General features: G+C 67.2%; 52 protein-coding genes (1 of these 52 cut by a window edge). 25 read left to right on the forward strand and 27 right to left on the reverse strand.

What is annotated here, in order from left to right; genetic code table 11:
• Window positions 1–291: 291 nt before the first annotated feature.
• Complete coding sequence (locus EPO41_RS07555) at window positions 292–1,923, forward strand: ABC transporter ATP-binding protein (protein WP_296322714.1); 1,632 nt, start codon at window positions 292–294, stop codon at window positions 1,921–1,923.
• A gap of 1 nt (window position 1,924) precedes the next feature.
• On the opposite strand, the gene EPO41_RS07560 is transcribed toward EPO41_RS07555, so the two are convergent.
• The 5 genes from EPO41_RS07560 to EPO41_RS07580 are packed head-to-tail and all read right to left on the reverse strand — an operon-like array spanning window position 1,925 to window position 6,684.
• The gene (locus tag EPO41_RS07560) at window positions 1,925–2,692 is read right to left on the reverse strand and encodes an ABC transporter permease subunit (protein ID WP_296322717.1); all 768 of its coding nucleotides are present in this window, start codon (window positions 2,690–2,692) and stop codon (window positions 1,925–1,927) included.
• Window positions 2,692–3,441 (reverse strand): ABC transporter permease subunit, encoded by a 750-nt coding sequence (locus tag EPO41_RS07565; protein ID WP_296322721.1) that lies wholly within the window; start codon window positions 3,439–3,441, stop codon window positions 2,692–2,694. Before EPO41_RS07565 ends, EPO41_RS07560 begins: the two co-directional genes overlap by 1 nt.
• Window positions 3,438–4,265, reverse strand: coding sequence for an ABC transporter ATP-binding protein (locus EPO41_RS07570; protein ID WP_296322724.1), 828 nt, complete (start codon window positions 4,263–4,265; stop codon window positions 3,438–3,440). The genes EPO41_RS07565 and EPO41_RS07570 overlap by 4 nt, the downstream gene beginning before the upstream one ends.
• A 5-nt stretch (window positions 4,266–4,270) precedes the next feature.
• The gene (locus tag EPO41_RS07575) at window positions 4,271–5,659 is read right to left on the reverse strand and encodes an amidohydrolase (protein ID WP_296322727.1); all 1,389 of its coding nucleotides are present in this window, start codon (window positions 5,657–5,659) and stop codon (window positions 4,271–4,273) included.
• Window positions 5,660–5,661: 2 nt separating this feature from the next.
• Window positions 5,662–6,684, reverse strand: a complete 1,023-nt coding sequence (locus tag EPO41_RS07580) for an ABC transporter substrate-binding protein (RefSeq protein ID WP_296322729.1) — start codon at window positions 6,682–6,684, stop codon at window positions 5,662–5,664.
• A gap of 199 nt (window positions 6,685–6,883) precedes the next feature.
• Here EPO41_RS07580 and EPO41_RS07585 point away from each other — a divergent pair, with 199 nt between their 5' ends.
• The gene (locus EPO41_RS07585; RefSeq protein WP_296322732.1) at window positions 6,884–7,597 is read left to right on the forward strand and encodes an alpha/beta fold hydrolase; all 714 of its coding nucleotides are present in this window, start codon (window positions 6,884–6,886) and stop codon (window positions 7,595–7,597) included.
• Between the two features lie 69 nt (window positions 7,598–7,666).
• Here the strand turns inward: EPO41_RS07585 and purB are convergent, their stop codons facing one another.
• On the reverse strand, window positions 7,667–9,076 hold the full coding sequence (purB, locus tag EPO41_RS07590) for an adenylosuccinate lyase (RefSeq protein WP_296322735.1): 1,410 nt from the start codon (window positions 9,074–9,076) through the stop codon (window positions 7,667–7,669).
• A gap of 69 nt (window positions 9,077–9,145) precedes the next feature.
• Between purB and EPO41_RS07595 the strand changes: the two genes are divergently transcribed.
• Window positions 9,146–10,771 (forward strand): acyl-CoA dehydrogenase family protein, encoded by a 1,626-nt coding sequence (locus tag EPO41_RS07595; RefSeq protein ID WP_296322738.1) that lies wholly within the window; start codon window positions 9,146–9,148, stop codon window positions 10,769–10,771.
• Here the strand turns inward: EPO41_RS07595 and EPO41_RS07600 are convergent.
• Window positions 10,768–12,045, reverse strand: a complete 1,278-nt coding sequence (locus tag EPO41_RS07600) for an MATE family efflux transporter (protein WP_296322741.1) — start codon at window positions 12,043–12,045, stop codon at window positions 10,768–10,770. The two genes, EPO41_RS07595 and EPO41_RS07600, sit on opposite strands and share 4 nt — an antisense overlap.
• A gap of 298 nt (window positions 12,046–12,343) precedes the next feature.
• On the opposite strand from EPO41_RS07600, the gene EPO41_RS07605 reads away from it, so the two are divergent.
• The 5 genes from EPO41_RS07605 to ychF all read left to right on the forward strand — a co-directional run bounded on the left by EPO41_RS07605 (window position 12,344) and on the right by ychF (window position 17,468).
• A complete protein-coding gene (locus tag EPO41_RS07605) occupies window positions 12,344–13,813 on the forward strand; it encodes a M81 family metallopeptidase (protein WP_296322744.1) in 1,470 nt (489 codons plus the stop codon).
• Between the two features lie 176 nt (window positions 13,814–13,989).
• Entirely contained in the window at window positions 13,990–14,922 is a 933-nt protein-coding gene (locus tag EPO41_RS07610) for a ribose-phosphate pyrophosphokinase (protein WP_296322747.1), read from the forward strand.
• A gap of 83 nt (window positions 14,923–15,005) precedes the next feature.
• Window positions 15,006–15,698 (forward strand): 50S ribosomal protein L25/general stress protein Ctc, encoded by a 693-nt coding sequence (locus tag EPO41_RS07615; protein ID WP_296322749.1) that lies wholly within the window; start codon window positions 15,006–15,008, stop codon window positions 15,696–15,698.
• Window positions 15,699–15,725: 27 nt separating this feature from the next.
• On the forward strand, window positions 15,726–16,367 hold the full coding sequence (pth, locus tag EPO41_RS07620; protein ID WP_296322752.1) for an aminoacyl-tRNA hydrolase: 642 nt from the start codon (window positions 15,726–15,728) through the stop codon (window positions 16,365–16,367).
• Between the two features lie 3 nt (window positions 16,368–16,370).
• Entirely contained in the window at window positions 16,371–17,468 is a 1,098-nt protein-coding gene (ychF, locus tag EPO41_RS07625) for a redox-regulated ATPase YchF (protein WP_296322756.1), read from the forward strand.
• A gap of 131 nt (window positions 17,469–17,599) precedes the next feature.
• Here ychF and EPO41_RS07630 read toward each other — a convergent pair whose 3' ends face one another.
• Entirely contained in the window at window positions 17,600–19,534 is a 1,935-nt protein-coding gene (locus tag EPO41_RS07630) for a PhoX family phosphatase (protein ID WP_296322757.1), read from the reverse strand.
• Window positions 19,535–19,690: 156 nt separating this feature from the next.
• Here EPO41_RS07630 and EPO41_RS07635 point away from each other — a divergent pair, with 156 nt between their 5' ends.
• Window positions 19,691–21,061 carry an esterase-like activity of phytase family protein gene (locus EPO41_RS07635; RefSeq protein WP_296322761.1) on the forward strand — a complete coding sequence of 457 codons (1,371 nt, stop codon included), beginning with the start codon at window positions 19,691–19,693 and terminating at the stop codon, window positions 21,059–21,061.
• Between the two features lie 125 nt (window positions 21,062–21,186).
• On the opposite strand, the gene EPO41_RS07640 is transcribed toward EPO41_RS07635, so the two are convergent.
• The 5 genes from EPO41_RS07640 to EPO41_RS07660 all read right to left on the reverse strand — a co-directional run bounded on the left by EPO41_RS07640 (window position 21,187) and on the right by EPO41_RS07660 (window position 25,897).
• Window positions 21,187–22,695 (reverse strand): tripartite tricarboxylate transporter permease, encoded by a 1,509-nt coding sequence (locus EPO41_RS07640; protein ID WP_296322763.1) that lies wholly within the window; start codon window positions 22,693–22,695, stop codon window positions 21,187–21,189.
• Window positions 22,696–22,699: 4 nt separating this feature from the next.
• Entirely contained in the window at window positions 22,700–23,185 is a 486-nt protein-coding gene (locus tag EPO41_RS07645; protein WP_296322766.1) for a tripartite tricarboxylate transporter TctB family protein, read from the reverse strand.
• A gap of 2 nt (window positions 23,186–23,187) precedes the next feature.
• A complete protein-coding gene (locus tag EPO41_RS07650) occupies window positions 23,188–24,168 on the reverse strand; it encodes a tripartite tricarboxylate transporter substrate binding protein (protein ID WP_296322768.1) in 981 nt (326 codons plus the stop codon).
• A gap of 38 nt (window positions 24,169–24,206) precedes the next feature.
• Complete coding sequence (locus EPO41_RS07655) at window positions 24,207–25,133, reverse strand: tripartite tricarboxylate transporter substrate binding protein (RefSeq protein ID WP_296323120.1); 927 nt, start codon at window positions 25,131–25,133, stop codon at window positions 24,207–24,209.
• A 140-nt stretch (window positions 25,134–25,273) separates the two neighbouring features.
• Window positions 25,274–25,897: an FMN-binding negative transcriptional regulator gene (locus EPO41_RS07660; RefSeq protein WP_296322770.1), complete on the reverse strand. Its 624-nt coding sequence runs from the start codon at window positions 25,895–25,897 to the stop codon at window positions 25,274–25,276.
• Between the two features lie 67 nt (window positions 25,898–25,964).
• On the opposite strand from EPO41_RS07660, the gene EPO41_RS07665 reads away from it, so the two are divergent.
• From EPO41_RS07665 to EPO41_RS07675, 3 genes are read left to right on the forward strand one after another with little or no spacing between them, the layout of a single operon-like run.
• Window positions 25,965–26,636 (forward strand): dienelactone hydrolase family protein, encoded by a 672-nt coding sequence (locus tag EPO41_RS07665; RefSeq protein WP_296322772.1) that lies wholly within the window; start codon window positions 25,965–25,967, stop codon window positions 26,634–26,636.
• Window positions 26,637–26,642: 6 nt separating this feature from the next.
• Window positions 26,643–27,893, forward strand: a complete 1,251-nt coding sequence (locus EPO41_RS07670; protein ID WP_363246953.1) for a CoA transferase — start codon at window positions 26,643–26,645, stop codon at window positions 27,891–27,893.
• Window positions 27,890–28,783, forward strand: coding sequence for a CoA ester lyase (locus tag EPO41_RS07675; RefSeq protein WP_296322774.1), 894 nt, complete (start codon window positions 27,890–27,892; stop codon window positions 28,781–28,783). Before EPO41_RS07670 ends, EPO41_RS07675 begins: the two co-directional genes overlap by 4 nt.
• Window positions 28,784–28,808: 25 nt before the next feature.
• On the opposite strand, the gene EPO41_RS07680 is transcribed toward EPO41_RS07675, so the two are convergent.
• From EPO41_RS07680 to petA, 3 genes are read right to left on the reverse strand one after another with little or no spacing between them, the layout of a single operon-like run.
• Window positions 28,809–29,606 (reverse strand): cytochrome c1, encoded by a 798-nt coding sequence (locus EPO41_RS07680; protein ID WP_296322776.1) that lies wholly within the window; start codon window positions 29,604–29,606, stop codon window positions 28,809–28,811.
• A 5-nt stretch (window positions 29,607–29,611) separates the two neighbouring features.
• Window positions 29,612–30,847 carry a cytochrome b N-terminal domain-containing protein gene (locus EPO41_RS07685; protein ID WP_296322778.1) on the reverse strand — a complete coding sequence of 412 codons (1,236 nt, stop codon included), beginning with the start codon at window positions 30,845–30,847 and terminating at the stop codon, window positions 29,612–29,614.
• A gap of 42 nt (window positions 30,848–30,889) precedes the next feature.
• Complete coding sequence (gene petA, locus EPO41_RS07690) at window positions 30,890–31,456, reverse strand: ubiquinol-cytochrome c reductase iron-sulfur subunit (protein WP_296322779.1); 567 nt, start codon at window positions 31,454–31,456, stop codon at window positions 30,890–30,892.
• Window positions 31,457–31,616: 160 nt separating this feature from the next.
• On the opposite strand from petA, the gene EPO41_RS07695 reads away from it, so the two are divergent.
• Window positions 31,617–32,075 carry a tRNA (cytidine(34)-2'-O)-methyltransferase gene (locus EPO41_RS07695; protein ID WP_296322781.1) on the forward strand — a complete coding sequence of 153 codons (459 nt, stop codon included), beginning with the start codon at window positions 31,617–31,619 and terminating at the stop codon, window positions 32,073–32,075.
• The gene (gene hemF, locus EPO41_RS07700) at window positions 32,072–32,998 is read left to right on the forward strand and encodes an oxygen-dependent coproporphyrinogen oxidase (RefSeq protein ID WP_296322783.1); all 927 of its coding nucleotides are present in this window, start codon (window positions 32,072–32,074) and stop codon (window positions 32,996–32,998) included. Before EPO41_RS07695 ends, hemF begins: the two co-directional genes overlap by 4 nt.
• A 34-nt stretch (window positions 32,999–33,032) precedes the next feature.
• Here hemF and EPO41_RS07705 read toward each other — a convergent pair whose 3' ends face one another.
• Genes EPO41_RS07705 through EPO41_RS07725 form a run of 5 tightly spaced genes read right to left on the reverse strand, consistent with a single transcriptional unit; the run spans window position 33,033 to window position 36,622 of the window.
• Entirely contained in the window at window positions 33,033–34,181 is a 1,149-nt protein-coding gene (locus EPO41_RS07705; protein ID WP_296323124.1) for an AAA family ATPase, read from the reverse strand.
• A gap of 13 nt (window positions 34,182–34,194) precedes the next feature.
• Window positions 34,195–34,602, reverse strand: a complete 408-nt coding sequence (locus EPO41_RS07710; protein ID WP_296322784.1) for a hypothetical protein — start codon at window positions 34,600–34,602, stop codon at window positions 34,195–34,197.
• Entirely contained in the window at window positions 34,599–35,813 is a 1,215-nt protein-coding gene (locus EPO41_RS07715) for a CCA tRNA nucleotidyltransferase (protein WP_296322787.1), read from the reverse strand. The genes EPO41_RS07710 and EPO41_RS07715 overlap by 4 nt, the downstream gene beginning before the upstream one ends.
• A complete protein-coding gene (locus EPO41_RS07720) occupies window positions 35,810–36,043 on the reverse strand; it encodes a hypothetical protein (protein ID WP_296322790.1) in 234 nt (77 codons plus the stop codon). The genes EPO41_RS07715 and EPO41_RS07720 overlap by 4 nt, the downstream gene beginning before the upstream one ends.
• Window positions 36,044–36,061: 18 nt before the next feature.
• Window positions 36,062–36,622: a CoA pyrophosphatase gene (locus tag EPO41_RS07725; RefSeq protein WP_296322793.1), complete on the reverse strand. Its 561-nt coding sequence runs from the start codon at window positions 36,620–36,622 to the stop codon at window positions 36,062–36,064.
• Between the two features lie 132 nt (window positions 36,623–36,754).
• Here EPO41_RS07725 and EPO41_RS07730 point away from each other — a divergent pair, with 132 nt between their 5' ends.
• From EPO41_RS07730 to EPO41_RS07745, 4 genes are read left to right on the forward strand one after another with little or no spacing between them, the layout of a single operon-like run.
• Window positions 36,755–37,768, forward strand: a complete 1,014-nt coding sequence (locus EPO41_RS07730) for a MoxR family ATPase (protein ID WP_296322796.1) — start codon at window positions 36,755–36,757, stop codon at window positions 37,766–37,768.
• Window positions 37,769–37,801: 33 nt separating this feature from the next.
• Window positions 37,802–38,698, forward strand: a complete 897-nt coding sequence (locus EPO41_RS07735) for a DUF58 domain-containing protein (protein ID WP_296322799.1) — start codon at window positions 37,802–37,804, stop codon at window positions 38,696–38,698.
• 4 nt (window positions 38,699–38,702) lie between these two features.
• Entirely contained in the window at window positions 38,703–41,495 is a 2,793-nt protein-coding gene (locus tag EPO41_RS07740) for a DUF4159 domain-containing protein (protein ID WP_296322802.1), read from the forward strand.
• Complete coding sequence (locus tag EPO41_RS07745; RefSeq protein ID WP_296322805.1) at window positions 41,492–43,576, forward strand: hypothetical protein; 2,085 nt, start codon at window positions 41,492–41,494, stop codon at window positions 43,574–43,576. Before EPO41_RS07740 ends, EPO41_RS07745 begins: the two co-directional genes overlap by 4 nt.
• 111 nt (window positions 43,577–43,687) lie before the next feature.
• On the opposite strand, the gene EPO41_RS07750 is transcribed toward EPO41_RS07745, so the two are convergent.
• From EPO41_RS07750 to EPO41_RS07760, 3 genes are read right to left on the reverse strand one after another with little or no spacing between them, the layout of a single operon-like run.
• Window positions 43,688–44,428 carry an SDR family NAD(P)-dependent oxidoreductase gene (locus EPO41_RS07750; protein ID WP_296322808.1) on the reverse strand — a complete coding sequence of 247 codons (741 nt, stop codon included), beginning with the start codon at window positions 44,426–44,428 and terminating at the stop codon, window positions 43,688–43,690.
• Complete coding sequence (locus EPO41_RS07755) at window positions 44,425–45,396, reverse strand: tripartite tricarboxylate transporter substrate-binding protein (RefSeq protein ID WP_296322811.1); 972 nt, start codon at window positions 45,394–45,396, stop codon at window positions 44,425–44,427. The genes EPO41_RS07750 and EPO41_RS07755 overlap by 4 nt, the downstream gene beginning before the upstream one ends.
• Window positions 45,397–45,420: 24 nt before the next feature.
• Window positions 45,421–46,422, reverse strand: a complete 1,002-nt coding sequence (locus EPO41_RS07760; protein WP_296322812.1) for a LacI family DNA-binding transcriptional regulator — start codon at window positions 46,420–46,422, stop codon at window positions 45,421–45,423.
• A gap of 117 nt (window positions 46,423–46,539) precedes the next feature.
• Here EPO41_RS07760 and EPO41_RS07765 point away from each other — a divergent pair, with 117 nt between their 5' ends.
• From EPO41_RS07765 to EPO41_RS07785, 5 genes are all read left to right on the forward strand, one after another.
• Complete coding sequence (locus tag EPO41_RS07765; RefSeq protein WP_296322815.1) at window positions 46,540–48,198, forward strand: NAD(P)/FAD-dependent oxidoreductase; 1,659 nt, start codon at window positions 46,540–46,542, stop codon at window positions 48,196–48,198.
• Window positions 48,195–48,734, forward strand: coding sequence for a VOC family protein (locus EPO41_RS07770; RefSeq protein ID WP_296322817.1), 540 nt, complete (start codon window positions 48,195–48,197; stop codon window positions 48,732–48,734). Before EPO41_RS07765 ends, EPO41_RS07770 begins: the two co-directional genes overlap by 4 nt.
• 154 nt (window positions 48,735–48,888) lie before the next feature.
• Entirely contained in the window at window positions 48,889–49,605 is a 717-nt protein-coding gene (locus EPO41_RS07775) for a pirin-like bicupin family protein (protein ID WP_296322819.1), read from the forward strand.
• A 70-nt stretch (window positions 49,606–49,675) separates the two neighbouring features.
• Entirely contained in the window at window positions 49,676–50,449 is a 774-nt protein-coding gene (locus tag EPO41_RS07780) for an SDR family NAD(P)-dependent oxidoreductase (protein ID WP_296322822.1), read from the forward strand.
• A 39-nt stretch (window positions 50,450–50,488) separates the two neighbouring features.
• Window positions 50,489–51,013 carry a hypothetical protein gene (locus EPO41_RS07785; RefSeq protein ID WP_296322825.1) on the forward strand — a complete coding sequence of 175 codons (525 nt, stop codon included), beginning with the start codon at window positions 50,489–50,491 and terminating at the stop codon, window positions 51,011–51,013.
• A 123-nt stretch (window positions 51,014–51,136) separates the two neighbouring features.
• Here the strand turns inward: EPO41_RS07785 and EPO41_RS07790 are convergent, their stop codons facing one another.
• Window positions 51,137–51,892, reverse strand: coding sequence for a glucose 1-dehydrogenase (locus EPO41_RS07790; protein ID WP_296322829.1), 756 nt, complete (start codon window positions 51,890–51,892; stop codon window positions 51,137–51,139).
• A gap of 72 nt (window positions 51,893–51,964) precedes the next feature.
• Between EPO41_RS07790 and EPO41_RS07795 the strand changes: the two genes are divergently transcribed.
• A complete protein-coding gene (locus tag EPO41_RS07795; protein WP_296322831.1) occupies window positions 51,965–52,561 on the forward strand; it encodes a 2-hydroxychromene-2-carboxylate isomerase in 597 nt (198 codons plus the stop codon).
• Entirely contained in the window at window positions 52,558–52,995 is a 438-nt protein-coding gene (locus EPO41_RS07800) for an OmpA family protein (protein WP_296322834.1), read from the forward strand. The genes EPO41_RS07795 and EPO41_RS07800 overlap by 4 nt, the downstream gene beginning before the upstream one ends.
• Window positions 52,996–53,073: 78 nt before the next feature.
• Here EPO41_RS07800 and EPO41_RS07805 read toward each other — a convergent pair whose 3' ends face one another.
• Window positions 53,074–54,066, reverse strand: coding sequence for an NADPH:quinone oxidoreductase family protein (locus EPO41_RS07805; RefSeq protein ID WP_296322837.1), 993 nt, complete (start codon window positions 54,064–54,066; stop codon window positions 53,074–53,076).
• Window positions 54,067–54,091: 25 nt separating this feature from the next.
• On the reverse strand, window positions 54,092–55,675 hold the 3' portion of the coding sequence (locus EPO41_RS07810) for a carbamoyltransferase (protein ID WP_296322839.1). It continues 252 nt past the right edge of the window; 1,584 of the gene's 1,836 nt are visible here — the last part of the coding sequence; the start codon falls outside the window, past its right edge — the gene reads right to left on this strand; its stop codon occupies window positions 54,092–54,094.

Raw genomic sequence — 55,675 nt, forward strand, 5'->3', positions numbered from 1 at the left:
CGAGGGCCGCACGCTGTTCCGCGTGTTCCCGCACAACATCCTCTATCCCGGCATCTTCCTTGCCTTGACGGTGCTGGCCATCAACATCATGGGCGACGGTCTGCGCGACACGCTCGATCCCAAAATGAGCAAGAAGGTGTGATGCGCAGCATCGCACCTTCTTGCTCACCCTGAGCGCAGCGAAGCGAAGCCGAAGGGTCTTGCCTCCATGCCCAAGATCGTTGCCGTTGAAAAGAGATCCCTCCACTCGGCGCGTTGCGCCTCGGTCGGGATGACGGAGTTGAAGTCGTAATGTCCGCAGAAACCAAGAAGCCCGTCCTCGAAGTCCGAAACCTGAGTGTCGCCCTGCCCAAGGGCGGCGACCGGGTCCATGCCGTGGAAAAGGTGAGCTTCACCGTCAATCCCGGCGAGATCGTCTGCCTCGTGGGCGAATCCGGTTCGGGCAAGTCGGTGATCGCCTTCACGGTGATGGGCCTGCTCGCCAAGGCGCTGAAGCCGACCTCGGGCGAGATCCTGCTCGAGGGCGAGAACATCCTGACCGCGACCGAAAGCCGGCTGCGCGAGCTGCGCTGCACGCGCATGTCGATGATCTTCCAGGAGCCGATGACGGCCCTCAATCCCGTCATGACCTGCGGCGACCAGATCGACGAGGTGCTGAATACCCACACCAGCCTCGACGCGGCGACGCGCAAGGCAAAGATCATCGCCATCCTGGACCGCGTGAAGCTGCCGGAGCCGGAGCGCATCTATGCCTCCTTCCCGCACCAGCTTTCGGGCGGCCAGCGCCAGCGCATCATGATCGCCATGGCGCTGGTGCTCGATCCCGTGCTGCTGATCGCCGACGAGCCGACCACCGCCCTCGACGTGACCACCCAGGCCGAAATCCTGAAGCTCGTCGCCGAGCTGCAGGCCGGCCAGGGCACCGGCGTGCTGTTCATCACCCACGATTTCGGCGTCGTCGCCGAGATCGCCCATCGTGTCGCCGTGCTGCGCTGGGGCGAGCTGGTGGAGATGGGCCCGACCGAGCAGATCCTGTCTCGGCCGGTTCAGAACTACACCAAGATGCTGATCTCCTCCGTCCCGTCGATCACGCCCGTTCATCGGGGCGTGCGGCGCGACGGCACGACCATCCTGCGCACCGAGAAGCTCGGCAAGATCTATACGAGCAACGCCTTCTTCCAGAAGGCGAGGGTCGTGAAGGCCGCGGTCGACGTCGACCTCGACATCCGCCGGGGCGAGACGCTGGGCATCGTGGGCGAATCCGGCTCGGGCAAGTCGACCGTGGCGCGCTGCATCGCTCGCCTGATCGATCCGACCGAGGGCAAGGTCTATATCGGCGACACCGAGATCGCGACCATGTCGGCGAGCAGGCTGCGCCCGCATCGCCGCCGCGTGCAGATCGTCTTCCAGGATCCCTACCGCTCGATGAACCCGCGCATCACCGTGGGCGACTTCATCATCGAGGGGCCGATGAACTTCGGCATCGGGCGCGAGGAGGCGATGGCCCGCGCGCGCAAGCTGATGGAGACGGTGCGGCTCGATCCCAATGCGCTCGACCGCTTCCCGCACCAGTTCTCGGGCGGCCAGCGCCAGCGCATCTGCATCGCACGCGCGCTCGCCATGGAACCCGAGCTGCTGATCGCCGACGAGGCCGTGTCGGCGCTCGACGTGTCGGTGCAGAAGCAGGTGCTGGAGCTGCTCGACGAAATCCGCGTCCGCCTGAACCTCGCCGTCCTCTTCATCACCCACGACCTGCGCGTCGCCGCCCAGATCTGCGACTACGTCGCCGTGATGAGCAAGGGCCGTGTCGTCGAATACGGCTCGGCCGAACAGGTCTTCGGCTCGCCCAAGGCCGACTACACCAAGGCCCTGTTCGCCGCCGCCCCCGGCCGCAACTGGGAATTCGGCAAGTTCGCGGCTTAGGTCAGGCGTAGCGCGCGCGCACGCGCTTCTCGACCAGGCCGGCCAGCAGGAAGGCCGCCGCCGAGATCACCGTGGCGACCGCGCTGGCGCCGAACGCCTGTTCGGTCTGGAAGTCCGACTTGGTCTTGGCGAAGAGATAGCCCAGGCCCGACGTGCCCATCAGGAATTCCGCGACCATGGCGGCCAGGATCGCGTGCGCTGCCGCGAGCTTGAAGGCGATCGCGAGATTGGGCATCGCCGCCGGCAGGGCGAGCCGCCACAGCACCGAGAGTCGCGAGGCGCCCAGCACGCGGAACAGGTCCTCGCTGCCCGGCGGCGGCGAGCGCAGGCCCGACGAGGCGAAGACGAAGGACGGAAAGAAGGTGATGATGACCACGATCGCCAGCACGGTCGAGGTGTCGTAGCCCAGCAGGCGGGCGATCACCGGGATCAGCGCCACCACCGGCACCGAGCTGAACAGCACCGTGAGCGGGTTGAGCAGCCCCGAAGCCACGGGCGAGAACCACGCGGCGACGGCGAGCCCGGTCCCCACCGCCATGCCGGCGACCAGGCCGAAAACCGCGACCGCGAGCGTGATGCCGACATTGCGGACATAGACCATGGGGTGGCCCACGAGATCACCCAGCACCGCCACCGGCGTCGGCATGACGATGGGATTGAAGCGGTTGAGCACGACCCAGAGCTGCCAGGCCAGCAGCAGCAGCAGGATGCCCCAATAGTCCTCGACCACACGCAGCAGCAGCGGCCGCTTCGGTGCTGCCGTTTCCATCAGCCGAACCTCGCATAGGCGGCGCGTTCCAGCAGCGTGAGCAGGCCGTAGAAGACCAGCGAGGCGCCGACCGCGAGGAGCACCGCGCACCACAGCAGCACGATCTGGAAATTCTGCATGGCGTTGATGATCAGGATACCGATGCCGCGCGAAGCGCCGAACCACTCGCCGATGATCGCGCCGATCAAGGCGGCCGGCCAGGCGAGCCGCAGCCCCGACGCCAGCGCCGGCAGCGCCGCCGGCAGTTCGAGCCGCCGGAACCGCTTCAGCCGGTCGGCCCCCAGCACGGCGAAGAGATCGCGATGGGCCGGCGTCGCCCGCTCCAGGCCCGAGCCCATCGACACGAATACGATGAAGAAGACATGGATCGACGAGACGGCCGCAGGCGTGCTGTCGCGGCTCAGCAGCACGAGGAAGATCGGACCCAGCGCGATCGACGGCACCGAATTCAGCACGGCGGCCAGCCGGTCCGAGCCGCGCCGCAGCGGCGGCACGAGATGCGCCAGTGCCGCCAGGGCGAGCCCCGCCGTCGTGCCCCACAGGTAGCCTTGCGCCGTCTCCTCCAGCGTGGCCACGAGCGCGCGCTGGAAAAGCGGCCGCCGGCCCTCGTCGGTCAGCATCTCGAGCACGGCGCTGAGCGGCGGCCAGCTGATCCCGGCCAGCTTTAGCTGGCCGACCGTCTCCCACAGCACCAGGAACAGCGCGATGCCCGTCGCGCCCAGCAAGGCGTTGCGGGTGCCGGCGGTCATGCGGTGCCGCTTCCGATCGCCTCTCCACCCGTCGAAGGAGACGGCTCCGGTTCCGGCGCCTCCAATGCCGCGGTGAGATCGTCGACCAGATGGTGGAATTCCTCGCTGCGCATGACGGCGGGCGCGCGCGGCCGCGCGAAGGGCACGACCACCTCACGCACGATGCGGCCGGGGCGACCGCTCATCACCACCACACGGTCGGCCAGGAACAGTGCCTCGTCGACCGAATGGGTGATCAGCAGGGTGGTGATCCGGCGCTCCGACCAGATTCGCTGGAGCTCGACATTCATCTGGCGGCGCGTCACCGCATCGAGTGCGCCGAACGGCTCGTCGAGCAGCAACACCTCCGGCTCCAGCACCAGCGCGCGAGCGATCGAGGCGCGCTGGCGCATGCCGCCCGAAAGCTGCCGCGGCCGCGCCGTCTCGAAGCGGCCGAGACCGACCAGCTCGATCAGGCGCGCAATCGCCGCCTCGTCGACCCGCCGGCCGGCGATCCGGAAGGGCAGCGCGATGTTGTCGTGGATGCTCAGCCAGGGCAGCAGCGCATGGTCCTGGAAAGCGACTCCCAGCGCATGCCGGGCCGATACCAGACCGGGCGCGGCGCCGCCGATACTGACGCTGCCGCCGCTCGGCTGCTCCAGCGACGCGACCAGCCGCAAGAGCGTGCTCTTGCCGCAGCCGCTGGGGCCCAGGATGGCCACGAACTCGCCCGGCGCTATTTCGAGCGACAGGTCGGTGAGCGCGAGGACGCCCTCGCTGCTGCCCGCCAGCGCGAAGCGCTTGCTCGCCCGGTCGATGGTGATGGAAGCGCCGCCGCCCGCCATCGCCGTCAGGCCACCATGGCGTCGAAACGCTCCATGAGCTTGGGCAGCCGCTCGGCCAGGCGCCGCTCGATCTCGGCGCGGTCGACCGTCAGCAGCTCGCGGTCCTTCATGACCAGCTTGCCGTCGACGACGACACTGCGCACGTCGCGGCCAACCACGGAGTTGGCGGCGACGAAGTAGGGGTCGTAGAGCGGCAGATGGTCGAGCTGCGTGCGATCGACCAGCAGCATGTCGGCCTTCTTGCCGACTTCCAGGCTGCCGATCTCCTTCTCGATGCCGAGCGCCCGCGCCCCGCCGTTGGTCGCGACCTTGAGGATCTCCTCGCTCGGCATGACGTTGCGGTAGGCGATGGGCGTGCCCATCACCGCCTGCTGACCGACGCGCGTCATGTGCGCCACTTGGAAGATGTCGAGCGAGCCCCAGGACGCGGCGCCATCGGTGCCCAGGCCGATGTCGATGCCGCGCTTCCACATCTCGCTCAGCCGGTGCGGGCCGATGTGATAGTTGTTGAAGGCGCAATGACAGGCCGAAGGCCGGTGCTTGACGTAGAGGTCCATCTCCTCCGCCGACAGCAGCACCGAATGGGCGCAGTGCATGTGGCGGTCGAGCGCCCCGAGGTCATGCAGATATTCCGCCGGCCGCTTGCCGAATTTCTCGAGCGCGTAGTCGATCTCGTACACGCCCTCGCAGAGATGGGTGTGGATCTTGACGTCGAGCGCCCGGGCCGCCTCGGCCATGGCTTTGATCAGTTCGGGCGAGCAGACGATGATCTGGCGCAGCGACAGCCAGGCCTGCACGCGATCGGTGCCCTGCTGGGTGCCCTTCCAGCGCTTCACCAGCGCCACGTTGCGGTCGTAGGCCTGGCGCGTGGTGGCGATCATTGTCCTGGGCGCCTTGACGCCCTGGTCGACCGTACTGAGCGCGACGAAGCCGCGGATGCCGATGTCGATGGCGGCGCGGCCCATGGCGTCGGGATGCGGCCCACCCGCCTCGGCAAAGCAGGTCGTGCCGACCGAGATCATGTTGGCGTAGCAGAGCAGACCGCTCAGATAGACGTCCTCGTCCGTGAGCATGCCCTCGAAGGGAATGTAGTAGTTCTTCCACGGCGGATTCTTGACCTGCTGGCGCTGCCCGATCTCGGCGAGCTTGCCGCGCAGCAGGGTCTGGGCGGTATGGACATGGGCGTCGATCAGCCCCGGCATGGCGATCTGGCCGGAGCCGTCGAGAGTCGAGGTCGCCGTCACCCGCCGCTTCGCGGCCGATGCCTTGCCGATCCAGACGATCCGGTTGCCTTTGACGGCCACGGCGCCATCGCGGATGACGCTGTTCCGGCCGTCGATGGTGACGACGTCGCAGCCGCTGACCAGCAGGTCGACCTTGAGCGGGCCGGCCACGATCAACCCTTCTTGAGACTGGCGATCACGTCCTGCATCACCGAGAAATCGACGAGCTTGTCGACATCCGGCAGCTTGTCGCGGCCCGAGGCCTTGGCCGCGGCGTACATCGGCCCGGCCAGCAGCTCGCGATCGATCACCAGCAGGGGCTGGTCGGGCTTGGTCGGATTCTTGGTCATCGGGATCTGCAGTTCGTTCTGCCGCGTCTGCTGCTTGAGATCGAGGCCGAGGTCGACGCCGAACCGGGTGACGGCCAGCTTGGCCGCGACGGCCGGATCCTTCTCGTTCTCGATCCAGCCCCTGGTGAGGGCGCGCAGGAACTTCACCACCGTCGGCCGCTCGGCCTGCAGGTAGGCGCGCGAGGTGAAGATCAGGCTGGCATAGGCGCGATAGCCCATCGAATCGAACGAGGTGAAGAAGAAGTCCTTGCCGCGCACCATGCCCATGCGTTCGAGCGTGACGGCCTGGTTGGTGCCGAAGGCGGTGTAGCCGTCGCCCTGCTTGGATAGCAGCGGCTCGGGCGAGAAGCCGGCCGGCACGAACTCCCATTCCTTGGGCAGGTTGTTCAGGGCGAGCGTGGCGTCGATCACGGTGCGCTCGTTGGGACCCTGGGCCAGGATCTTCTTGCCGACGATGTCGGCCGCCTTGAGGATCGGCTTGCCCGGCAGGGAGATGATGCCGAGCGGAAACACCGGATAGGTGCCGGCGACGATGACGAAGTCGTTGCCGCGGCCGATGGCATCGAGATACGGCAGCCAGGTCGCGTAGCCCAGCTCTGCGCCGCCCGCCGCCACGGTGACCAGCGGCGGCGGCGCGTTGGGACCGCCCGGCAGGGTCTTCACCTCGAGCTGCTCCTGCTTGAAGTAGCCCTCGGCCTCGGCGATCCAGAGCCCGGCATATTCGACGTTGTTGATCCAGGCGAGCGCCACCCGCACCGTCTTGGTCTGGGCGAACGCGGGGAAGGCCCCCAGCGAACCCGCCAGCGCCGCACCGCCTGTTGCCTGCATGAATGTCCGGCGCTGCATCGATGCCTTCCCAAAGTTTCGTTCTACACCCTCCCGTTGCCCGCAAACCCCGTGCCAGCACGGCCTTGATGAAGCTTCCTGCCGGACCCAGACTTGCGTCATGACCTCCGACCTCCTCGAAGGCGCTTCGTTCGCCCATTGCAACACCATAAGCTGGTGTTGCACGTCGTTTGTGAACTCAGGGGACCTCTAGGACCGCATGAGTCTGGATTTCATTCTCGTGGCAGGCCCCCTGGTCAGGGCGTCGAGCTGGGAGCCCACGGCCGCACGCCTGCGGGAGGCTGGACATCGCGTCCAGGTGCCGGATGTGCTGGCCGGCCATTCACGGCCGCCTTCCTGGCGCGCCTGGAACGCCCATCTCCTGAAACTCATCGATCCCTGCCGCGAATCGATTCTGGTCGGCCACAGCTCGGCCAGCGTGCTGGTCGCCGACCTGGCCGGCAGGGTGCCTTGCCGTTGCCTGGTCATCGTCGACGGGGAGGTACCGCCATCCAATGGCGCGGCTTCGCCGGTGAGACCCGCGCTGCGCGATTTCATCAGGAGCCTGGCGGAAGCCGACGGAACCCTTCCGATCTGGTCGAGGTGGCTGGGCGATGAACGTCGCGCATCCCTTGTCGGACTCGACATCCTGGCGAGCGATCCCGTTGCTTTCGCCGAATTCGAAAGCGGCCTTCCGAAGTTCTCGGTTGATTGGTTCGACGACACAATCGACCTCGCGGACTGGGATCACGTCCCCGCTGGCTTCATTCAGACTTCGGCGATCCACGATCACTCGGCCGCGGAGGCACGGCGGCGCGGGTGGCCGGTCGTAAACCTGCACGGCACACACCTTCATCCCACCTTGAGTCCGGTCGAGACGGCCGACGCCCTCACTGCCATGTCGCGCCAGCTCGTCCCGCGCACCGGCCGATAGCATCGGACGGCCGGGACGACGCGCTGCCGGAGCTGCGACAGGGTTCCTTCGCGCCCCCTAAAAGCCGGACTATCTCTTCGCCAGCAGGCCGGCGAGGCCGGTGTAGGTTTCCGGCCGCAGCGCCCGCAGCCGCGCCTTGAGTTCCGGACCAACCTCGAGCCCGTCGATGAAGGTGGCGAAATCGGCCAGCGTCACCTGCCGGCCTCGCGTCAGCGCCTTCAACTGCTCATAGGGCATCTCGACCCCGGCGACGCGCAGCATCGTCTGGATCGCCTCCGCCAGCACTTCGGGATGCGCCCTCAGCGCTTCGCTGAGCGCCGCCTCGTTCACGCTCACCTTGCCGAAGCCGCGCAGGAGCGCGCCGTAGCCGATCAGCGCATGGGCGAAGGCGGTCCCGAAGGTGCGGGCGACGGTCGAATCCGAAAGGTCGCGCTGCAGGCGCGAGATCGGCAGCTTGCGCGAGAGATGTTCGAACAGCGCGCTGGCGACGCCGAAATTGCCCTCGGCGTTCTCGAAGTCGATCGGATTCACCTTGTGCGGCATCGCCGACGAGCCGATCTCGCCCTCCTTCGGCTTCTGCGTCACCCAGCCGTCGGAGATGTAGCGCCACATGTCCTGCGACAGGTCGATCAGGATGGTGTCGATGCGGCGGAACGTGTCGAACATCTCCGCGAACGTGTCGTGCGGCTCGATCTGGGTCGTCACCTCGTTGAGTGCGAGGCGCACCGGGTGTGCGCCAGCCTCTCCCGGCGCGTTCAGGCGCTCGACGAAAGTGCGCGCAAACGCCAGCCAGTCGACCTGCGGCAGCGCCACCATCTGGGCGTTGTAGTTGGCCGACGGCCCGCCAAACTTTACCAGCACGGGATTGCTGCGGAGATGAGCGACCTGGCGGGCAAGACGCGTCGCGAAGACGTTCATTTCCTTGCCGAAGGTCGTGGGCGTGGCGCTCTGGCCGTGCGTGCGCGCCAGCATGGCGGTGTCGGCGTGTTTGCGGGCAAGCCCCTCGATCTCCTTCGCGAGCTTGGCCAGCGACGGCAGCATCACCGCCTCCAACGCACCGCGCAGGCAGAGAGCATGGGCCGTGCTGTTCACGTCCTCCGACGTCAGTGCAAAATGCACCCACTCCAGCACATCGGCGAGGCTCGACCCTTTCAGCTTCAGCTTGATGAAGTATTCGACCGCCTTCACGTCGTGGTTGGTCGCGGGGATGCCGGCATGGCCCTCGCGCTCGAACTTGCGGATGAGCCGCGCGTCCTCGACCGAGATGTCCGGCAGGGCCTTCAGCAGCGCCTTTTCGGCGGCCGTGAGCGGGCGCATGCCGACGCCCGGGGTCTCCGAGAGGGCGGCGAGATATTCGCACTCCACGACGACCCGCCTCTTCATGAGGGCGTATTCGCTGAAATAGCCGGCCAGCGCCTCGGAGGTCGTGCGATAGCGGCCGTCGACGGCACTGACGGCGGTAAGGGAATCGAGCTGCATGCCGGGCACATAGCACAGACGGCCGCTCGCCGCTTGCCGTCCGCCGGATGGCAGGTTCAGACTGGCCTCATGGCTTCCGGTTTCCTCGAAGACGCATCCTTCAATCAGTCGCCTGCCTTCGGCGACCTCGACCTGTTCTCGGCCGACCGGCCCCTGGCCGAGGCGGCCGGGCGCGCGGGGCTCGACCTCGCGGCCCTGTCCGCGTGCGGAAAGGACTACGGCGCGGCCGGGACGCTCGACCTCGGGCGGGTGGCCAACGAGAATCCGCCGAAGCTGCGCACCATGGACGGCAAGGGCAACCGGCTCGACCTGGTCGAATTCCATCCCGCCTATCACGCGCTGATGCAGAAGAGCATCGGCCACGGCATCCACGCCTCGGCGCATGACGGCAGCGACAAGCCGGCGCCGATGGCGGCCCGCGCCGTACGGCTCTATCTCGCGACGCAGGCGGAGAGCGGGCACATGTGCCCCATCACCATGACGCATGCCTGCGTGGGCGCGCTCCGCTCCGAGCCGGCGCTGCTGGCCAAATGGCTGCCGAAGATCCAGACCCGGACCTACGATCCGCGCCCCCTGCCGTGGTGGGAGAAGAACGGCGTGACGCTGGGCATGGGCATGACCGAGCGCCAGGGCGGCACCGACGTGCGCGCCAACATCACGAGCGCGACCGAGCACGGCGACCATGTCGAGATCAGCGGGCACAAATGGTTCATGTCGGCGCCGATGTGCGACGCCTTCCTCGTGCTGGCGCAGGCAAAAGACGGCCTCACCTGTTACCTGATGCCGCGCTACCGGCCCGACGGCTCGCAGAACGCGATCCGCTTCCAGCGGCTGAAGGACAAGCTCGGCAACAAGTCGAATGCCTCCTCCGAGGTCGAGTTCCACGGCGCGTGGGCCGAGCGAGTGGGTCCCGAAGGCGCGGGCGTGCGCACCATCATCGAGATGGTGAACCTGACCCGGCTGGACTGCGCCATCGCCTCGGCCGGCCAGTCGCGCATCGCGCTCAGCCAGGCGATCCACCACATCCGCAATCGATCGGTCTTCCAGCGACGGCTGGCCGACCAGCCGGCGATGCGCGCGGTCGCGTCCGACATGGCGCTGGAGCTCGAGGCGCAGGTGGCGCTGGTGTTCCGCCTGATCCGCGCCGCCGAGCATGCCGCCCACGACCCGCGCGAAGCGGCCTATGCACGCCTGCTGACGCCCGCCGTGAAGTTCCTCGTCTGCAAGAGCACGCCGCAGCTCGTCTACGAATCGCTCGAGTGCCTGGGCGGCAACGGTTACACCGAGGACCTGCCGCTGGCGCGCTACTTCCGCGAATCGCCGCTGAATGCCATCTGGGAAGGATCGGGCAACGTCATGGCGCTCGACGTGCTGCGCGCCGCCGGCCGTCATCCCGAGGCCGCGACCGACACGCTCTCGCGCCTCGTGCGCACCGCCGACCAGGCCTTCAAGGCGGGTCCGATCGCGCAGGCACTGGAGCAGACCCTGAAGTCCGGCGCCGCCGAACGCCGCGCGCGTTTCCTGTGCGAGGGCCTCGCCAAGATCGCCGCCGTGGCGGCGCTGGTCGAGGCGGGCTCACCCTTCGCCGCGCTCTATGCCGAAACGCGCCTCGGCGGCTTGCCCTTCGCGCAGTTCGGTTCGGCCGACCTCGGCGCCAGCGAGACGGCGCTGATGGACCGCGCGCTGGCGGCCTAGCGCTTCGCGGGAGAGCGCGCCTGCCAGGGCCGCAGCAACAGCATGCCGCCCATCACGATGCCATAGGCCGCGAGCCCGATCCCCATCGCCCAGAACAGCGCGTCGAGCCCCTGCCCCAGCTCGATCGCGAGCCAGCCGCCGCCGACGGTGACGACCAGCCTCACCAGCACGGCGGCTACCGGTACGCCCATGCGACCGGCGCCCTGGCTACCGAAATGCAGGGTCAGGCCGAGACCGTAGAGGATGTAAAACGGGGAGGCCCGCGTGAGGTAGCCGACGCAGGCAGCGATCGTCGCGGGATCGCTCGCGAACAGAAGCGACCATTGCTCCGGCAGAAGCGCGATCGCGCCCCCGACCGTGCCGATCACCGCGGCGGCGAACAGGCTGCCGGTCCAGGCGACGCGACGCGCCCGCGCCCAGCCGTCGGCGCCCGCGGCAACGCCGATCAGGGTCAGCATGCCGGTGCCGATTCCGTAGGAAAGCGCGCCCATCAGATTCTCGAGCCGCGAGCCGATGGCGTAACCCGCCAGAGCCGACGTGCCGAAGCGGCCGACCAGGCCGGTCAGCACCATCGTGCCGATGCCGCCGACCACCGTGATGGCGGAAGAGGCGAGGCCGACACCCAGGATTTCCGCGAACAGGCGGCGCTGCAGGCCGCGTCCGCCGAGCGAGGGCACGAAGCCCAGCCGCCCGTCCCAGATCGCGCGCGCCGTCAAGGCGAGCGACAGGCCGGATGCCGCAACGCCGGCCGCCGCGAAGCCCGCCACGCCCCAGCCCGGCCAGCCGCCGATACCGAGCCCCAGCAGCGCCGCCAACGGCACGTAGACCGCCGAGCCCACGACGCCGAACCGCGCCGCCAGGGCCGCGCTGCCGACGCCCCGCAGGATGGCCGACGCGAAGTTGGTCGCCCACACCAGCACCCCGCCGCTGAACCAGAGGTCGCTGTAGGCGCGTGCCTCTCGCAGCACCACGCCCTCGCCGCCCATCATGCGATAGAAGAACGGTGCCGCCGTCGACGCGAACAGTGCGCAGAGCGCGGCGAAGACGAACGCCAGCACCATCGCGTGGATCACCAGGGCCTGGGCGTCCTCGCGCCGGCCGCCGCCCAGGGCACGTGCCATGGAGGCGGCGACGGCGCCGCCCAGCCCGCCCGACGAAACATTCATCACCATGACGATGAAGGGATAGACCAGCGCGAACGCCGCCAGCGCGCCGCTGCCCAGCCGGCCGACGAGCCAGATCTCAGCCAGCACGACGGCGATCTGCACCACCATGAACGCAGTCGTAGGACCCGCGAGCCGCAGCAAGGAACGCCCGATGGGGGCGACGAGGAGAGGATGGGACACGAGGAGACTCTGGTGAGCGGCAGCGCGACAACGATGCACCCGGCCCCTGGCGGGACCGGCAAGGAAGGATCGTTAAAGTCGCGAACTCATGTGCGGAGTCTCCGGAACGACCGACACTATGGCCTCGTATACGAATTCCGACAACCTGTTCGCTTTGCCTGCCGATGCCGCGCCGGTACACTCCGGCCCCGCCTTCCAGCCAATGTTCAGCGAGTAACTCGTTCCAATGAAAAAGATCTTCACCGCGTGCCTCGGCACCGAGACCAATACCTTTGCCTCGATCCCGACCGGGCTCGGCCTGTTCGAGGAGACCTGTCTGTTCCGCAAGGGCAGCTACGGCGACAAGGTCCCGATGTTCGGTGCGCCGCTCGACGTCTGGCGCAAGCGCTCCGAGGCCAAGGGCTGGCAGGTGGTCGAGAGCCTCTGCGCCTTCGCCCAGCCGGCGGGCAAGACCGTGAAGAAGGTCTACGAGGCGTTCCGCGACGAGATCATCGCGGACCTCAAGGCTGCGATGCCGGTCGACGCCGTGTTCCTGTCCATGCACGGCGCCATGGTGGCCGAGGGCTATGACGACTGCGAAAGCGACCTGCTCGCCCATGTGCGCAAGGTCGTGGGGCCGGACGTTCCGGTGGGCGTCGAGTTCGACCTCCACTGCAACATCGGCGAAGGCACGATGCGCGACGCCACGGCGCTGGTCCTGTTCAAGGAATACCCGCATGTCGACGTGTCGGACCGCGCCGACGACCTGTTCAACGTCATGGAAGGCGCCATCGAGGGCCGCACGAAGCCGGTGATGGCCACCTGGGACTGCCGCATGATCGGCGTGTTCCACACGACACGGCAGCCGATGCGCGGCTTCGTCGACAAGCTGATGGCCATGGAAGGCAAGGACGGTGTGCTCTCCCTCTCCGTCGCCCACGGCTTCCCATGGTCGGACATCAAGGAGATGAGCAGCCGCATCATCGCCATCACCGACGGCGACAAGGAAAAGGCCGAGAAGATCGCCAAGGAGCTGGGCCAGGAGTTCTTCGCCATGCGTGAAGCCACGCAGCCGCCCTATGTGACCCTGGAGGCCGCCATGGCGCGGGTCAGCTCCCACAACCTGCCCAAGCCCATGGTGCTGGCCGACGTGTCGGACAATGCCGGCGGCGGCGCCGCCTCGGATTCAACCTTCATCCTGAAGGCGCTGCTCGACGGCAAGGTGAAGGACGCGGCGATTGCCATGTTCTGGGATCCCGGCGCGGTGAAGCTCGCCTTCGAGGTGGGCGAAGGCGCCGAACTCGACATCCGCCTCGGCGGCAAGCTCGGGCCGCAATCGGGCGCGCCGGTCGATGCCCGCGCCAGGGTGCTGAAGCTCGAGAAGGACGTGTTCATCCAGTTCGGCGGCGCCCGCAAGGGCACCAGCCCGATCGGCGATGCCGCCGCCCTGCAGATCGAGGGCGTGACGGTGATCGTCAACTCCACGCGCTCGCAGTGCCACAGCCTCGACTGCTTCACCAAGCTCGGCGTCGATCCTTCGACCAAGAAGGTCGTGGTGGTGAAGTCGATGCAGCACTTCCATGCCGCCTATGCGCCGATCGCCAGCGAGGTGGTCTATGTCGCCGCCCCCGGCGCACTCGTGCCGGACTGGTCGCTGCTGCCCTACACCAAGGCCGACAAGACCCAGTGGCCCTTCGTCGCCAACCCGCACGCGTGAGGCGGCGCGGGCTTCGAGCCGCTCCTGCCAGGAGCGGCGAAAGGCCCATATTTCAGGGCGTTTACAGCGCTCCGACTCATTGGTATGTTCCGCCCCGTCGCGGCCCGGGATGGCCGTTTTGTTGTTTTAGATCAACGACTTAACGACATCCCGCCCCGGCGCGAGGGCAGCGATACATGAAGATTCTCACCGGTAACAGCAACAAACCGCTGGCCGAAGCCATTTCCGCCAAACTGGCCTTGCCGCTGGTCAAGGCCAACATTCGCCGTTTCTCCGACAACGAAATCTTCGTCGAGATCCTGGAGAATGTCCGCGGCGAGGACGTTTTCATCATCCAGTCGACGAGCTTCCCGGCCAACGACCATCTGATGGAACTGCTGATCACCATCGATGCCCTGCGCCGCAGCTCCGCCCGCCGCATCACCGCGGTGATCCCCTATTTCGGCTATGCACGGCAGGACCGCCGCACCGGGTCGCGCACGCCGATCACGGCCAAGCTGGTCGCCAACCTGATCACCCATGCCGGCGCCCATCGCGTTCTGACGCTCGACCTGCATGCCGGCCAGATCCAGGGCTTCTTCGACATCCCGCTCGATAATCTCTATGCCGGCCCGGTCTTCTCCAAGGATATCAAGGAGACGTTCTCCAACCGCAGCCTCACCGTCGTGTCGCCTGACACGGGCGGCGTGGTCCGTGCCCGCGCCATCGCCAAGCGCATCGATGCCGACCTCGCCATCATCGACAAACGCCGCGAGGCCGCCGGTGTCAGCGAGGTCATGAACGTGATCGGCGACGTGAAGAACCGCGACTGCATCCTGATCGACGACATCGTCGATTCGGGCGGCACGCTCTGCAATGCCGCGGTCGCGCTGATGGACCAGGGCGCCACGTCGGTTTCGGCCTATATCACGCACGGCGTGCTGTCCGGCGGCGCGGTCGCCCGCGTCGCGGCCTCGCCGATCGAGAAGATGGTGATCACGGATTCGATCATGCCCACCGAGGCGGTGCGCGTGTCGCCGAACATCCGGCCGCTCAGCATCGCCACGCTGATGGCCGAGGCGATGCGGCGCATCACCGACGAGACCTCGGTTTCGAGCCTGTTCGAGTAGGTATTCAGGAGTTTCAGGAGATCCGGCGATGGGCACCCCTGGAGGCCACGCCGCGATGACAGAGCAACCCAAGGAGAATTGAAATGGCAGAGACGACCAAAGTCGTCGCGAAGATAAGAGACCGGGCCGGCAAAGGGGGCGCCCGTTCCAGTCGTCGCGAAGGACTGATTCCCGCCGTGATCTACGGCGACAAGCAGCCGCCCGTGATGATCGCCGTCGAGCCGAAGACGATCGAGCGCGAGATTCACAAGGAAGGCTACTTCAATCACCGCATGAAGATCGCCGTCGATGGCACGGACTACGATGTCCTGCCGCGCGACGTGCAGGTCGATCCGGTGACGGACAAGCCTCTGCATCTCGACTTCCTGCGCATCGGCCCCGACTCGATCATCACCGTGCAGGTGCCCGTGCGCTTCCGCAACGAGCTGGCCTCGCCCGGCATCAAGCGCGGCGGCGTGCTCAACGTCGTGCTGCACGAGATCACGCTGCGCACCCGGGCCGATTCGATTCCGGAAATCTTCGAGGTCGACCTGACCGGCCTCGAGATCGGCCACTCGATCCACATGTCGGCTCTCAACATTCCCGAGAGCGCGCGCGTGGTGACCCGCGACAAGAACGCCACCGTGGCGTCGATCGCCGCCCCGACCGTGGCGCGCGAAGCGGCCACGACGGAAGGCGCTGCGGCCGAGGGCGCTGCCCCGGCGGCGGGCGCCGCTCCGGCGGCGGGCGCTGCAGCGGCGGGCGGCAAGGCCGCTCCCGCTCCGGCGAAGAAGTAACGAGCGGACGAAGGCTCCGCTCCGTCGATGCTTCTGCTGGTCGGGCTCGGCAATCCCGGGCCGCGCTACGCGGGGCACCGGCACAATGTGGGATTCATGGCGGTGGACGAGATCGTCCGCCGCCGTGTCTTCTCCCCGTGGCGTGCGCGTTTCAACGGCGAAGTGGCCGAAGGCCATCTCGGCGGCGAGCGCGTCATCGTCCTGAAACCCATGACGTTCATGAACGAATCGAGCAAGGCCGTGGGCGAAGCCGTGCGCTTCCTCAAGGTTCCGCTCGACCGGCTGGTCGTCTTCCACGACGAACTCGACATCGCGCCTGGACGGGTGCGCATGAAGAAGGGCGGCGGCGCCGGCGGGCATAACGGCCTGCGCGACATCGACGCGCATGTCGGCAAGGACTATCGCCGCGTCCGCATCGGCATCGGCCATCCCGGCCACAAGGACCTGGTGCTGCACTGGGTGCTGCGCGACTTCGACCGCGACGAGCGCGATCCGAAGGACGGCTGGGTTCCGAAGGTACTGGGCGCCCTGGCCGACGAAGCGGCGCTGCTGGTCGAAGGCGGCGCCAAGGCCGACGAAAAATACATGAGCCGGGTGGCGCATCTCGCGCCGCCTCCCGATCTTCCGGCCCGCCTCGACATCAAGGGCGTCCAGGACAGCAAAGAGTAGACCATGGGTTTCAACTGCGGAATCGTCGGCCTGCCCAATGTCGGCAAGTCGACCCTGTTCAACGCGCTGACCGCCACCCAGGCGGCGCAGGCGGCCAACTATCCGTTCTGCACCATCGAGCCGAATGTCGGCAGGGTCGCCGTGCCCGATCCGCGGCTCGACAAACTCGCGGCCATCGCGGGCTCTGCCAAGATCATCAACACCCAGCTCGAGTTCGTCGACATCGCCGGCCTGGTGAAGGGCGCGTCCCGCGGCGAGGGGCTGGGCAACCAGTTCCTGGGCAACATCCGGGAGGTCGATGCGATCGTCCATGTGCTGCGCTGCTTCGAGGATGGCGACGTCACGCACGTGAGCGGCAAGGTCGATCCGGTGAGCGACGCCGAGGTCGTCGAGACCGAGCTGATGCTGGCCGACATGGACAGCCTGGAAAAGCGCCTGCCCAACCTCGAGAAGAAGGCCAAGGGCGGCGACAAGGAGTCTGCCGCCGAGGTCCCGGTCGTGAAGAAGGCGCTGGACGCGCTGCGCGACGGCAAGCCGGCCCGCGAGGCCAAGCTCAGCGACGACGAACGCGCGATCTTCGCCCGGCTGCAGCTCATCACCGCCAAGCCGATGATGTACGTGCTCAACGTCGAGGAAAGCTCGGCCGCGACCGGCAACGAACACAGCGCCAAGGCCGAGGCCTTCGCCAGGTCGCGCGGCATGCCGTCGGTCGTGATCTCGGCCGCCATCGAGGCCGAGGTGGCCCAGCTTCCGGTCGAGGACCAGGCCGACTACCTCTCGTCGCTCGGCCTGGAAGAGACCGGCCTCGCTCGCGTCGTGCGCGCGGGCTACGCCCTGCTCAACCTCGTGACCTTCTTCACCGTCGGCCCGAAGGAAGCCCGCGCCTGGACCGTACGCCGGGAGGCCACGGCGCCGCAGGCCGCCGGCGTCATCCACACCGATTTCGAGAAGGGCTTCATCCGCGCCGAGACCATCGCCTACGACGATTACGTGACGCTGAACGGCGAGGCGGGCGCGCGCGATGCCGGCAAGCTGCGCCTCGAAGGCAAGGAATACGCCGTCAAGGACGGCGACGTTTTCCATTTCAGGTTCAATGTCTGAGGTGCTGGCGCGCCTCAGACATTGAACCGGCGAGCGGCAGCGCTTGTAACCAAGCGCGAGAGCTCGCCCCGTGAAGGATAGATAAGAACTTCATCGGAGCGCGCCACTCCAGTGGCGCGCTCCAATGAGACCTAACTACCTATCGTCCCGCCACCCTTCTTCGTGATCGCAATCACCGACGGCCGTGGCGGCATGCCGTCCTTGAAGTCGGGCCAGCGCGTCGAGGGCTTCTCGAAGGTCGAGTTGCGGTCCTCGCCGGGATGCTGGATGGCGAGGAACAGCGTGCCGTCGTCCGGCGCGAAGATCGGCCCGCACACCTCGGCGCCGGTCGGCGCCTGGTAGAAGCAGCGCGTCAGCGCACGCCCGAAGCCCACCGTGTCGGCGGCATAGATCCCGTCGGCGATGCCCGCGGCCGAAGGGCCGCCGTCTGTCGCGATCCAGATACGGCCCTTGCTGTCGAAGGCGATATTGTCGGGGCAGCTCAGCCAGCCATTGTCCGACGTCGCGCGATGATAGTGTGCGCCGGCATCCTGGCCGGGCTTGCCGGCCAGCAGGAAGATCGACCACGCACCCTCGTTCGCGGCATGGTCGCCGTCCTTGGGCGCGATCTCGATTATGTGGCCGTGATCATTGGTGGCCCTCGGATTGGCCTTGTCGACCTGGTCGGGCTTGCGCAGGCCGTTGTTGGTCAGCACGACATAGACCCGGCCGTTGACCGGATTGGTCTCGATGTCTTCCGGCCGGTCCATCGGCGTGGGCTTCAGCAGATCGGCGGCCATCCGCGTCTTCACCAGCACGTCGCCCTGCGTCGCGAACCCGTTCGCCGCCGTCAGCGGCCCCTGCCCCTGCACCAGCGGCAGCCATTCGACCTTGCCGTCGGCATTGAAGCGCGCGACGGAAAGCGTGCCCTCGTCGAGCAGGTTCTTGTTCGCGGCCCGGTCGTTCGGGTTCCACGGCCGGGCGGTGACGAAGCGATAGACATACTCGAACCGTTCGTCGTCGCCGCTGTACAGCACCACCCGGCCATCCTTGGCCAGCGCATAGGTGCAACCCTCATGCTTGAAGCGGCCCAGAGCTGTGCGCTTCACCGGCGGCGAGTTGGGCTCATAGGGATCGATCTCGACCACCCAGCCGAAGCGGTTGGGTTCGTTCGGCTCCTTGTCGAAGTTGAAGCGGTCGACATGCTGGCCCCAGGCGTTGGTCGCGCGCGCCACGCCATAGCGCTTGCCGAGTTCGGTGTCGGCCAACCGCGCCGCGTCGCCGTCGAAGTAGAAATTGAAATTCTCCTCGCAGGTCAGCCACGTGCCCCAGGGCGTGCTGCCGCCGGCGCAGTTGCCGAAGGTGCCCAGTACCTTGGTGCCGGTGGGATCGGCCGAGGTCTTGAGCCTGTCGTTCCCGGCGGCGGGGCCCGAGATCTCCATCGGGGTCGTGGCGGTGAGGCGGCGCGCGAACTTGCTGTCGGGCACGACCTTCCACCCGGCACCGTCGCGGGCGATTTCGATGACCGCGCCGCCGACCGACGCCATCTCGACCGCGACCTGATCCTTCGTGGCCTTGAGCGCCGCACCGCGGCCGCTGCCCAGGCCGGCGAACATCAGGTTGGGGTTGGTGTATTCGTGATTGGCGACCATGAGGAAGCGGTCGCCGCTGCGGCTGCCGGCCGGCATCGGATAGAGACCGAGATAGTCGTTGTTGTAGCCGAACCGCTTCTCCTGCTCGGCGGCGGTCAGCGATTTCGGATCGAAGTCCGAGCCGGCGCCGATGATCGGATCGCCCCAGCGGATCAGCACCTGCATCTCGTAGCCCTCGGCGACATGCTGCGTGTCGTCGAGCGTGTGGGCCAGCTCCTTGAAGGTGAGCGTCGACGGGCCGGCCGCCTGGGCCTCCGCATCGGTCGCGGCGAACGGGCTGCCGAGCGCCGCCGCGGCGCCGATGCCCGCCAGTCCGCGCAATGCGTCGCGCCGGCTGAGCCGGCGTTCGATCAGATCGCCGATCGACGGCTCGGTGCTGGCGTTCACGCCGATATCGTCGGGGTCCGTGTAATCGTCACTCTGAGCGGCGGCCATGTGAACTCCTCGAAACACCGCCTCTGGGTAGCGGGCAACAATGGCGTTTCCGTTACAAATTCTGCGCATCCGTCACCGCCGTCCACAAGGCACCGTCAGCAAACCGTAGCGCTCAGCCTGTAGCAGGCGGATGTCACACCTCATGAAGAGACAGACATGAAAACACATCTGCTGCTTGCGGCCTCCGCGACCGCCCTCCTGCTGGCCGCCTTCCCCGTGTCGGCCCAGACCAAGTATCCGGCCACCCTCGAAGGGCACGCCATCCTGCCGGCGATGACCCTCGTTCCCGCTCCGGCCGATGCGCCGCAGGAGCTGCAGATCTCCGGCCGCTATGCCGGTCCGGCCGGCCAGCGGGTCGACACGCCCGAAAGCGTGCCGGCTTTCTCCGCCCTCTCCGACAAGGCCGCACCGCGCCCCACCGGCCTCAGCCTGCCGCTGAAGGGCCAGGCCGTGCAGGGCCTGTCCGGCATCAAGAACCTGAAGGACGGCACCTTCCTGACGCTGACGGACAACGGCTTCGGCTCGAAGGCCAACTCGCCCGACTCGATGCTGATGTTCCATGTGGTGAAGCCGGACTGGAAGAGCGGCGCGGTCGAGCGCGTCTCGACCACCTTCCTCAGCGATCCGGATCGCAAGGTGCCGTTCCGCATCGTCAACGAGAACACGCCCAGGCGCTACCTGACCGGCGGCGACTTCGATCTCGAATCGGTCCAGCCGATCGGCGATTTCCTGTACTTCGGCGAGGAGTTCGGCCCCTACCTGATCAAGACCGACAAGAGCGGCAAGGTCCTTCAGGTCTTCGAGACCAAGGTCGACGGCAAGGTCGTGCGCTCGCCCGACCATCCGGCGCTCACTCTGCCGGGCGCGCCCGGTCCGGTGAAGTTCGAGGTCCGGCGCAGCAAGGGCTTCGAGGGCATGGCGGCGTCGCCCGACGGCAAGTTCCTCTATCCGCTGCTCGAAGGCCCGCTGGTGACCGAGTCGGGCGAAATGGAAGCCCGGGACGGCAAGCGCTTCCTGCGCATCCTCGAGTTCGACGTGGCCAAGGGCGAGTACACGGGCAGGAGCTTCAAGTACACGCTCGAGGCGCCGGCCAACGCCATCGGCGACTTCAACCTGATCGACGCCGGCACCGGCCTGATCATCGAGCGCGACGACACCGAGGGCGACGCGGCCCAGGCCTGCAAGGACGGCGCCGTGAAAGCCGACTGCTTCAACGCGCCGGCCAAGTTCAAGCGCATCTACAAGATCGACCTCGGCCAGGCCGATGCCGACGGCTTCGTGAAGAAGGTGGGCTACATCGACCTGATGGACATCCAGGATCCGAACAAGGTCGCCCGCGCAGGCGCCAAGGACGGCAAGTTCACCTTCCCGTTCTTCACCATCGAGAATGTCGATCTGGTCGACGCCGACCACATCATCGTCGGCAACGACAACAACCTGCCCTTCTCGTCGGGCCGCGCGCTGGGCAAGTCCGACGACAACGAGCTGATCCTCCTGAAGGTCACCGACCTCCTGAAGGCGAAGTAGATCGCTTTCCTCCCCATTCGGATGGGGAGGTGCCCCGAAGGGGCGGAGGGGTCATGACCCCATCGCCCTCGTAGGACGAGGGCACTTCCCCTTTGCGGACTCCGCAAAGGGGAAGAGTTCGATCTCTACTCGGTCACGTCGAGCGCCACCTTCTCGCGCTTCTTGCGGAGCGCGGGAAGGAGCGGCGCGATCAGCAGGAAGACCGCGATCGCGAGGCAGGCGATCGAGATCGGCCGCACGACGAAGATCTCGAACGACCCCTGGCTCAGGATCAGCGACTTGCGCAGGTTGTTCTCGAGCATCGGCCCGAGCACGAAGGCCAGCACCAGCGGCGCCGCCTCGTAGCCGAACTTGCGCATGAGATAGCCCAGCAGGCCGGTGCCGATCATGACGAACACGTCGAACACGGCGTTGCCCGAGGCGAAGACGCCGACAATGCAGAACATCAGGATCAGCGGGAACAGAATCCTGTAGGGCGCCTTCAGCACCTGCACCCACATGCCGATCAACGGCATGTTGAGCACCAGCAGCATGATGTTGCCGACATACATGCTGGCGACGATGCCCCAGAAGACCTTGGGGTTCTGGCTCATCATCAGCGGCCCGGGCTGCAGCCCGTGGATGACAAAGGCGCCGAGCAGCAGCGCCATGATGACGTTGGGCGGAATGCCGAGCGTCATCAGGGGAATGAAGGCGCCGCCGGCCGCCGCGTTGTTGGCGGCCTCGGGTCCCGCGACGCCCTCGATCGCGCCCTTCCCGAAACGCTCGGGCGTGCGCGACAGCTTCTTCTCCATGGCGTAGGACGCGAAGGAGGCGATCACCGCGCCGCCGCCCGGCAGCACGCCCAGCAGGAAGCCGAGCAGCGTGCCGCGCCCGACCGGGCCGGCGCTCGCCTTCAGGTCCTCGCGCGACGGCCACAGGCTGCCGATCCGCGATTGCACGATGTCTCGGCGAATCTGCTGCTCGATGTTCGCCAGGATCTCGGCCACGCCGAACAGACCCATCACGACCGGCACCAGGCCGATTCCGTCGACCAGTTCGAGCCGGTCGAAGGTGAGACGCGGCATTGCGTTGATCTGGTCCAGGCCGATCAGGCCGACCACGACGCCGACCGCCGCCATCAGCAGCGCCTTGGCCATCGAGCCCTGCGTGAGGAACGACAGGATGGTGAGGCCGAGAACCATCAGGCTGAAATATTCCGGCGGGCCGAAGGCCACGGCGACCTGGGCCAGCATCGGCGCCACGAGCATCAGCGCGACGATGGCGAAGGTGCCGGCGACGAACGATCCCAGCGCGGAGATGCCGAGCGCCGGGCCGGCCCGGCCGCGCTTGGCCATCTCGTGCCCGTCGATGCAGGTGACGACCGAGGCCGCCTCGCCCGGGATATTCACCAGCACCGCGGTGGTCGAGCCGCCATACATCGAGCCGTAGTAGATGCCGGCCATCATGATGATACCGGACTCGGGCGAGCCGGAGAGCGTGACCGGCAGCAGCAGCGACATGGCCGAGATCGGCCCGATGCCCGGCAGCACGCCGACCAGCGTACCGATGAACACGCCGATGAAGCAGTAGAGGAGATTGACCGGGTCGAACGCGACCGCGAATCCCTGTGCGAGACCGGAAATCACGTCCATCGCGTCAGCCCGCCAGCCAGGAGAGATAGGGAACGTCTTCGAGCCAGCTTCCCTTGGGAAGCTGCACCAGCAGGACCTTTTCCAGCACGTACCAGACCCCGACCGATGCGGCCAGGGAGATCGGAATCGAGAGCCTGGGCGCCACCGGATCGACGAAGGTCATCAGGAAGAGCAGCAGCGCCAGGCTGCACAGCACGAAGCCCAGCTTCTGGAACAGGACGCCGAACACGATCAGCGCGGCGATCACCATCACGACGTTGCGCCACCGCGCCCCGCGCCAGAGATCCGCCAGCAGCGGCCCCTCGCCCCGGGCGCCGGCGACGGTGATCGACAGCGACAGAGCCGACATGAAGAGACCGAGCCAGAAGAAGACGAAGCCCGAGCCCGGCTCATGCAGGGTGCCCAGTTCGAGCAGCCAGCCCTGCCAGGTGACGAACACGCCGACACCCAGCCAGAAAAGGCCTCCCCAGAATTCAGCGCGACGCAGCATGCTCAGTTCTTCTTGGCGAGCCCGAGCTGGTCCACGACCTCGCGCTGCTCGTCATATTGCTGCCTGGCGAACCGGGCGTAGTCCGCCGTGTTCAAGTAGCGCTTGGGATAGTCGTACTTGGCCATCAGTTCGACCACCTTGGGATCGTCGAGCGCGGCCTTGAAGGCGTCGTGCAGCTTCTGCACGACCGCCGGGTCCATGCCCTTCGGCCCGGCGAGTCCGAACGGCGAGTCGAGCGTGAGGTCGAAGCCCAGCTCCTTCAGGGTCGGGGCATCAGGCCAGCGCGGGCTGCGCTCCTGCGTCCAGATGCAGAGCAGGCGGAACTTGCCGGCATCGACAAGCGGCGCCCAGCCGGTTGCATCGGCGTCGGCCATGACGTGGCCGCCTTCGAGCGCCGCCCAGCCTTCGGGCCCGCCCTTGAAGGGCACATGGGTGAACTTCACGCCGGCCTTGTGGGCGATCTGCTCCATGCCGATGTGCAGCGAGCTGCCGGCGCCCGGCGTCGCATAGGTGAACTTGCCCGGATTGGCCTTCGCAAAGGCGATGACGTCCTGGAAGGTCTTGAATTGCGAGTCCGCCCGCACGACCACGCCGAATGTGTAGGCCGAGGTGTGGAGGATCCAGGTGAAATCCTTCATCGGGTCGTACGGAGTCTTCTGCATGTGCGGCAGGCGGAAGATCGTCACCGGCATCTGCGCGATCGTGTAGCCGTCGGGCTTGGCGGTCGCCGCCATGCTCGCCGGGCCGCTGGTTCCCGAACCGCCGGTGCGGTTGTCGATCACCACCGGCTGCCCGAGAATCTTGGCCGCGGCGTCGCCCAGGGCGCGATGCCACACATCGACGCCGCTGCCGGCCGGCCACGGCATGATCAGCGTGATCGGCTTGTTGGGAAAATCCTTGGCCCCCTGGGCATACCCGATTGCGGGCGCAAGAGCGGCGGACGCGACTGCCCCCGACGCCGCGACGAACGAACGACGACGCATGAACTCCTCCCTTTTGTTTTCTTCCCCGCTCGGGTGGACTAGCTCTTGGCGGCCAGTCCGAGCTTCTCCAGCGCCGCCTTCTCCTCGGCGTAGAGCTGGCGGGCGAACTTGTCGTAGGCCGCGGCCGGCATGTAGCGCGGCGACATGTCGTACTTCTCCAGGGTCGCGATGACGTCCTTGTCCTCGAGCGCGACCTTGAACGCCTCATCGAGCTTCTTCACCACGGCCGGGTCCATGCCCTTCGGGCCGCCCATGCCGAACGGCGAGTCGAACACCATGTCGAAGCCGAGATCCTTCAGGGTCGGCACGTCGGGCCAGTTCTTGGTGCGCTTCTCGGTCCACACGCAGAGCAGGCGGAGCTGGCCCGCATCGACCAGCGGCTTCCAGCCCGTCGAATCGGCCTGCAGCGTCGTGTGCTTGCCGAGCACGGCGGCGTTGGTTTCCGCGCCGCCCTTGAACGGCACCATGGTCCACTTGATCCCCGCCTGGGCGGCGATGCGCTCCATGCCGATATGCAGCGAGGTGCCGGCGCCGGGCGTGCCGTAGGTCACCTTGCCGGGATTGGCCCTGGCATACTCGATCACGTCCTTGAAGGTCTTGTAGGGCTGGTCGGCCGCCGTCGTGACGCCGAACGTGTAGCCGCTGAGATGCGAGACGTAGGTGAAATCCTTCAGCGGATCGAACGCCGTCTTCTGCATAACCGGCAGCCGGAACACGGAAATCGGCAGCTGCGACAGCGTGTAGCCGTCGGGCCGCGCGGTGGCGGCCATCGTGGCCGGACCCAGCGTGCCGGAGGCGCCGCCCTTGTTGTCGATCTGGAAGGGCTGGCCCAGCACCTTACTCGCCCGCTCGCACATGGCGCGGAGCGTGATGTCGCTCGATCCGCCGGCGGGCCACGGGACGATGAAGGTGATCGGCTTGCTCGGATAGGCCTGGGCGCGGGCAGCCGGCAGATACAGCGGCATGCCGACGCCGGCAGCGATCACGGTTCCAAGACCACGCTTCACGAGACCACGACGACGGACCGTCATCTTGTTTCCTCCCTTTGATTGGTGAGGAAATTGGACGATGGTTCAGTCGATGTAAAGCGAATGCACAGCCTGTGTTATGGCAGGACGCGCTTCATCCAGTCGGCCGTCATGCGCGCGTCCTGGTTGTCACTTTCTTCGAGCTTTTCGATCACGCGCTGCCGGTCCTCGAGGTCGCGGTTCTGGCTCAGCTTGATCTTGGTCTGCAGGCGCGCGATCGGCATGCGCAAGGCGACGATGCCTCGGGTCTGGGCCTCGGCATTTCCCGGCGGCAGGCGATCCAGCCCCCAGGACGAAGCATCCGTCCCTTCATAAGCGGCGGCGAGCTTCGCGAGCACGTCGAGCGCACCCTGCGTGTCCTCGACGACCTGCGGCCGGCCATAAGCATGGACGGTGACATAGTTCCAGGTCGGAACCTTGGGCCCCGGCGTGTACCAGGTCGGCGAGACATAGGCGTGCGGTCCCCAGAACAGGGCCAGTGACTCCGCCGGCCGCTCGAACAGCTTCCAGTGCGGGTTGGCGCGCGCGATATGGCCGATCAGCGCGCCGTGTTCGCTGCCATCGTCCTGCCAGAGCAGCGACAGGTGGGTGGCGAAGGGCGCGCCGGTCTCGTCGGTCGTCATCAGCAGCGCCCAGCTATGGGCCTTCATGACCTCGCGGCCGACCGCTTCATCGCCTGCGAAATGCTTCGGAAGATACATGGTGCGGATTCCTTGAACGGCGCGGGCTTACCATGGTCCAATACCATCCACACGAGGAGGAATATTCATGGGCGAAGATATCCATCTTAAGTCTGCCGCCGGCGAGATCGGCGCCTACCTGGCCACCCCGGCCGGCACGCCGAAGGGCGGCATCGTGGTCATCCAGGAGATCTTCGGCGTCAACCACCACATCCGCGGCGTGACCGACAAGTTCGCAGCCGTTGGTTACCTCGCCCTCGCGCCCTGCTTCTTCGACCACATCAAGCCCGGTATCGAGCTCGGCTATACGCCGGACACGATCGCCGAGGGCCGTGGCTACGTCATGACGCCGGGCTTCACAGACAAGGCCGTGCAGGACGTCCAGGCGGCGATGGACGAGCTGAAGAAGCGCGGCGTGAAGAAGGTCGGCGTGACCGGCTACTGCTGGGGCGGCACGATCAGCTGGCTGGCCGCGACCCGTCTCAAGCCGGATGCGGTGTCCGCCTACTACGGCGGCGGCATCCATGGCGCCCGGAACGAGAAGCCCACCGTGCCGACGCAGCTGCATTTCGGCGACAAGGACATGCACATTCCGATGGCGCACGTGAACGAGCTGCGCGAGCTGCACCCCAACGTCGAGATCTTCGACTATCCGGCCGATCACGGCTTCCATTGCGACGAGCGCGGCAGCTGGGACGCCGCTGCCTCGAAGAAGGCGATGGAGCGCACGCTCGAATTCATGGCCAAGCACGTCGGCTGACGCATCTTGGCCAAGAAACCTGCGAAGAAGGCCTTCACGCCCGACGCACGCGGTCCCCTGAACGGGGTCCGCGTCGTCGACCTGTCGCGGCTGGTGGCCGGCAACGTGCTGACCCTGCAGCTCGCGGACTTCGGCGCCGAGGTGATCAAGATCGAACCGCCCGAAGGCGACACCTTGCGCTCGTGGCGCGTGAAGGGCGTGGAGACCGCCTGGAAGGTCTACAGCCGCAACAAGAAGAGCGTGGCGCTCGACCTGCGGTCCGATGCCGGCCGCACCATCGTGCGCGAGCTGGCGAAGACCGCCGCCATCCTGGTCGAGAGCTTCCGGCCGGGCGTGATGGAGGACATGGGCCTGTCGCCCGCCGAGCTGCATGCGATCAACCCGAAGCTGGTGATCGTGCGCATCTCGGGCTGGGGCCAGGATGGGCGCTATCGCCACAAGCCGGGCTTCGGCACGCTGATCGAGGGCTATAGCGGCTTCGCCTCGATGAACGGTTTCGCCGACCGCGAGCCGGTGCTGCCGCCCATGTACCTGGCCGACTGCATGGCCGCCCTGAACGGCTACGGCGCGGTGATGGTGGCGCTGCGCGAGGTCGAGATGAACGGCGGCAACGGCCAGGTGCTCGACCTGCCGCTGTTCGATCCGCTCTTCTCCATGCTGGGCCCGCAGGCCGCCAACCACAGGCTGACCGGCGAGGTGAAGGTCCGCACCGGCAGCCGTTCGACCAACGCCGCACCGCGCAATGTCTACCAGACGAAGGACGGGAGCTGGGTCTGCCTCTCGGCCTCGACCCAGGGCATGGCGATGCGCGTGCTGGACAAGATCGGCCGGCCGGAACTCAAGGAGGATCCGCGCTTCTCGACCAACATCGAGAGGGTGCGCAACGGGGTCGAGCTCGACCGCATCATCGGCGAGTTCATCGGCGCCCGCGACCTCGACGAGAACCTGCGCTATTTCGACGAGGCTGGCGTCACCATCGGCCCGGTCTACGATATCTCGCAGATCGTCCAGGACGACTACGTTCTGGAGCGCGAATCGCTGATCGAGATCGACGATGCGGACATGGGCGAGCTGCCGACCCATCCGGTCGTGCCGCGCATGTCCGGCACACCGGGTGCGCTCAAGAGCGCGGCGCCCAGGGTGGGCGAGCACAACGAAGCCGTGCTGAAGCCGATGCTGGGCGCGGCGGAGTACGACAAGCTCTGCGCATCGGGCGCGATTTCCGACGGCACGAACCCGGGAAAGAAGAAGAAGTGAACCGACCTGTTCCGCCCGTCTGGCGCTCGATCCTCTACGTTCCGGGCAACGTCCCGAAGTTCATCGACAAGGCGCACGAACGCGGCGCCGACTGCGTGCTTGTCGACCTGGAGGACAGCGTGCAGCCGGCGCAGAAGCCCGAAGCGCGCGCGATGCTGCCGGACACGATGAAGAAGGTGGCGCGCGGTGGCGCCGACGTAGCGGTTCGCATCAACCGGCCGCTGCGCCTGGCGATCCCCGACATCGAGGCGGCGGTGCGGCCGGGCCTCTCGGCCCTGTTCGTCACCAAGACCGAGGGGGTGCAGCATCTGCGCCTGCTCGACGAGGTGGTGAGCGAACTGGAGCGCGAGCGCGGCATGAAGGTGGGCGGCGTCGGCTTCGCCGCCATGATCGAGCATCCGCGCGCGCTCACCGAACTGAACGACATCGCCGAGCGCGGGCCCCGCGTCATCGCCATGATGCTGGGGGGCGAGGATTTCGCGCTGGAGACCGGCTCGGTGCCCGGTGACGAGACGCTGGAACTGCCCAAGCGCATGGTGGCCTTCGCGGCGCAGGCGCATGGCGTGTCGGCGTTCGGCATCCTGGGAACCGTCGCCGACTATTCCGACCCCGCCGCCTACCGGAAGAGCGCCGAACGGGCGCGGCGCTTCGGCTTCACCGGCGGCACCTGCATCCACCCCGGCCTGGTCGGGGCGCTCAACGAAGCCTTCACGCCGACGGCGGACGACGTCGCCTATGCGAGGAAGCTGATCGCGGCCGACGAAAAAGCCGCGGCCGAGGGCCGCGGCTCGTTCTCGGTGGATGGCAAGATGATCGACATCCCGGTGATCGATCGCGCCCGCCGTCTGATCCAGCGATACGAAGCGATCGAACGGCGTCTCGAGAGATGACTTGCTGGGGGCACGCCCCCAGCGATCAGTGCTTGTCGGCCCACACCGTGCGCTTCACGGCATACATCAGGCCGGCCAGCGCCAGGAGGAACAGGATGACCCGCACGCCGGTGCGCTTGCGGTCTTCCATGTGCGGCTCGGACGCCCAGGCCAGGAACTCGACGACGTCGGAGGCTTCCTGGTCCAGCGTGGCCTTGGTGCCGTCGGCGTAGGTCACCTTGTCGTCGCTGAGCGGCGGCGCCATGGCGATCTTGTGGCCCGGGAAGTATTTGTTGAAGTTGTCGTCCTTCTTGACGTCGAACTCCTTGATCTGCTCCGGCGTCAGCTTGTCGTACGGAACGTAGCCGGTGAGGATGCCGTAGATGTAGTCGGGGCCGTACTCGCGCGCCTTGACGATGACGCTGAGGTCGGGCGGCGCCTTGCCGTTGTTGGCGGCCGCCGCCGCGGCCTCGTTCGGGAACGGCTTCTTGAAGCGGTCGGACGGGCGGGCCGGCCGGTCGACCGGTGCGCCATCGTCGTTGAGATCGGAAACTGAGATGTCCTTGATCAGGCCCTTCACCTGGTTCTCGGTCAGGCCGAGTTCGGTCAGGTTGCGATAGGACATGAGCGACAGCGAATGGCAGGCCGCGCAGACTTCCTGGTAGACCTGGAAGCCACGCTGGGCAGCGGCACGATCGAAGGTGCCGAACGGTCCCTGGAAGTGCCAGTGCTTGTGCGGCGGATGCTCGGTCCCGCCGGCCGCGATGGCGACGGTGCCGGTGGCGACGGCCGCCAGCGCGATGGCGCCGGAGACCAGGAGATTGCGGGCGAAAGGCTTGCGCATGGCTCTTAGACCGCCTTTTTCTTGAGCACCGCGTCGGCGATGCTGGGAGGCAATGGCAACGGCCGCTCGATCTTGCCCAGGATCGGCAGCAGGACGAGGAAGTGCGCGAAGTAGTACAGCGTCGCGAGCTGCGACAGCGGCACCCAGAAGCCTTCCGGCGGCTTGGAACCGCAGATGCCCAGGACGATCACGTCGACCACCAGGAACATCATGAACCACTTGTAGATCGGCCGGAACGTGCAGGACCGGACGCGCGACGTGTCGAGCCACGGCAGGATGAACAGCACCGCGATGGCGCCGAACATCGCCAGCACGCCGCCCAGCTTGTCGGGGATGGCGCGCAGGATCGCGTAGAACGGCAGGAAGTACCATTCCGGCACGATGTGCGCCGGCGTGACCAGCGGGTTGGCCGGGATGTAGTTGTCCGGATGGCCCATGTAGTCGGGCGCGAAGAAGACGAACACCGCGTAGACGATCAGGAAGCAGACGACGCCGAAACCGTCCTTCATCGTGTAGTACGGATGGAACGGGACGGTGTCCTGCGGGCCCTTCGGGTCGATGCCGGTCGGGTTGTTCGAGCCGTGGATGTGCAGCGCGACGACGTGCAGCGCCACGACCGCCACGATGACGAACGGCAGCAGGTAGTGCAGGGCGAAGAAGCGGTTGAGCGTCGGGTTGTCGACGGCGAAGCCGCCCCACAGCCAGGTGACGATCGATTCGCCGACCACCGGAAGCGCCGAGAACAGGTTGGTGATGACGGTGGCGCCCCAGAAGCTCATCTGGCCCCATGGCAGCACGTAGCCCATGAAAGCCGTCGCCATCATCAGCAGGAAGATGACCACGCCCAGGATCCACAGCAGTTCGCGCGGCGCCTTGTAGGAGCCGTAGTACATGCCGCGGAAGATGTGGATGTAGACGGCGATGAAGAAGAACGAGGCGCCGTTCATGTGCAGGTCGCGGATCAGCCAGCCCTGCGGCACGTCGCGGTCGATGCGCTCGACCGAGTCGAAGGCCATCAGCACGTGCGGCGTGTAGTTGGTCGCGAGCACGATGCCGGTGGCGATCATGAGGACCAGCATCACCGTGGCGATCGCGCCGAAGTTCCAGAAGTAGTTGAAATTCCGTGGCGTCGGAAACGTGTGATATTCCTTCTCGATGTACGAGAAGATCGGCAGGCGGTAATCGATCCAGGCGATCACCTTGTTATTGAAGACCGGCGGCGTGCCGTGTGACGAGGCCATTCTGGAACTCCAGCGAGATCTGAGGCGGACGACCTGGGTCGATCAGCCGATGCGAACGAGCGAGTCGGAAGTGAACAGGTAGTCCGGAATCACGAGATTCTTCGGCGCCGGCCCTTTGCGGATGCGGCCCGACGTGTCGTAGCTCGAGCCGTGGCAGGGGCAGAACCAGCCGCCGAACTCGCCCTTCGGGTCACCCGGCTTGTTGCCGAGCGGCACGCAGCCCAGATGGGTGCAGACGCCGATCATGATCAGCCATTCCGGGCGGACCTTCTTGGCGGTGTCGGTGACGCGCTTGTTGTCGGTCTCCGGATCCGGCAGCTGCGACATCGGCACAGCCTCGGCTTCCTTGATTTCAGCCTCGGTGCGGTGACGGATGAACACCGGCTTGCCGCGCCATTTCACAGTGACGGCCTGGCCGACCGCGATCGGGGTCACGTTCACCTCGATGGTCGACAGGGCCAACGTATCTGCGGCGGGATTGAGGTTATTGATGAAGGGCCACGCGACGGCGGCGGCACCAACGGCGCCAAGAGCGCCCGTCGCGACCATGAGGAAGTCGCGCCGTGTCGGTTCGCCGTGCCCGTGTACCGGTGTGCTTGAAGCAGCCATGATTACTCTCTTCCGTCCCCCCGAGGAGATGGCGGGTATATAGCCGGGAAAGCCCCTTTTGTTTCAAGGCTCTGTTGGTCGCAGGCCCGATGCGCGGCACTGTGTGACCGCGTGCCGCAGAAGGAGCGTTCCGTGTAGCGGACGGGAGTGGCGAAGTTCAATGCGTCTTGCCTTGTATGAACCCGATATCCCTCAAAATCTAGGGGCTTTCATCCGCCTGTCGGCCGGTTTGGGCGTTCCGCTGGACGTCATAGAACCCTGTGGCTTCCCGGTGGACGACAAGCGGATCCGCCGGGCGGCCATGGATTATTACGACCTAGCCACCCTCGCCCGGCACGCCTCCTGGGCGGCCTTTTGCCGGGATCGGCCGCCGGGACGCCTGGTTCTGCTGACCACGACCGGGGCCGAACGCCTGCCGGACGCGGTTTTCCGGTCCGACGACATCCTCCTGATGGGGCGGGAAAGCGCCGGGGTGCCGCCGGAGGTGCACGCGGCAGCCGATCTCCGGGTCCGGATCCCCCTGCAGGCTGGGGCAAGGTCACTCAATGTCGCCCTGGCGGCCGCGATGGTATTGAGCGAGGCCCTTCGCCAGACCTCGGGATTCGAAAAGCTCGCATGACCGCCAAGCCTGCCCGCACCGCCACCGGCCCCAACGGCCCTTCTCCCCTGCCCGACCAAGCGACGATCGCCCGTCGGAAGGAAGAGGCCGCTTCCTGGTTCGCCGGCCTGCGCGACCGCATCTGCGCCGAGTTCGAGCGGATCGAGGACGAGCTGGCGGGCACGCACACCGACAGGGAACCGGGCCGCTTCGAGCGCAAGGACTGGCGGCGCGAGAAGGGGCCGAACGGCGAGGATCGCGGCGGCGGAACCATGTCGCTGATGCGCGGCCGGGTGTTCGAGAAGGTCGGCGTCAACATCTCGACCGTGTTCGGCGAGTTCAGCCCCGAGTTCCGCGGCCAGATCCCCGGCGCCGCGCAGGACCCGCGCTTCTTCGCCTCCGGCATCTCGCTCGTCGCGCACCTGCAGTCGCCCCGGGTGCCGGCGGTGCACATGAACACGCGCTACATCGTGACCACACGCAGCTGGTTCGGCGGCGGCGCCGACCTGACGCCGATGGTGCCGCACGAGCCCGACACGCACGACTTCCATGCCGCTTTCCGCACCACCTGCGACGCGCACGATCCGGCCTATCATCCGAACTTCAAGGAATGGTGCGACGAGTACTTCTTCCTGTCTCATCGCAATGAGGCGCGCGGCATCGGCGGCATCTTCTACGACTATCTCGACAGCGGCGACCATGCGCGCGACTTCGCCTTCACACGTGCCGTCGGCGAGACCTTCCTCGACATCTACCCGAAGCTGGTACGGCGTCACATGAACGAGCCGTGGACCGACGCCGAGCGCGCCCACCAGCTCACGCGCCGCGGCCGCTACGTCGAGTTCAACCTGCTGCACGACCGCGGCACGCGATTCGGCCTGATGACGGGCGGCAATGTCGAAGCGATCCTGATGTCGCTGCCTCCCGAGGTGCGGTGGCCTTAAAGATAGGCCGTCGTCTCAATGGAGCGCGCCACTGCTACCGACCCGGCCAGTTCCACATCGGGCGGTCTTCGCCCTCGGCGACGGTTTCGCCGAGCTGCTTCGTCAAAGTGATGCGCCGTCCGCCGGCTTTCGTGAGCGCCGCGACCAGACGCTCGGCATGGGAGACCACGATGATCTGCGATCGCTTCGCCGCATCTGCGATGAGACGGGCAAGAGGCGCCAACAGATCCGGATGTAGGCTGGTCTCGGGCTCGTTCAGGATCATCAGCGAGGGCGGCCGCGGCGACAGCAGCGCGGCCACCAGCAACAGGTAGCGCAGCGTTCCGTCCGACAGTTCCGTGGCCTTCAACGGCCGCAGCAACCCGTGCTGCAACATCTCGACCTCGAAATAGCCGTCGCTCACCGCGACATCGACCGAGCCGCCGGGAAAGGCGTCGGCGACGGCGGCCTCGAGCTGGCCCTCGATGCCGATCTCCTGGATGGTGGCGATGGCGGCGGCGAGATCGGCACCGTCGCCCGCGAGCACGGGAGTCCGCGTGCCGACCTGGCGGCGGCGCGCGGGCGCCTCGCTGTCGGTGCGGAAGTGATCGTAGAAGCGCCAGTCGCGCAGCTGCTCGCGCAACGACAGGAGTTCCGCACCATCCTCGGGATTGGCGCAGTGGGTCAGCATGCTGTCGAACGGCTGAAGATGCGTATGGGCCTGCCTCCGCTGGCCGGTACGGTCGCGCAGCGTCACCGAAGGACCGAGCCTTTCGGCGAAGGCATTGGCACGCTGCAGCACCAGGCCGGTCCACAGCGACTCGGTCTTGATCACCGGATCGCGGCCGAACAGGCCACCCGGGATCGGCAGGCCGAGATCGATCGCGTAGCCGTAGGAGTCCGAGGAGAAGCCCAGCTTGAGGCTGACCGGCCCCTTGCGCACCGTTCCCTGCACCGCCTGCTCACCGCGCTTCATGCCGCGCGAGAACTGCTCGGGACCGGCCCACAGCACGGAGGAGATGCCGCCCTCCATGGCGAGCGACTGGATGATCCGTCCCTGCGCGACATCGGCCAGCAGGCGCAACGCGCGATAGAGGCTCGACTTGCCGCTGCCATTCGCACCGGTGACGACCGTGAGCGGCTCGACCTCGAGCCGCACGTCACGCAGCGAGCGATAGCCCGATATGCAGAGCCTGGAAACGATGCTCACCGTGGGCTCACGACGACCGTTTCGCCATCGCCCAGCCCGCCAGCAGCGGCGCCGCGAACAGCACGAGTACCAGCAGCGGATAGGGTGCGCCCCACCAGAAGCCGAGACGATCGAAGAAGGCTTCGGCCCCTTCCTCGTAGGTCACGCGGGCATAGGTGAAGCCCGCCAGCATCGTCGAGGTCGGCCACAGCAACGCCGCCAGCAACGCAGCCTCGAACCACTGGCTGCCCGTCGTGCGCCGCGCATGGATGATCGCCACCATGACGACGTAGGGGATCGGCACCAGCGTCTTGTACCATTCGACCGCGCGTACCGAGAGGGTGGCGGCGATCCAGGTGTCGCCCACCAGGTCGTTCATCACGACGACGGCGGCAATCGCGCACCACAGCGCGAAGACGAGTCCCGGCCGGATCACGCGGCGCGGACCCGCTTTTCCAGTTCGGCGAGACAGGCCGCACGATCCGCCGCGAAGTCGCCGTCGATCCACCAGCGTTCCACCGCCTCGATCATGGCGCCGACCTTGGGTCCGGGCTTCAAGCCGAGCTTCAGCGCATCGCCGCCGCTCACCGGCAATTCCGGCGGCGTCCAGTCGCGCGCCATCGCGAGTGCTGCCCGCCAGTCACCCGGCGCATCGACCGCGAGCAGGAGGCGGTCGGCGTAGAGATTGCCGCCCAGCGCATAGATCTGTTCACGCCACGCTTTCGGACCGCCGGCCACGTCGATGACCGGTTCGGCCGCCAGCATGACCTCGAGCCGCAGGGCTTCCTGCGTCGACAACCTCAACCGCTTGCCGATCACCGTGGCAGCGGCATCGGCCGAAAGGATCGATGCCAGGCGACGGATCGGATCGGGCCTGTCCTCGCGCGCGATCAGCGCCCGCAGCCTCGCCGTGCCGTCGCATTCGGGCAGCCAGTGATCGAGGATGGCAGCTTCGCGCATCGCGGCGATCGTGTCGGCCGGCGCGGGCGCTTCGAGCAGGCGCAGCAGTTCCTTGCGCACCCTCTCGCCCGACAGACCGCGCAGGCCGCCGGCATTGCGCCGGCAGGCCTCGAACCCGGCCGGATCGAAGGGCGGCCGCCCGTACCAGGCATGGAAGCGGAAGAAGCGCAGGATGCGCAGCCGGTCCTCGGCGATGCGCTGGTCGGGATCGCCGATGAAGCGCACGCGCGCCTCGGCGAGATCGATGCGGCCGTCGAACGGATCGTAGAGCGTGCCGTCGAGATCGGCATAGAGCGCGTTGAAGGTGAAGTCGCGGCGGCTCGCATCCTCCAGCCAGTCGTCGGTGAAGGCCACGACCGCGTGCCGGCCGTCGGTTTCGACGTCGCGGCGCAGGGTCGTGAGTTCCAGCGGCCGTCCGTCGATGACCGCCGTCACCGTGCCGTGCTTCAGGCCCGTCGGCACCACTTTGATCCGGGCCGCCTCGAGGGCCCGCATCACCGTCTCGGGCGACTTGTCGACGGCGAGGTCCGCATCCTTGGCAAGGGGTGATGAGCCGAGCACCGTATCGCGCACCCAGCCGCCGACGAAGCGCGCCAAAATGCCCGCACGACCGAGCGCATCGAACAATGTCCCGATCGCGGCATCGTTCGACCAGGGCGGCACCTCCAGACGTCCGACGGGCTTCATGGCGCGAACAGCCCCCCGTAGCCCTGGTCCTGGGTGAAGAACATGACGATGAAGCCCACGATGGCGCAGGCGAAGCCCGCGATGCCGAGCCAGGTCATCGGCATATCCTGCCACGACGGCAAGGTGCCGGCGATCTGGCGCTCCTGCTTGATCTTCACCGCCCAGGCCCAGAGGAAGAAGGCGCCGAAGGGCGCCAGCACGAGGACCAGGATCAGGAGGACGACACGCATGAATGCTCCCGGCCTGCGTCAGGCGTTGGTGGTCAGGATGAAGTGGAGGTTCTTCAGGATTCCTGCCGTGGCGCCCCAGATATAACGCTCGCCATAGGGCATGGCGTAGTAGCGCCGCTCGCGCCCCTGCCAGACCCTGCTGTCGATGCGGTGATTGCGCTCGTCCAGAAAATGGGCGAGCGGCACTTCGAAGACATCGGCGACCTCGCGTGGATCTGCACGCGTCGTGAATCCGGGCGTCACGATGCCCACGATCGGGGTGATCTGGTAGCCCGTGCCCGTCCTGTAGAGGTCGAGCGATCCCACGACGTCGATGAAGTCGCGGGTCAGGCCGACCTCTTCCTCGGTTTCACGCAGCGCAGTCGCCGCCGCGTCCGTGTCCTCGGCCTGCCGGCGGCCGCCGGGAAAGGCGATCTGGCCCGCATGGCTCGGCATGTCCTCGGTGCGCTGGGTCAGCAGGACCGTGATTCCCGTCTCGCGCCGGATCAACGGCACGAGCACGGACGCAGGACGCCACACTTCGGGCATGGCCCCGACACCGTTCAGTGAGAAGTCACTGCCGATGGGGGGCGACGCCACGGGCAATCCCGATGCCAAACGCCTGCTGCGCTCGGCCACCCGCCGCACAATTTCGTCAACCGTCATGCCCTTGTTCCGGCCTCAATTCTGGGCTTCCCTCAATCATATTCCCTCGACGACAGGAGCGCCCTGGTGGCCCCCGATACATCGACTGCAACCGACGCCGACGCCCAGGCCGCCCTCGCCGACATCGAGAGGCTGGGTGGGCAGCTTCGTGCCGCCCGTGCCTCCATCGGCAAGGTCATTTATGGCCAGCAGGACGTGATCGATCAAACACTGGTTGCCCTCCTGTCGGGCGGTCATCTTCTCCTGATCGGCGTTCCGGGCCTCGCGAAGACCAAGCTGGTCGACACGCTGGGCGTCGTGCTCGGCCTGGAAGCCAAGCGCATCCAGTTCACGCCCGACCTGATGCCGGCCGACATCCTGGGCTCTGAGGTGCTCGAGGAGAGCGACAGCGGCCGCCGCACCTTCCGCTTCCTGCAGGGTCCGGTCTTCGCCCAGCTTCTGATGGCCGACGAAATCAACCGCGCCAGCCCACGCACCCAGTCCGCGCTGCTGCAGTCCATGCAGGAGCGGCACGTGACCGTGGCCGGCAAGCGCTATGACCTGCCGACGCCTTTCCACGTGCTGGCGACCCAGAATCCGCTGGAACAGGAAGGCACCTATCCGCTGCCGGAAGCGCAGCTCGACCGCTTCCTGCTGCAGGTCGATGTCGGCTATCCCGACGAAGAGGCCGAGCGCCAGATCATGATCGGCACCACCGGCGCCGAGCAGGCCGTCGCCACGCAGGCCCTTTCCCCGGGCGACCTGATCGCCGCCCAGGCCCTGGTGCGCCGCCTGCCGATCGGCGAGAGCGTGGTCGATGCCATCCTGAAGCTGGTGCGCGCCGGCCGTCCCGAGCACACCGACCTCGACGTCGTGCGCCAGCGCGTCGCCTGGGGTCCCGGCCCGCGCGCCAGCCAGGCCTTCATGCTGGCCTGCCGCGCCCGCGCCATCATCCAGGGCCGCCTCGCCCCGTCGGTCGACGATGTCGTGGCGCTCGCGGGGCCGATCCTGCGGCACCGCATGGCCGTCAATTTCTCCGCCCGCGCCGAAGGCGTAACCGTTGAGTCCGTCATCGCCCAGATGTGCGCCCGCCTTGGGTAATCTTCTGGCCTGGGCATTGCACTGCGGGAGTTCATGGCTTCGCCTTCAACCCTTCATAGGTCCCTGGAACTTGCCGGCACGCTGCCTGCCCTGATGGTGGCGGCCGATCGCGTGGCCGCGACCGTCATCCAGGGCGTGCACGGCCGCCGCCGCGTCGGCCAGGGCGATGCCTTCTGGCAGTACCGGCCGTTTCGCGACGGCGACAGCGCAACCCAGATCGACTGGCGCCAGAGCGCGCGCAGCCGCCATCTGTTCGTGCGCGAAACCGAATGGGAAGCCGCCGCCAGCATCTGGCTGTGGCGCGATGCCTCCCCCTCGATGCAGTACGCCTCGCTCAAGAACATCGACACCAAGGCCGTGCGCGCCGAGTTGATCACGCTCGCCGTCGCGAGCCTGCTGGCCGATGCCGGCGAGCGCGTCTCCGTTCTGGGCGGCGGCATGCGTCCGACATCCGGCCGCGTCGCCGTGCGCCGCGTCGCCGAGACCCTGCTCGACGAGAGCCGCGACACGTCGCGGACGCCCGCCAGCCTGCCGCCGATGGTGCCGCTGCCGGCGCATGGCACGGTGGTTCTCGTGTCCGACTGGCTCGATCCGCTGGAAAAGATCGGGGAGATCATCCGCTACTACGCCAGCGTCGGCGTGCGCGGCCATCTCGTGCAGATCCTCGATCCCGCCGAGGAAGAGCTGCCGTTCGACGGCCATGTGAAGTTCGAGGGCCTCGAAGCCGAGGGCCAGCACACGATCCGCCGGGTCGAAGCCGTGCGCTCGGCCTATGGCGCGCGCCTCGCCGCCCAGAAGGAAGGGCTGCAGCGTCTCGCGCGACCGGCCAACTGGACGGTCCATCTGCACCGCACAGACCGGTCGCCGCAGACCGTGCTGATGTCGCTTTATCTCGCCATGGCCGACATGGGTCGGCTGAACCTGGCCTGACAGCATGCTCAGTCTCGGCGCATTCGCCTTCGCTGCCCCCGGCATGCTGGCCCTGCTGGTGGCCCTGCCGGCGATCTATTTCCTGCTGCGGCTGATTCCGCCGCTGCCCAAGCTCGTGCGCTTCCCCGCCATCCGGCTGCTGGTCGGGCTGGAGCCCGCCGAGCAGACGCCGATGAAGATGCCGTGGTGGCTGCTGCTGCTGCGCCTGCTGCTGGCGACGGCGCTGATCCTGGCCGTCGCGCGCCCGCTGCTGAACCCGCAGGCAGAGTTGCCGGGCCGCGGGCCGCTGCTGCTGGTGATCGACGATGGCTGGTCGAGCGCCCCCGGCTGGGCCACGCGTACCGCCCACGCCGAACGCCTGATCCAGCGTGCCGAGCGCGCCAACCGTCCGGTGGTCCTCGTCGGCACCGCGCCCGCCCCGCTCGATGCGCCCGCCGTGCGGCGCGGCGCCCTGCGTCCCGACGAGGCGCGCACCTTGTTGCGGGCCTTCCGTCCCAAGCCCTGGCCGACCGATCGCACGGCGGCCGCCGCCGCCATCGACCAGATGCAGATCGATCCCGGCGCCTATGCGGTCTGGCTGAGCGACGGCCTCGAGGATGAAGGCGCGACGCGCCTCGCCGAGCGCCTGCGCCGCTTCGACGGTTTGCAGGTGCTGCTGCCCGACCAGGCCACGACCCCGCTGCTGCTCCTGCCGCCGGCCGCCGAAGGCCGCGACCTCAAGGTGCGGGCGCTGCGCGCCGTCGCCGACGGTCCCCGCAGGGCGGCGATCCAGGCGTCCGACGAGCAGGGCCGTGTCGTGGCCCGCATGGACCTCGACTTCGCCGCCACCGCAACCCAGGGCGAAGGCATGCTCTCCATCCCGGCCGAGCTGCGCAACCGCATGGCCCGCCTCGACATCGAGGCCCAGGGCGGCGCCGGCAGCGCGATCCTGCTCGACGAGCGCCATCGCCGCCGCCCCGTGGCGATCCTCGGCGAGCGCGCCACCGCCGGCAACCAGCCGCTGCTGCAGGAGATCTACTTCCTCGAGCGGGCGCTCGATCCCTATGTGAGCCTGAGCATCGGCGATCGCGAGTCCGTGCTGACGCGCAACACCGCGGTGCTGCTGATCCCCGATGGTTCCGCCCCGTCGGCCAACGACCGCGAGGAGATCGCCAAGTGGATCGAGCGCGGCGGGATCGCCGTGCGCTTCGCCGGCCCCAACCTCGCGGCCGGCGCCGACACTCTCGTGCCGACGCCGCTGCGTCTCGGCGACCGTGCCTTGGGCGGAGTCATGAGCTGGGGCCAGCCCAGCGCGCTGGCCGAGTTCCCGCCCAACAGCCCGTTCCTCGGCATCCCGATCCCGAAGGACGTTCGCATCTCGCAGCAGGTCCTGGCCGAGCCGACGCCCGATCTGGCCGACAAGACCTGGGCCCGCCTCGCCGACGGCACGCCGCTGGTCACCGCGGAGAAGCGTGGCCAGGGCTATCTCGTTCTCATCCACACCACCGCCAACACCGGCTGGAGCAACCTGTCCCTGTCGGGCCTGTTCGTGAACATGTTGCAACGGCTGGTCACGCTCTCGCGCGGCGTCGCCGGCGACGGCGTCAACAAGGCGCTGAAGCCATGGCGCACGCTCGACGGCTTCGGCCGCCTGGGCGCACCGCCGGCCGGCATCCAGATGCTTCCGGCCGATGCCGGTGAGACCTTCCAGCCCAAGCCCGCCTCGCCGCCGGGCCTCTATGGCGATGAGAACGCCCAGGTCGCCTTCAATATCGGCGGCCGCATTGCCGAGCCGAAACCGCTGGTGCTGCCGGGCGGGATCTCGACCGACAAGCTCTCGGAAGGCGGCGAGACGGATCTCTCGAAGTGGTTCCTGCTGGCCGCGCTGGTGTTGCTGCTGGCCGACCTGCTGATCTCGCTGTGGCTGCGCGGCCTGCTGCCGAAGGCCGTCCGGTTCGGACGCGCCGCCCCGGCCGCCGTGCTGCTGGCCGCCCTGGTGTTCACGGGATCGCCCGACGTCGAGGCGCAGCAGCCCGCGCCGCCCCAGCGCCCTGGCGCCCCGTCGACCCAACCCGCGGCCAAACCCGGTCCGCCACCGCTCACCGACGAGCAGGCGCTCAAGGGCTCGCTCGACATCCGCCTCGCCTACATCGTCACCGGCGACAAGGAAGTCGACGACATCAGCAAGGCGGGCCTCGAGGGTCTGAGCGAGATCCTGCGCAGTCGTACCTCGGTCGAACCCGCCGATCCGGTCGGCCTCGATCTCGAGCGCGACGAGCCCCGTCTCTATCCGCTGATCTACTGGCCCGTGACCTCGACGCAGCCGGCCCTGTCGCCGCGCGCGCAGGCCGCGCTCGACCGCTACCTGCGGACCGGCGGCATCATCTTCATCGACACGCGCGACCAGCAGATGAGCTTCGATCGTCCGGCCGGCGGCAATCCCGACCTCAAGCGCCTGCTGGCCGGCGTCGAGACGCCGCCGCTGGTCGCCATGCCGCCGGACCACGTGCTGAGCAAGGCCTTCTATCTCCTGTCGGACATGCCGGGCCGCTGGCAGGGCGGGAAGCTCTGGATTGAGTCGGGAACCGGTCGCGTCAATGACGGCGTCACCACCATCCTGATCGGCTCCAACGACTATGCCGGCGCCTGGGCGACCGACCAGCGCGGGCGCGGCCTGATGCCGGTGACGCCGGGCGGCGAGACGCAACGCGAGATGTCCTACCGCTTCGGCGTCAACCTCGTGATGCATGCGCTGACCGGCAACTACAAGGACGACCAGGTTCACCTGCAGGACATCATGCAGAGGTTGAGGCGATGAACATGACATCGGCCGTCTCGGTCGCCTTCGATCCGCTGCTGCCGTGGACGGTGCTGGCCGTGCTGGGCGCGATCGGCCTCGTGCTGGTGCTGCTCGGCCTGCGCGCCGGTGCGCGCGGCACGATCTGGCGGCTGGGCTCCCTCGTCGTTGTGCTGGCGGCGCTGGCCAATCCCTCGCTGATCGAGGAACAGCGCAAGCCCATTGCCGACGTGGCGCTGGTCGTCGTCGACGACAGCGATTCCATGGCGATCGGCGAGCGGCGCCAGCAGGTCCACGCCGCCCGTGAGTCGCTGAAGCGCAAGCTCGGCCAGCAAGAAGGGCTCGAAGTGCGCGAGGTGGTGCTGCCGCCGTCGCACATCCAGCTGGGCAGCGAACGGCCGGGCGGCACGCGCCTGATCGAGACGATGCGCTCGGCGCTGATCGAGATTCCACAGGAACGGCTGGCCGGCGTGGTGCTGCTGAGCGACGGCCAGGTCCATGACGTGCCCGCCGGCGTGCCGCCGGAACTGGGCGGTGCCCCCGTGCATGCGCTGATCGCCGGCCGGAAGAACGAGCGCGACCGGCTGATCGTGCTCGAACAGTCGCCGCGCTTCGGCGTCGTCGGCCGCGAGGTGACCGCCAAGTTCCGGATCGAGGATCCCGCGGGCGGCACCGCGCCGGTCACCCTGTCGGTCGGCGGTGAGGTCGTGAAGCGTATCGATGTCCCCGTCGGCCGCTCGGTCGAGCTGCCGATCACCGTCGGCAATCCCGGCGCCAACGTCGTCGAGCTGGAAGTCGGCCCCGGCACGAGCGAGCTCACCCTCGACAACAACCGCGCGCTGTTCACGATCAACGGCGTGCGCGACCGGCTGCGCGTGCTGCTGGTCTCGGGCGAGCCCTACCAGGGCGAGCGGGCGTGGCGGAACCTGCTGAAGAGCGACCCCGCGGTCGACCTCGTGCACTTCACCATCCTGCGCACGCCGCAGAAGGACGATTTCACGCCGGTGCGCGAGCTGTCGCTGATCGTCTTCCCGATGCGCGAGCTGTTCGAGCAGAAGCTGAAGGAATTCGACCTGATCATCTTCGACCGCTACGAGTCGGGGAACCTGATCACGCGCGACTATTTCCGCAACATCTCCGAATACGTGAAGGGCGGCGGGGCGCTGCTCGTCTCGGTCGGCCCGGTGTTCGCGACCCAGCGCTCGCTCTATCGCACGCCGCTCGGCGCCATCCTGCCCGGCGCGCCGACCGGTGACGTGGTCGAAACCGGCTTCAAGCCGAAGGTCACCGAGATCGGCCAGCGCCATCCGGTGACGGCGAACCTCCCGCAGGCGGGCGATCCCAACAAGGAGCCGGAGTGGGGCCGCTGGTTCCGCCTCGTCACCTCGCGCACCGAGCGCGGCAACGCGGTGCTGGCCGGCGCCGAGGAGAAGCCGCTGGTGATCCTCGACCGGGTCGGCGAGGGCCGCGTGGCGCAGCTCCTGTCCGATCACCTGTGGCTGTGGAACCGCGGCATCGATGGCGGCGGGCCGCAGCCCGAGCTGGTGCGCCGGGTCGCCCATTGGCTGATGAAGGAGCCCGATCTCGAGGAAGAGGCGCTGCGCGCCACCGCCGTCGGCGGCCGCATCGAGATCACGCGCCGTACGCTGGCCGCGACCTTCCCGCAAGTCACCATGACCTCGCCGGGCGGCGCCACCCGCACGCTCGACCTGCGCCAGACCGCACCGGGCCTCGGCCTCGCCGTGGTCGATGTCGACAAGCCCGGCCTCTACCGCTTCGACGACGGCACGCTGCGCGCCGTTGCCGCCGTCGGCAGCCCCGACCCGCTCGAATTCTCCGACGTGCGCGCGACCGACGCGAAGCTGAAGCCGCTGACCGAGGGCACCGGCGGCGCCCTGATGTGGCTCGCCGACCAGTCCGACCCGGACATCCGCACCGTCCGCCCCGGCCGTGCCGCCGGCGGCTCCGACTGGATCGGCCTGCGCCGCAACGAGGGCTACACGGTCGCCGGCATCAACCAGCTGCCGCTGCTGCCCGGCATCCTCGTGGCGCTCGCCTTCCTGATGGCCATCGCCAGCGCCTGGTGGCGCGAGGGGCGCTAAGCTGAGCGAAGGTCAGCTTAGCGATTAAGCGTCAGGCCGCGGCTTGGTTACAAGCCGCCAAGCCCTCGGCAATGTCCGGGAGCGCCTAAGAACAAACGACCAAACTCTTCCTCAGTACGTCGCGCGGCCGCCCGAAATGTCGAAGACCGCGCCGGTCGAGAAGGAACAGGCCGGCGACGACAGCCAGAAGGCCATCTCGGCAACCTCTTCGGGCCGGACCATGCGCGCCATCGGCACGTTTGCCAGAAGCTTCGCGCGCCGTTCGTCGGTGAGGTCGCCGAAGATCGCCGTCTCGGAGGCCGAGGGCGTGATCGCGTTCACGAGTACGCCTGACGTCGCGAGCTCCTTGCCCATCGACTTGGTGAGCGCGATGACGGCGGCCTTGGACGCGACATAGGCCGCGACGTTGGGATTGCCGTCCTTGCCCGCGATCGAGGCGATGTTGACGATGCGGCCGTAGCCCCCCGCCACCATGTCGGGCACCGCGGCCTGGCAGCAGCGGAACGTGCCGCTGAGGTTGATGTCGAGCACGCGGTGCCATTGCTCTTCGGGATAGGACGCGATACCGGCCGAGGGGCCGAGGATGCCGGCGCTGTTCACCAGGATCGAGGGCGCGCCGAGTGCTTGCTTCGTCGCCGACCAGGCCGCGCGCACGGACTTTGTATCGGTGACATCGACGGCGAAGGCCTGCGCGCCCTCGCCGATTTCCTCGCCGACGCGCTTCGCGCCGGCCAGGTCCAAATCCCAAAGGGCGACCTTGATGCCTTCCTTCGCAAAGCGATGTGCGATGGCCCGGCCAAGGCCGCTGGCCGCACCGGTGACGACGGCAGCGGCCTGCGTGATGGGGCTCATGGCTTGACGTTGGCCTGTTGCGCGATCTTGCGCAGGGTCGCGATGTCCTTGGCCGTCTGCGCCTTGAGATCGTCGGGGCTGATGGTCGAGGCGGTCATGCCGAACTCGGCCCAGCGCTCCTTGATGTCGGGCATGGCCAGGATCTTCATCAGCTCGGCATGCAGGCGCTGGACGATCGGCTTGGGCGTGTTGAGCGGCGCCATCAGGTCGTAGCGCCAGACGAAGTCGAAATCGACGCCCTGCTCGACGAAGCCCGGCACGTCGGGGAAGTTGATGGATCGGCGCGTGCACGACACCACCACCTTGACCTTGCCCGACTTGACCATCGGCACCGCCGACTGCACGTCGGAGAAGCCGAGCTTGATGTGGCCCGCCGCCACGTCGTTCAACACCGGCGCCGCGCCCTTGTAGGGTACATGGGTCATGTTGATGCCGGTGCCGGCCCGGATGATCTCGGCGCAGAGATGGCCCGTGGAGCCGTTGCCCCAGGTTCCGTAGTTCACTTCGCCGGGCTTGGCCTTGGCCAGCGCGATCACGTCGCGCAGGTCCTTCACCGGATAGTCCGGGCTGGCGACCATCACGACCGTCGCCGATCCGATGTCGGCCAGATGCTCGAAATCCTTCACCGGATCGTAGGGCAGGTCCGGCATCACCGCCGGATTGACGACGACGGTGCTGGCCGATCCGAGCACCAGCGTATAGCCGTCCGGCGGCGCCTTCTGGGCCGCTTCCATGGCGATGACACCCGAAGCGCCCGGCTTGTTGTCGACGATCACGGTCTGCCCGAGGGCGGTGCCGAGCTTCTCTGCCAGGGCCCGCGCCACCAGGTCGGTGCCGCCACCCGCCGCGAACGGCACGATCAGGCGGATCGGCTTGCTCGGCCATTTGGCGTCGCTCGTCTGCGCCACTGCGGGCGCGGTCACGCCGAGCGCCAAAGCCAGGGCGAATGCCCTCCGGAACAATCTCATTCTTTCCTCCACTTAGGTTCTTGATTACGTCGTCGGCGGCGGCACACAGGATTCGCGCAGCACGAGATCGACCGGCAGCAGCGCGCGCGACTGCCCCTCCCCCGTGCCGCGCAGCCGTTGCAGCAGCAGTTCGGCCGCCGCCCGGCCGACATCCTCCAGGCTCCAGCGCAAGGCCGTAATCGCCGGCGAGTGCACGGCGGCGAGATCGGTATCGCCGACGGCGATCACCGACAGGTCGCGTGGCACGGAATGGCCGAGGTCGCGCGCGGCGCGCAGCGCACCGGCCAGGATGCGGGTGCCGAGGGCGATGATCGCCGTCGGGCGCCGGTCGCGGCGCAGCAGTTCGAGCGCATCGCCCTGGGCGAAATCCATCGACGATTCCTGGAGGCAGATCAGCGCGCCCTCGGGATCGATGTCGGCCTCGGCAAAGGCCGCCTTGAAGCCCGCGATGCGCTCCCGGCCCGGCCGCATGCGCGCGCCCGGTGTCAGCAGGGCGATGCGGCGATGGCCCAGGCCGATCAGATAGCGCGTCGCGGTCCGGGCACCTTCGCGATGGTCGACCAGCACCGCGGGCCAGGGCCTATCGCCCTCCCCGGGCACGTCGCGGTCAAGGATGACCACCGGCGCACCGCCGGTGGCGAGGTCGCGCCAGGCGCGGTCGTTCTCGTCGCTGCCGGGTGCCACCAGCATGCCGTCGAGGCGCCGGCTGCGGAACGCCGCGACCATCGCCCGCTCGCGCGCCGGATCGTTCGCGGTGTTGGCCACGACCATCAGCAAGCCGGTCTCGCGCAGCCGGGCCTCCGCCGCCTGCACGATGCTGGCGTAGAGCGGATTGGCGACGTCGGACACCAGACAGCCGACCATGCCGGTCGTGCGCGTGCGCAGGCTGCGCGCCTGGAAATCCGGCTGGTAGCGGAGCTTCTCCGCCGCGGCGGCGACGTCGCGCGCCACCCGCGCGCTGACGTTCTTGCCGCCGTTCAGCGCCCGTGACACCGACCCAACCGACACGCCGGCCGCCCGGGCCACGTCTCGAATTGTCGCTTTGGAAACGATTTCTGCCATACGAAGGCTCATAATTGACATTCCAAGTCGCCCTTGCAAGGTTGAATTGGAAACGTTTCCATACTGCGGAGTTTGGCGATCATGGGTGCTTCCGTTCCGGAGCGCGCGAGTACGAATGAGGCCGGCGTCGAATGCGATGTCGTCGTGGTGGGCGCCGGTTTCGGTGGCCTCTACTCCCTGCACAAGATGCGCGAGATCGGCATGGCGGTGCGCGGGATCGAGGCGGCGCCGGATGTCGGCGGCACCTGGTACTGGAACCGCTATCCCGGTGCGCGCTGCGACGTGCCGAGCCTGTTCTATTCCTACAGCTGGTCGCCCGAGCTGCGCCGCGAATGGCGCTGGACCAACCGGTATGCAGGCCAGGAAGAGATTCTCGCCTACGCCCGCTTCGCCGCCGACCGGCTCGACCTGCGCAGGCTTATCCAGTTCGACACCAGGGTCGCGGGCGCCACCTTCGACGAAAAGAGCGAGCGCTGGATCGTCGAGACCGATCGCGGCGACCGCCTGCGGGCTCGCTTCGTCATCATGGCGACCGGCGGCCTGTCGGTGCCCAACACGCCCGACATTCCTGGCGTCGCCGACTTCACGGGCGCCATCTACCACACCGCCCGCTGGCCGCAGGAGCCGGTCGACTTCGAGGGCAAGCGGGTCGGGATCATCGGCACGGGGTCCTCCGGCGTCCAGGTGATCCCGATGATCGCCAAGGCCGCGAGTCAGCTCGTCGTGTTCCAGCGCACGCCCAACTTCTCGGTACCGGCGCGCAACCGCCCGCTGACCGACGCGGACCACAAGAGCTTCGACGAGGGTCTGGAGACCTATCTCGCCAGCCTCGAGCAATCCGACTTCGGCCGCGTGCCGCCAACTGCCTTCACCGCCGAGGTGCCGCCGCGCGACGTCCAGTGGGCACGCTACGAACAGCTCTGGCAGGAGGGCGGCAGCGGCGGCTTCCTGAAGGCCTTTCCCAACATTCTGGTCCATCCCGATGTCAACGAGGTCTGCGCCGACTTCGTGCGCCAGAAGATTCGCGAGACGGTGAAGAATCCCAAGACCGCCGAAGTCCTGTCGCCCTCGGGCTATCCGTTCGGGGTGAAGCGCCTTTGTGTCGATACCGACTATTTCGACACCTACAACCGGTCGAACGTCGATCTGGTGAACCTGCGCGAGGAGCCGATCGAAAGGATCACCGCATCCGGCGTCGACACGGCGTCGCGGCATTTCGAACTCGACGCGCTGGTCTTCGCCACCGGCTTCGACGCGGTGACCGGCGCCCTGCTGGCCGTCGATATCCAGGGCCGCGGTGGCGCCACGCTGAAGGACGCCTGGTCGGAAGGACCCCGGACGTATCTCGGCCTGACGGTGGCGGGCTTCCCCAACCTTTTCACCATCACCGGTCCAGGCAGCCCCTCGGTGATCGGCAACGTGATCACCAATTGCGAGTATCACGTCGACTGGATCGCCGAGTGCCTGACGCACATGCGCCGGCACAATCTCGCGACGATCGAGCCCGATGGCGAGGCCCAGATCGCCTGGGGCAGGCATGTCGCCGAAGTCGCCGATCGCACGCTCTTCCCCAAGGCCAATTCCTGGTACCTGGGCGTCAACATCCCCGGCAAGCCACGCGTCTTCATGCCGTATATCGGGGAAGGCTACCGCACGACATGCAAGGCGATCGTGGAGGACGGCTATCGCGGTTTTCGCTTCGGCAGCCCGACACGCGCACTGGGGGAGGCCGGCAAATGAGCCGCCTGTTCGGACCGATCCGCCAGAACGGCTATGTCGTGCGCGACATCGAGGCGGCGATGAAGCACTGGATCGACGTGCTGCAGGTCGGGCCGTGGTTCTATATCGAGCGCGTGCAGACCGACTGGTTCCGCCATCGAGGACAGGACTCGGCGGTCGAGCTGAGCATCGCGCTGGCCAACGCCGGCGACCTGCAGATCGAGCTGATCCAGCAACGCAACGACGCGCCCTCGATGTACAAGGAGTTCCTCGACTCGGGCCGCGAGGGCCTGCAGCACGTGGCCTTCTGGTCGACCGATTACCAGTCGCTCTACGACCGGGCGCTGGGCCTCGGTTACAAGCTCGGCCATGAAGGCCAGATCGGCGGCGAGCGCGGACGCTTCGCCTATTTCGACACCGGCGCGCCGGCCGATCCCCATGCCGGCACCGTCGTCGAGATCTCCGACATCAGCGGCAACAAGGGCCGGTTCTTCGAGTACGTCCGCGAGCGTGCGCGGACCTGGGACGGTGCCGATCCGATTCGTAGGCCGCGCTGAGGATCGCTGGTCGTTCTTCCTTCGGCGCTCCCGGACATTGCCAGGGCAATGTCCTGTCGCTCCTGGGGGGCGAGCTTCGCTCGGCCCCGTTACCAACCCGAAACTTGATCCCCCTCCTTGTTGCGCCATTTTTGGGAGCAGCAAGGAGAACACCATGATCGAGCTCAGACCCTTCGATAAATTGGGCAAGTCGGACCACGGCTGGCTCAAGGCGAACTTCCACTTCAGCTTCGCCGACTACCGCAACCAGAACCGCGTCCACTGGGGAGCGCTGCGCGTCTGGAACAACGACCGAATCGCGCCGCAGTCGGGATTCCCGCCTCACCCTCACCGCGACATGGAAATCGTGACCTACGTCATCAAGGGCGCGATCACGCACAAGGACCATCTCGGCAACGAGGGCCGGACCGAAGCGGGCCAGATCCAGGTGATGAGCGCGGGCAACGGCATCCAGCACGCCGAGTACAACATGGAGCAGGCCGAGACCGAGCTGTTCCAGATCTGGATCATTCCCAACAAGCAGGGCGTGCCGGCGCGTTGGGAGACCGTGCAGTTCCCCGCCGACGCGCGCGACGGCAGGCTGGTGCCGCTGGCTTCGGGACGCGGCGACGACGGGGCGATCCCGCTCTATGCCGACGGCTCGCTGATGGCCGGAACGGTGAAGGCAGGCCAGTCGATCCGCCAGAATCTGAACGGCAAGCCGACCTATCTCGTGCCGGCCAAGGGCAAGATCGAAGTCCGCGGCAGCGACGGCAAGGTCGTGACGGCAAACGCCCGTGACGGCGTGGCGGTCGTCGACCAGGACGAGATCGAGATCGTGGCACTCGAGGATGCCGAGATTGTGCTGGTCGAAACGGACCGGCTGAACTGACCTCCCGTCAGATTGACGCTATGGACCGGGCGGGGTTTGATCCCGCCCGGTTTTCGTTTGGGAGAGACGCATGGCCTACAAGGGCTTCGATCTGACGGGCAAGGTGGCGCTGGTGACCGGCGGCAACGGCGGCATCGGCCTCGGCATGGCCGACGCGATGGCGCAGGCAGGTGCGGGTGTGTGCATCTGGGGTACGCGCAAGGAGAAGAACGACGCGGCCGTCGAGCAGCTCACGAAGCATGGCGGCAAGGTCCACGCCCAGATCGTCGATGTCGGCGACGAGCAGCAGGTCGCGGACGCCTTCGCCGAGACAGTGAAGGTGATGGGCCATGTCGACAACTGCGTCGCCAATGCCGGCGTCTCGGGGCGCGGCAAGGGCTCGATCCTCGAGATGGACTATGCGGAATGGCGCCGCGTGCTGCAGATCAACCTCGACGGTGTTTTCTTCACGTTCCGTGCAGCCGCCAAGCACATGGTCGAGCGCGGCCAGGGCGGTTCGCTGGTGGCGATGGCCAGCACGGCGGCGATCGAGGGCGCGGCACGCTCCAGCCACTACGGTGCCAGCAAGGGCGGTGTCACGGCGATGGTGCGGGCGCTGGCCGTCGAGCTGGCGCGCTACAAGATCACCGTGAACTCGATCCTGCCCGGCTGGATCGAGACCGAGATGACGGCCAATGCGGTCGCCAATCCGAAGTTCGCGGGCAACGTCCTGCCGCGCATCCCGACCCGTCGCTGGGGCACCGGTGCCGACTTCGGTCCCATCGCGGTCTATCTCGCGAGCGGCGCCACCGGCTATACGACGGGGCGCGACTTCGTTATCGATGGCGGTTATACGTTGTTTTAGCCCGTCGCCACTGCAGCATCAGACTTTGGGGAAACACTCATGATCAATCGGTTCGCAGCCAGCCTGGCCGTCCTCGTCGCTTTCGGCGCCCTGCCGGCGCTCGCGCAACAGCAGCCCAAGCCGACAGCCGCCGCGGCGACCGCCAAGGCCGATGACGACAAGTATGTGGGCTACTACTACCCGAAGCCGACGGCGATCGAGAATTACGCCTCGCCGATGCAGACGATCGCCGGCGCCGAGCGCGCCCAGCGCGTGCAGTTCGCCACGGTCGTCTCGCAGGGTACCATCCAGTCGGCCTATCGCGTTCCCTACTCGGTCTTCGTGAAGGGCGAGAAGGCCGACAAGATGATCATCGTCGGCCTGCAGCCGGGCGAGATGAGCACGATCTACCGCGCGCGCGCGATCCTCGCCAACATGACCACCATGTCGCGTCTCTCGCCGTTCTTCCAGGAGCGCACGATCGCCGAGGATGCGAACTTCTTCGACCTGCTGAAGCTGCTCGGCTTCCAGCAGATCACGATCAGCGACGGCGACAAGTTCACGCATCAGGTGAATATCAAATAAGTCGGCAATTCCCTTCCCCTTTGCGGACTCCGCAAAGGGGAAGTGCCCGCGTCTTACGCGGGCGATGGGGTCATGACCCCTCCGGCCCTGCGGGCCACCTCCTCGTCTGAATGGGGAGGAATCTCATATCGCGTTCATCCCGCCGTCGATCACCAGTTCGGCGCCGGTCATGAATCGGGACTCATCGGAAATCAGGTAGAGCACGCCGTAGGCAATGTCCTCCGGCGTGCCGAAATGGCCGATCGGCACGCGCTGGCGCGTGCGTTCGCGCGCCTTCTCGCTGGGCAGGATGTGCTCGCCCATCGGCGTCATGATGATGCCCGGATGGACCGAGTTGCAGCGCACCTTGTAGCCTTTGCGCGCGCAATCCATCGCCACGGTCTTGGTGAACTGGCGGACCGCGCCCTTGCTGGCGCCATATGCGGAGAGATCGGGCGTGCCGAGGAAGGCCGCCAGCGACGACATGTTCACGATCGAGCCGCCACCCGAGGAGCGCAGCGCCGGCACGCCGTACTTGCAGCCGAGGAACACGCCCTCGACGTTGATCGACAGGATGCGACGCCACTGGTCGAGGCTCTCGCCCTCGAAGGAAGAGGGAAACGGTCCGGCGATGCCGGCATTGTTGACCAGCCCGTTCAATCGACCTTCACGCGCCATTATGTCGTCGATGATGCGCTTCCAGTCGGCTTCCTTCGCCGTATCGTGCTCCTCGAAGCGAGCATTGCCTCCGATCTGTTGCACTGTTTCCAGTCCACCCGCGCGGTTGACGTCGGTCACGATCACCGTCGCGCCCTCCGCCGCCAGCAGCTTCGCCGACGCGCGGCCGATGCCCGATCCCGCGCCCGTCACCAGCACGACCTTGTCTGCAACGCGGCTCATGCAATCCCTCCCCGAACGTTCTTGTCGCAAGGCTAGAAGCGGCGCAGGCTTGCGACAAGCAAGGAGGAAAACATGGCCCGCACGCTGGAATTCTACTTCGACTATGGCAGCCCCTACAGCTACCTGGCCGACACGCAGGTCGAGGCGATCGCGCAGCGCGCCGGCGCCACCCTGGTGCGCAAGCCGATGCTGCTGGGCGGCGTGTTCAAGGCGACCGGCAACCATTCGCCGGCCGAACTGCCGCAGAAATCCGTCTGGAGCGCCTTCGACATGCCGATGTGGGCCCGCCACTACGGCGTGCCGTTCCAGCGCAATCCCTTCTTTCCGGTCAACACGCTGGCGCTGATGCGCGGCGCCGCGGCGGCGCAGATCGACGGATCGTTCGAGCGTTACCACCCGGCGGTCTTCAAGGCGATGTGGGTCGAGGGCCGCAACCTCAACGACATGAAGGAAGTGGCGGCCGTCCTGTCCGCCGCGGGCCTCGACGCGGAGAAGTTCGGGGCGCGAATCCAGGATCAGGACGTCAAGGACCGGCTCAAGGCCACCACCGACGAGGCCGTCGCGCGCGGCGTGTTCGGCGCGCCGACCTGCTTCGTGGACAAGATGATGTTCTTCGGCAACGATCGCCTCCCCTTCGTCGAACTGGCCCTCAAGGAAGAACTCAAATGAAGAAGATCGGTGTCCTCATCGCCGCCGGCATGCTGTTCGCCGCGGCGCCGTCCTTCGCGCAGACGGTCGGCACCTGTCCGCGCGGTGGCGGCGCCAACCAGCCGCAGCCGGTCCGCGTCCTGTTCGCCCTCAACAGCTCGGTGGTGCCGCCAGCGGAGAAGCCGGCGATCGCCCAGGCGGTGAAAACCGCCAAGGATCGCCAGGTCTCGGCCATCTGCCTGATCGGCCACACCGACAAGCTGGGCGACAAGGCCTACAACCAGAAGCTCGCGCGGGCGCGCGCCCAAGCCGTCGCCGCCCAGATGATCCACGACGGCTATCCCGCCAAGGACATCACCATCGTGGCCGACCCCGAGGCCTTCGGGAACATGAGCTTCGGCAGCGACAATGCGTCGGAGATCGACCGCAAGGTGACGATCTTCTACGCGCGCTAGTCTCATTGGAGCGCGCCACTCCAGTGGCGCTCAGATCAAGACAAGAGCGCAACCGGAGTTGCGCGCTCCATTGACGGGTTACGACGCGGAGCTCATCTCGATCGCGACCTTGCCGACGACCTTGCGATCCATCAGGACGCGGAAGGCGTCGGCAGCCTGTTCCATCGGGAAGCGATGCGAGACGTGCGGGCGCATCACGCCGAGTGCCGCAAGGCGTGGCAGTTCCTCGACATAGTCGCGGCCGAGCTCGGGTGAGAGGCGAAGGGGTGTCTCGCCGGCGCGCACGCCCAGCACCGACAGGCCCTTGATCAGGATGTGGTTGGACATGAGCTTGCTCGGCCCACCCGAGGTGAAGCCCACCACCAGCAGGCGCGCGCCGTAGGCGGCCGCGCGCACCGACTTCTCCAGCACCTCGCCACCGACCGGATCGTAGATCACGTCGCAGCCCTTGCCGTTCGTCATCTCCTTCACGGCGGCAACGAAATCGCCGGTGCGGTAGTTCACGACCTCGTCGGCGCCATTCGCGCGCACGACCGCCAACCGCGCATCGTCACTGCCGGTGGCGATGACGCGGGCGCCGAGATGCCTGCCCAATTGGACGGCCGCCAGGCCGACGCCGCCCGAGGCGCCATGAACCAGCAGGACTTCTCCCTTCTTCAGCGCGGCGCGATGGACCAGCGAGTGATAGGCGGTCTGCGCGGCGACGCGGAAGCCGGCCCCTTCGGCGAACGACCAGTCGTCCGGCAGACGCATCAGGTGGCCGCCGGCCTTCAGCTTCACATACTCGGCGAAGGCGCCGGGACGCACGCCGAAGATCACGCGATCGCCCGGCTTCCAGGTCGTGACATCGGCGCCGACCGTATGGATCGTCCCCGCGCCCTCCATGCCGGGTACGAAGGGCAGCTCGGGCTTGTGCTGGTAACCGCCGGCCACCATCAGCACGTCGGGAAAATTGACCGACGCGGCGCCGACCCGGACGACGATCTCGCCCGGCCCCGCTTCGGGGATCGGGCGTTCCTCGATATGGAGGACGGAAGGATCGCCGAGGCGATCGCAAACAATGGCTCGCATGAGGGGCGCGCGCATCGAGAGCGCGCTAGTCGAGCTCGAAGGCGTTCTTGTAGTCGAGCTTGAGCGCCGGATCCTGGTCTTCCTTGCGCAGCAGGCAATTGCCCACGACCAGCACCTCGATCTCGCTGCCCATGAAGCAGCGCCAGGCGTCCTCCGGCGTGCACACGATCGGCTCGCCGCGCACGTTGAACGAGGTGTTCACGATCACCGAGCTGCCTGTCTTCGCCTTGAAGGCCGAGATCAGGTCGTAGAACGGCTTGTTGGTCTCTTCATGGACTGTCTGGATGCGGCCCGAATAATCGACGTGCGTCACGGCCGGGATGTCGGAGCGCGGCACGTTCAGCTTGTCGATGCCGAACAGCTTCTCTTCGTCGGCCGTCATCTTGCGGCGGCGTCCCTCGACGACCGGCGCGACCATCAGCATGTAGGGGCTGTCGGTGTGGAAATCGAAATACTTGTCGACGTCCTCGCGCAGCACCGCCGGCGCGAAGGGCCGGAACGATTCGCGGTACTTCACCTTGAGGTTCAGCGTCTTCTGCATCGAGGGCGAACGCGCGTCGCCCAGGATCGAGCGGGCGCCGAGCGAACGCGGACCGAACTCCATGCGACCCTGCATCCAGCCGACCGCCTTGTCGTCGGCCAGCGCCTGGGCGGTCTGGTCGATCATCTCCTCACGCGAGAGGCGCGAGAATTTGGCACCGACGGCGGTGAGGCGCTCGGCGATCTCGTCGTCGGTGAAGTCCGGGCCGAGATAGGAGCCGGCCATGCCGTCCATGTGGCCGTTCAGCTTGCGCGGTTGGCCGAGGAAGCCGTGATAGGCGGCGAAGGCCGCGCCGACCGCGCCGCCGGCATCGCCGGCCGCCGGCTGCACCCAGATGCCGTCGAAGATGTTCTCGCGCAGCAGCTTGCCGTTGGCGACGCAGTTCAGTGCGACGCCGCCCGCGAGGCAGATGTTCCTGACACCGGTTTCCTTCTTCACCGACCGGCCGAGGCGGATCACGATCTCCTCGGTGACGGCCTGGATCGACGCCGCGAGGTCCATGTGATGCTGCGTCAGCATCTCCTCGGGATTGCGCCGCGCACCGCCGAACAGCGCGCCGAACTTGTCGTTCGTCATGCGCAGGCCGGTGCAATAGTCGAAGTAGCTCTGGTCGAGGCGGAAGGTACCGTCTTCCTTGAGGTCGACGATCTTGTCGAGGATCAGGTTCTTGAACTTGGGCTCGCCGTAGGGCGCGAGGCCCATGACTTTGTATTCACCCGAGTTGACCTTGAAGCCAGTGTAATAGGTGAAGGCGGAATAGAGCAGGCCGATCGAGTGCGGGAAATGGATCTCACGCAGCATCTCGAGCTTGTTGCCGCTCCCCATGGCGAGCGATGTCGTGGCCCATTCGCCGACGCCGTCCATGCAAAGCACGGCGGCCTCTTCATAGGGCGAGGGAAAGAAGGCCGAGGCTGCGTGGCTCTGGTGATGTTCGCCGAACAGCAGTCGCTTCTGCCAGTCGAAGTCGGGCTGCCACTTCTTCATCTCGTCGCGCAGCAGCGTCTTCTGGAAGAGCTTCTCCTTCAGCCACAGCGGCATGGCCATGCGGAAGGAATTGAAACCGCGCGG

Origin of the sequence: Reyranella sp. (assembly GCF_004297265.1) — a bacterium.
GTDB lineage: Bacteria > Pseudomonadota > Alphaproteobacteria > Reyranellales > Reyranellaceae > Reyranella.

What these genes read in the sequence shown, in the direction of transcription:
- EPO41_RS07650 (WP_296322768.1), bottom strand. Translation starts at nt 24,168, where the DNA reads ATGCGTCGTCGTTCGTTCGTCGCGGCGTCGGGGGCAGTCGCGTCCGCC.
- EPO41_RS07720 (WP_296322790.1), bottom strand. Translation starts at nt 36,043, where the DNA reads ATGCGTGTCGTCCTCCTGATCCTGGTCCTCGTGCTGGCGCCCTTCGGC.
- EPO41_RS07610 (WP_296322747.1), top strand. Translation starts at nt 13,990, where the DNA reads ATGAAGATTCTCACCGGTAACAGCAACAAACCGCTGGCCGAAGCCATT.
- EPO41_RS07630 (WP_296322757.1), bottom strand. Translation starts at nt 19,534, where the DNA reads ATGGCCGCCGCTCAGAGTGACGATTACACGGACCCCGACGATATCGGC.
- EPO41_RS07750 (WP_296322808.1), bottom strand. Translation starts at nt 44,428, where the DNA reads ATGAGCCCCATCACGCAGGCCGCTGCCGTCGTCACCGGTGCGGCCAGC.
- EPO41_RS07790 (WP_296322829.1), bottom strand. Translation starts at nt 51,892, where the DNA reads ATGAGCCGCGTTGCAGACAAGGTCGTGCTGGTGACGGGCGCGGGATCG.
- EPO41_RS07685 (WP_296322778.1), bottom strand. Translation starts at nt 30,847, where the DNA reads ATGGCCTCGTCACACGGCACGCCGCCGGTCTTCAATAACAAGGTGATC.
- EPO41_RS07765 (WP_296322815.1), top strand. Translation starts at nt 46,540, where the DNA reads ATGGGTGCTTCCGTTCCGGAGCGCGCGAGTACGAATGAGGCCGGCGTC.
- EPO41_RS07645 (WP_296322766.1), bottom strand. Translation starts at nt 23,185, where the DNA reads ATGCTGCGTCGCGCTGAATTCTGGGGAGGCCTTTTCTGGCTGGGTGTC.
- EPO41_RS07600 (WP_296322741.1), bottom strand. Translation starts at nt 12,045, where the DNA reads ATGGTGGTGCAGATCGCCGTCGTGCTGGCTGAGATCTGGCTCGTCGGC.
- EPO41_RS07785 (WP_296322825.1), top strand. Translation starts at nt 50,489, where the DNA reads ATGATCAATCGGTTCGCAGCCAGCCTGGCCGTCCTCGTCGCTTTCGGC.
- EPO41_RS07605 (WP_296322744.1), top strand. Translation starts at nt 12,344, where the DNA reads ATGAAAAAGATCTTCACCGCGTGCCTCGGCACCGAGACCAATACCTTT.
- EPO41_RS07665 (WP_296322772.1), top strand. Translation starts at nt 25,965, where the DNA reads ATGGGCGAAGATATCCATCTTAAGTCTGCCGCCGGCGAGATCGGCGCC.
- ychF (WP_296322756.1), top strand. Translation starts at nt 16,371, where the DNA reads ATGGGTTTCAACTGCGGAATCGTCGGCCTGCCCAATGTCGGCAAGTCG.
- EPO41_RS07560 (WP_296322717.1), bottom strand. Translation starts at nt 2,692, where the DNA reads ATGGAAACGGCAGCACCGAAGCGGCCGCTGCTGCTGCGTGTGGTCGAG.
- EPO41_RS07745 (WP_296322805.1), top strand. Translation starts at nt 41,492, where the DNA reads ATGAACATGACATCGGCCGTCTCGGTCGCCTTCGATCCGCTGCTGCCG.
- EPO41_RS07655 (WP_296323120.1), bottom strand. Translation starts at nt 25,133, where the DNA reads ATGCCGCTGTATCTGCCGGCTGCCCGCGCCCAGGCCTATCCGAGCAAG.
- EPO41_RS07570 (WP_296322724.1), bottom strand. Translation starts at nt 4,265, where the DNA reads ATGGCGGGCGGCGGCGCTTCCATCACCATCGACCGGGCGAGCAAGCGC.
- EPO41_RS07635 (WP_296322761.1), top strand. Translation starts at nt 19,691, where the DNA reads ATGAAAACACATCTGCTGCTTGCGGCCTCCGCGACCGCCCTCCTGCTG.
- EPO41_RS07770 (WP_296322817.1), top strand. Translation starts at nt 48,195, where the DNA reads ATGAGCCGCCTGTTCGGACCGATCCGCCAGAACGGCTATGTCGTGCGC.
- purB (WP_296322735.1), bottom strand. Translation starts at nt 9,076, where the DNA reads ATGCAGCTCGATTCCCTTACCGCCGTCAGTGCCGTCGACGGCCGCTAT.
- pth (WP_296322752.1), top strand. Translation starts at nt 15,726, where the DNA reads ATGCTTCTGCTGGTCGGGCTCGGCAATCCCGGGCCGCGCTACGCGGGG.
- EPO41_RS07755 (WP_296322811.1), bottom strand. Translation starts at nt 45,396, where the DNA reads ATGAGATTGTTCCGGAGGGCATTCGCCCTGGCTTTGGCGCTCGGCGTG.
- EPO41_RS07660 (WP_296322770.1), bottom strand. Translation starts at nt 25,897, where the DNA reads ATGTATCTTCCGAAGCATTTCGCAGGCGATGAAGCGGTCGGCCGCGAG.
- EPO41_RS07805 (WP_296322837.1), bottom strand. Translation starts at nt 54,066, where the DNA reads ATGCGAGCCATTGTTTGCGATCGCCTCGGCGATCCTTCCGTCCTCCAT.
- EPO41_RS07585 (WP_296322732.1), top strand. Translation starts at nt 6,884, where the DNA reads ATGAGTCTGGATTTCATTCTCGTGGCAGGCCCCCTGGTCAGGGCGTCG.
- EPO41_RS07695 (WP_296322781.1), top strand. Translation starts at nt 31,617, where the DNA reads ATGCGTCTTGCCTTGTATGAACCCGATATCCCTCAAAATCTAGGGGCT.
- EPO41_RS07740 (WP_296322802.1), top strand. Translation starts at nt 38,703, where the DNA reads ATGCTCAGTCTCGGCGCATTCGCCTTCGCTGCCCCCGGCATGCTGGCC.
- EPO41_RS07780 (WP_296322822.1), top strand. Translation starts at nt 49,676, where the DNA reads ATGGCCTACAAGGGCTTCGATCTGACGGGCAAGGTGGCGCTGGTGACC.
- EPO41_RS07640 (WP_296322763.1), bottom strand. Translation starts at nt 22,695, where the DNA reads ATGGACGTGATTTCCGGTCTCGCACAGGGATTCGCGGTCGCGTTCGAC.
- EPO41_RS07715 (WP_296322787.1), bottom strand. Translation starts at nt 35,813, where the DNA reads ATGAAGCCCGTCGGACGTCTGGAGGTGCCGCCCTGGTCGAACGATGCC.
- hemF (WP_296322783.1), top strand. Translation starts at nt 32,072, where the DNA reads ATGACCGCCAAGCCTGCCCGCACCGCCACCGGCCCCAACGGCCCTTCT.
- petA (WP_296322779.1), bottom strand. Translation starts at nt 31,456, where the DNA reads ATGGCTGCTTCAAGCACACCGGTACACGGGCACGGCGAACCGACACGG.
- EPO41_RS07735 (WP_296322799.1), top strand. Translation starts at nt 37,802, where the DNA reads ATGGCTTCGCCTTCAACCCTTCATAGGTCCCTGGAACTTGCCGGCACG.
- EPO41_RS07680 (WP_296322776.1), bottom strand. Translation starts at nt 29,606, where the DNA reads ATGCGCAAGCCTTTCGCCCGCAATCTCCTGGTCTCCGGCGCCATCGCG.
- EPO41_RS07565 (WP_296322721.1), bottom strand. Translation starts at nt 3,441, where the DNA reads ATGACCGCCGGCACCCGCAACGCCTTGCTGGGCGCGACGGGCATCGCG.
- EPO41_RS07775 (WP_296322819.1), top strand. Translation starts at nt 48,889, where the DNA reads ATGATCGAGCTCAGACCCTTCGATAAATTGGGCAAGTCGGACCACGGC.
- EPO41_RS07615 (WP_296322749.1), top strand. Translation starts at nt 15,006, where the DNA reads ATGGCAGAGACGACCAAAGTCGTCGCGAAGATAAGAGACCGGGCCGGC.
- EPO41_RS07800 (WP_296322834.1), top strand. Translation starts at nt 52,558, where the DNA reads ATGAAGAAGATCGGTGTCCTCATCGCCGCCGGCATGCTGTTCGCCGCG.
- EPO41_RS07555 (WP_296322714.1), top strand. Translation starts at nt 292, where the DNA reads ATGTCCGCAGAAACCAAGAAGCCCGTCCTCGAAGTCCGAAACCTGAGT.
- EPO41_RS07795 (WP_296322831.1), top strand. Translation starts at nt 51,965, where the DNA reads ATGGCCCGCACGCTGGAATTCTACTTCGACTATGGCAGCCCCTACAGC.
- EPO41_RS07580 (WP_296322729.1), bottom strand. Translation starts at nt 6,684, where the DNA reads ATGCAGCGCCGGACATTCATGCAGGCAACAGGCGGTGCGGCGCTGGCG.
- EPO41_RS07595 (WP_296322738.1), top strand. Translation starts at nt 9,146, where the DNA reads ATGGCTTCCGGTTTCCTCGAAGACGCATCCTTCAATCAGTCGCCTGCC.